Annotated in this window: 57 protein-coding genes and 1 riboswitch (2 of these 58 running past the window's edge); of the genes, 54 read left to right on the top strand and 3 right to left on the bottom strand. The window is 60.9% G+C overall.

Annotation, left to right across the window (positions count from 1 at the left end; translation table 11 throughout):
- The 4 genes in view from ACZ500_RS20355 to ACZ500_RS20340 are tightly spaced (at most 2 nt apart) and all read left to right on the top strand, a layout consistent with a single transcriptional unit that may run on beyond the window.
- On the top strand, positions 1–558 hold the 3' end of the coding sequence (locus ACZ500_RS20355; RefSeq protein ID WP_464233099.1) for a phage portal protein family protein. It extends 963 nt beyond the left edge of the window; only the last 558 of its 1,521 coding nucleotides appear in the window; the start codon falls outside the window, past its left edge; it ends in the stop codon at positions 556–558.
- Positions 555–5,120: a phage head morphogenesis protein gene (locus tag ACZ500_RS20350; protein WP_464229287.1), complete on the top strand. Its 4,566-nt coding sequence runs from the start codon at positions 555–557 to the stop codon at positions 5,118–5,120. The genes ACZ500_RS20355 and ACZ500_RS20350 overlap by 4 nt, the downstream gene beginning before the upstream one ends.
- Positions 5,121–5,122: 2 nt before the next feature.
- On the top strand, positions 5,123–5,593 hold the full coding sequence (locus ACZ500_RS20345) for a hypothetical protein (protein ID WP_464229286.1): 471 nt from the start codon (positions 5,123–5,125) through the stop codon (positions 5,591–5,593).
- Positions 5,590–5,910, top strand: a complete 321-nt coding sequence (locus tag ACZ500_RS20340) for a hypothetical protein (RefSeq protein WP_464229284.1) — start codon at positions 5,590–5,592, stop codon at positions 5,908–5,910. The genes ACZ500_RS20345 and ACZ500_RS20340 overlap by 4 nt, the downstream gene beginning before the upstream one ends.
- Before the next feature lie 124 nt (positions 5,911–6,034).
- Here the strand turns inward: ACZ500_RS20340 and ACZ500_RS20335 are convergent, their stop codons facing one another.
- The gene (locus tag ACZ500_RS20335) at positions 6,035–6,997 is read right to left on the bottom strand and encodes a sulfite exporter TauE/SafE family protein (protein WP_464229282.1); all 963 of its coding nucleotides are present in this window, start codon (positions 6,995–6,997) and stop codon (positions 6,035–6,037) included.
- 176 nt (positions 6,998–7,173) lie between these two features.
- Between ACZ500_RS20335 and ACZ500_RS20330 the strand changes: the two genes are divergently transcribed.
- Positions 7,174–8,283 (top strand): TOBE domain-containing protein, encoded by a 1,110-nt coding sequence (locus tag ACZ500_RS20330; protein WP_464229281.1) that lies wholly within the window; start codon positions 7,174–7,176, stop codon positions 8,281–8,283.
- A 21-nt stretch (positions 8,284–8,304) separates the two neighbouring features.
- Here ACZ500_RS20330 and ACZ500_RS20325 read toward each other — a convergent pair whose 3' ends face one another.
- Together ACZ500_RS20325 and ACZ500_RS20320 are read right to left on the bottom strand one after the other, a co-directional pair.
- Positions 8,305–9,477 carry an MFS transporter gene (locus ACZ500_RS20325; RefSeq protein WP_464229279.1) on the bottom strand — a complete coding sequence of 391 codons (1,173 nt, stop codon included), beginning with the start codon at positions 9,475–9,477 and terminating at the stop codon, positions 8,305–8,307.
- 41 nt (positions 9,478–9,518) lie between these two features.
- Complete coding sequence (locus ACZ500_RS20320; RefSeq protein WP_464229278.1) at positions 9,519–10,724, bottom strand: cation:proton antiporter; 1,206 nt, start codon at positions 10,722–10,724, stop codon at positions 9,519–9,521.
- Between the two features lie 113 nt (positions 10,725–10,837).
- Positions 10,838–10,902, bottom strand: a riboswitch (Fluoride riboswitch).
- A 195-nt stretch (positions 10,903–11,097) separates the two neighbouring features.
- Here ACZ500_RS20320 and ACZ500_RS20315 point away from each other — a divergent pair.
- From ACZ500_RS20315 to ACZ500_RS20075, 49 genes are all read left to right on the top strand, one after another.
- The gene (locus ACZ500_RS20315) at positions 11,098–14,961 is read left to right on the top strand and encodes a DNA adenine methylase (protein WP_464229277.1); all 3,864 of its coding nucleotides are present in this window, start codon (positions 11,098–11,100) and stop codon (positions 14,959–14,961) included.
- 10 nt (positions 14,962–14,971) lie between these two features.
- Positions 14,972–15,340, top strand: a complete 369-nt coding sequence (locus ACZ500_RS20310; protein ID WP_464229276.1) for a hypothetical protein — start codon at positions 14,972–14,974, stop codon at positions 15,338–15,340.
- An 18-nt stretch (positions 15,341–15,358) separates the two neighbouring features.
- Positions 15,359–16,222 carry an HK97-fold major capsid protein gene (locus tag ACZ500_RS20305; RefSeq protein WP_464229275.1) on the top strand — a complete coding sequence of 288 codons (864 nt, stop codon included), beginning with the start codon at positions 15,359–15,361 and terminating at the stop codon, positions 16,220–16,222.
- A 12-nt stretch (positions 16,223–16,234) separates the two neighbouring features.
- Positions 16,235–16,597 (top strand): hypothetical protein, encoded by a 363-nt coding sequence (locus tag ACZ500_RS20300; protein WP_464229274.1) that lies wholly within the window; start codon positions 16,235–16,237, stop codon positions 16,595–16,597.
- Positions 16,584–17,042 carry a hypothetical protein gene (locus ACZ500_RS20295; RefSeq protein WP_464229273.1) on the top strand — a complete coding sequence of 153 codons (459 nt, stop codon included), beginning with the start codon at positions 16,584–16,586 and terminating at the stop codon, positions 17,040–17,042. Before ACZ500_RS20300 ends, ACZ500_RS20295 begins: the two co-directional genes overlap by 14 nt.
- Complete coding sequence (locus ACZ500_RS20290) at positions 17,039–17,401, top strand: hypothetical protein (protein ID WP_464229272.1); 363 nt, start codon at positions 17,039–17,041, stop codon at positions 17,399–17,401. The genes ACZ500_RS20295 and ACZ500_RS20290 overlap by 4 nt, the downstream gene beginning before the upstream one ends.
- Entirely contained in the window at positions 17,391–17,876 is a 486-nt protein-coding gene (locus ACZ500_RS20285) for a phage virion morphogenesis protein (protein WP_464229271.1), read from the top strand. The genes ACZ500_RS20290 and ACZ500_RS20285 overlap by 11 nt, the downstream gene beginning before the upstream one ends.
- A 74-nt stretch (positions 17,877–17,950) precedes the next feature.
- Entirely contained in the window at positions 17,951–18,499 is a 549-nt protein-coding gene (locus ACZ500_RS20280; protein WP_464229270.1) for a hypothetical protein, read from the top strand.
- 17 nt (positions 18,500–18,516) lie between these two features.
- Positions 18,517–18,780: a hypothetical protein gene (locus ACZ500_RS20275; protein ID WP_464229269.1), complete on the top strand. Its 264-nt coding sequence runs from the start codon at positions 18,517–18,519 to the stop codon at positions 18,778–18,780.
- Between the two features lie 3 nt (positions 18,781–18,783).
- On the top strand, positions 18,784–20,640 hold the full coding sequence (locus tag ACZ500_RS20270) for a phage tail sheath C-terminal domain-containing protein (RefSeq protein ID WP_464229268.1): 1,857 nt from the start codon (positions 18,784–18,786) through the stop codon (positions 20,638–20,640).
- A gap of 11 nt (positions 20,641–20,651) precedes the next feature.
- Positions 20,652–21,113, top strand: a complete 462-nt coding sequence (locus tag ACZ500_RS20265; protein ID WP_464229267.1) for a phage tail protein — start codon at positions 20,652–20,654, stop codon at positions 21,111–21,113.
- A gap of 16 nt (positions 21,114–21,129) precedes the next feature.
- On the top strand, positions 21,130–21,807 hold the full coding sequence (locus ACZ500_RS20260; RefSeq protein WP_464229266.1) for a T4 family baseplate hub assembly chaperone: 678 nt from the start codon (positions 21,130–21,132) through the stop codon (positions 21,805–21,807).
- 145 nt (positions 21,808–21,952) lie between these two features.
- Positions 21,953–25,738: a phage tail tape measure protein gene (locus ACZ500_RS20255; protein WP_464229265.1), complete on the top strand. Its 3,786-nt coding sequence runs from the start codon at positions 21,953–21,955 to the stop codon at positions 25,736–25,738.
- 7 nt (positions 25,739–25,745) lie between these two features.
- The gene (locus ACZ500_RS20250) at positions 25,746–26,057 is read left to right on the top strand and encodes a DUF7768 domain-containing protein (protein ID WP_464229264.1); all 312 of its coding nucleotides are present in this window, start codon (positions 25,746–25,748) and stop codon (positions 26,055–26,057) included.
- Positions 26,058–26,059: 2 nt separating this feature from the next.
- Positions 26,060–26,530: a CIS tube protein gene (locus ACZ500_RS20245; protein ID WP_464229263.1), complete on the top strand. Its 471-nt coding sequence runs from the start codon at positions 26,060–26,062 to the stop codon at positions 26,528–26,530.
- Positions 26,527–26,817: a LysM peptidoglycan-binding domain-containing protein gene (locus ACZ500_RS20240; protein ID WP_464229262.1), complete on the top strand. Its 291-nt coding sequence runs from the start codon at positions 26,527–26,529 to the stop codon at positions 26,815–26,817. Before ACZ500_RS20245 ends, ACZ500_RS20240 begins: the two co-directional genes overlap by 4 nt.
- Before the next feature lie 89 nt (positions 26,818–26,906).
- Positions 26,907–27,188, top strand: a complete 282-nt coding sequence (locus tag ACZ500_RS20235) for an ArsR/SmtB family transcription factor (RefSeq protein WP_464229261.1) — start codon at positions 26,907–26,909, stop codon at positions 27,186–27,188.
- A 207-nt stretch (positions 27,189–27,395) separates the two neighbouring features.
- Complete coding sequence (locus ACZ500_RS20230; RefSeq protein ID WP_464229260.1) at positions 27,396–28,370, top strand: ABC transporter ATP-binding protein; 975 nt, start codon at positions 27,396–27,398, stop codon at positions 28,368–28,370.
- Positions 28,367–29,104 (top strand): ABC transporter permease, encoded by a 738-nt coding sequence (locus ACZ500_RS20225; RefSeq protein ID WP_464229259.1) that lies wholly within the window; start codon positions 28,367–28,369, stop codon positions 29,102–29,104. The genes ACZ500_RS20230 and ACZ500_RS20225 overlap by 4 nt, the downstream gene beginning before the upstream one ends.
- Before the next feature lie 100 nt (positions 29,105–29,204).
- Positions 29,205–30,470: a phage late control D family protein gene (locus ACZ500_RS20220; protein WP_464229258.1), complete on the top strand. Its 1,266-nt coding sequence runs from the start codon at positions 29,205–29,207 to the stop codon at positions 30,468–30,470.
- 13 nt (positions 30,471–30,483) lie between these two features.
- Positions 30,484–30,915 carry a YcbK family protein gene (locus ACZ500_RS20215; RefSeq protein WP_464229257.1) on the top strand — a complete coding sequence of 144 codons (432 nt, stop codon included), beginning with the start codon at positions 30,484–30,486 and terminating at the stop codon, positions 30,913–30,915.
- Complete coding sequence (locus ACZ500_RS20210) at positions 30,902–31,228, top strand: hypothetical protein (protein WP_464229256.1); 327 nt, start codon at positions 30,902–30,904, stop codon at positions 31,226–31,228. Before ACZ500_RS20215 ends, ACZ500_RS20210 begins: the two co-directional genes overlap by 14 nt.
- 15 nt (positions 31,229–31,243) lie before the next feature.
- Positions 31,244–32,293, top strand: coding sequence for a phage baseplate assembly protein V (locus tag ACZ500_RS20205; RefSeq protein ID WP_464229255.1), 1,050 nt, complete (start codon positions 31,244–31,246; stop codon positions 32,291–32,293).
- Between the two features lie 11 nt (positions 32,294–32,304).
- On the top strand, positions 32,305–33,072 hold the full coding sequence (locus tag ACZ500_RS20200; RefSeq protein WP_464229254.1) for a glycosyltransferase: 768 nt from the start codon (positions 32,305–32,307) through the stop codon (positions 33,070–33,072).
- Entirely contained in the window at positions 33,065–33,439 is a 375-nt protein-coding gene (locus ACZ500_RS20195; protein WP_464229253.1) for a hypothetical protein, read from the top strand. Before ACZ500_RS20200 ends, ACZ500_RS20195 begins: the two co-directional genes overlap by 8 nt.
- A gap of 2 nt (positions 33,440–33,441) precedes the next feature.
- The gene (locus ACZ500_RS20190; RefSeq protein WP_460033136.1) at positions 33,442–33,708 is read left to right on the top strand and encodes a PAAR domain-containing protein; all 267 of its coding nucleotides are present in this window, start codon (positions 33,442–33,444) and stop codon (positions 33,706–33,708) included.
- Positions 33,709–33,717: 9 nt separating this feature from the next.
- A complete protein-coding gene (locus tag ACZ500_RS20185) occupies positions 33,718–34,044 on the top strand; it encodes a hypothetical protein (protein WP_464229252.1) in 327 nt (108 codons plus the stop codon).
- Between the two features lie 58 nt (positions 34,045–34,102).
- Positions 34,103–34,762 (top strand): hypothetical protein, encoded by a 660-nt coding sequence (locus ACZ500_RS20180; protein WP_464229251.1) that lies wholly within the window; start codon positions 34,103–34,105, stop codon positions 34,760–34,762.
- 6 nt (positions 34,763–34,768) lie between these two features.
- Positions 34,769–35,725 carry a hypothetical protein gene (locus tag ACZ500_RS20175; protein ID WP_464229250.1) on the top strand — a complete coding sequence of 319 codons (957 nt, stop codon included), beginning with the start codon at positions 34,769–34,771 and terminating at the stop codon, positions 35,723–35,725.
- The gene (locus ACZ500_RS20170) at positions 35,725–36,180 is read left to right on the top strand and encodes a GPW/gp25 family protein (RefSeq protein ID WP_464229249.1); all 456 of its coding nucleotides are present in this window, start codon (positions 35,725–35,727) and stop codon (positions 36,178–36,180) included. The genes ACZ500_RS20175 and ACZ500_RS20170 overlap by 1 nt, the downstream gene beginning before the upstream one ends.
- Positions 36,181–36,247: 67 nt before the next feature.
- On the top strand, positions 36,248–37,657 hold the full coding sequence (locus ACZ500_RS20165) for a baseplate J/gp47 family protein (protein WP_464229248.1): 1,410 nt from the start codon (positions 36,248–36,250) through the stop codon (positions 37,655–37,657).
- Entirely contained in the window at positions 37,657–39,228 is a 1,572-nt protein-coding gene (locus ACZ500_RS20160) for a phage tail protein (RefSeq protein WP_464229246.1), read from the top strand. The genes ACZ500_RS20165 and ACZ500_RS20160 overlap by 1 nt, the downstream gene beginning before the upstream one ends.
- A gap of 9 nt (positions 39,229–39,237) precedes the next feature.
- Positions 39,238–39,831, top strand: a complete 594-nt coding sequence (locus ACZ500_RS20155) for a hypothetical protein (protein ID WP_464229245.1) — start codon at positions 39,238–39,240, stop codon at positions 39,829–39,831.
- Between the two features lie 9 nt (positions 39,832–39,840).
- Positions 39,841–40,827, top strand: coding sequence for a hypothetical protein (locus tag ACZ500_RS20150; protein ID WP_464229244.1), 987 nt, complete (start codon positions 39,841–39,843; stop codon positions 40,825–40,827).
- A gap of 4 nt (positions 40,828–40,831) precedes the next feature.
- A complete protein-coding gene (locus ACZ500_RS20145; protein WP_464229243.1) occupies positions 40,832–40,963 on the top strand; it encodes a hypothetical protein in 132 nt (43 codons plus the stop codon).
- Positions 40,950–41,411 carry a hypothetical protein gene (locus ACZ500_RS20140; protein ID WP_464229242.1) on the top strand — a complete coding sequence of 154 codons (462 nt, stop codon included), beginning with the start codon at positions 40,950–40,952 and terminating at the stop codon, positions 41,409–41,411. Before ACZ500_RS20145 ends, ACZ500_RS20140 begins: the two co-directional genes overlap by 14 nt.
- Positions 41,412–41,424: 13 nt before the next feature.
- Positions 41,425–41,958, top strand: a complete 534-nt coding sequence (locus ACZ500_RS20135) for a hypothetical protein (RefSeq protein WP_464229241.1) — start codon at positions 41,425–41,427, stop codon at positions 41,956–41,958.
- 11 nt (positions 41,959–41,969) lie between these two features.
- On the top strand, positions 41,970–45,563 hold the full coding sequence (locus ACZ500_RS20130; RefSeq protein ID WP_464229240.1) for a DUF4815 domain-containing protein: 3,594 nt from the start codon (positions 41,970–41,972) through the stop codon (positions 45,561–45,563).
- Between the two features lie 13 nt (positions 45,564–45,576).
- Positions 45,577–45,882: a VrlD gene (locus ACZ500_RS20125; protein WP_464229239.1), complete on the top strand. Its 306-nt coding sequence runs from the start codon at positions 45,577–45,579 to the stop codon at positions 45,880–45,882.
- Positions 45,879–47,192 (top strand): hypothetical protein, encoded by a 1,314-nt coding sequence (locus tag ACZ500_RS20120; RefSeq protein WP_464229238.1) that lies wholly within the window; start codon positions 45,879–45,881, stop codon positions 47,190–47,192. The genes ACZ500_RS20125 and ACZ500_RS20120 overlap by 4 nt, the downstream gene beginning before the upstream one ends.
- A gap of 213 nt (positions 47,193–47,405) precedes the next feature.
- Entirely contained in the window at positions 47,406–48,401 is a 996-nt protein-coding gene (locus ACZ500_RS20115; protein WP_464229237.1) for an amidoligase family protein, read from the top strand.
- Positions 48,398–48,898, top strand: a complete 501-nt coding sequence (locus ACZ500_RS20110) for a DUF5049 domain-containing protein (RefSeq protein WP_464229236.1) — start codon at positions 48,398–48,400, stop codon at positions 48,896–48,898. Before ACZ500_RS20115 ends, ACZ500_RS20110 begins: the two co-directional genes overlap by 4 nt.
- The gene (locus ACZ500_RS20105; protein ID WP_464229235.1) at positions 48,898–49,680 is read left to right on the top strand and encodes a class II glutamine amidotransferase; all 783 of its coding nucleotides are present in this window, start codon (positions 48,898–48,900) and stop codon (positions 49,678–49,680) included. Before ACZ500_RS20110 ends, ACZ500_RS20105 begins: the two co-directional genes overlap by 1 nt.
- Before the next feature lie 62 nt (positions 49,681–49,742).
- Positions 49,743–50,243: a gamma-glutamylcyclotransferase family protein gene (locus ACZ500_RS20100; RefSeq protein WP_464229234.1), complete on the top strand. Its 501-nt coding sequence runs from the start codon at positions 49,743–49,745 to the stop codon at positions 50,241–50,243.
- A 117-nt stretch (positions 50,244–50,360) separates the two neighbouring features.
- On the top strand, positions 50,361–50,567 hold the full coding sequence (locus ACZ500_RS20095) for a helix-turn-helix domain-containing protein (protein ID WP_137424074.1): 207 nt from the start codon (positions 50,361–50,363) through the stop codon (positions 50,565–50,567).
- Complete coding sequence (gene brxF, locus ACZ500_RS20090) at positions 50,567–51,043, top strand: BREX-3 system P-loop-containing protein BrxF (protein ID WP_464229233.1); 477 nt, start codon at positions 50,567–50,569, stop codon at positions 51,041–51,043. Before ACZ500_RS20095 ends, brxF begins: the two co-directional genes overlap by 1 nt.
- 34 nt (positions 51,044–51,077) lie before the next feature.
- Positions 51,078–54,806: a DUF6079 family protein gene (locus ACZ500_RS20085; protein ID WP_464229232.1), complete on the top strand. Its 3,729-nt coding sequence runs from the start codon at positions 51,078–51,080 to the stop codon at positions 54,804–54,806.
- A gap of 10 nt (positions 54,807–54,816) precedes the next feature.
- On the top strand, positions 54,817–57,594 hold the full coding sequence (locus ACZ500_RS20080; RefSeq protein ID WP_464229230.1) for a DNA methyltransferase: 2,778 nt from the start codon (positions 54,817–54,819) through the stop codon (positions 57,592–57,594).
- Positions 57,591–57,671, top strand: the 5' portion of a protein-coding gene (locus ACZ500_RS20075) for an AAA family ATPase (RefSeq protein WP_464229228.1). The gene runs 1,809 nt beyond the window's last position; only the first 81 of its 1,890 coding nucleotides appear in the window; it begins with the start codon at positions 57,591–57,593; its stop codon lies off the right edge, out of view. Before ACZ500_RS20080 ends, ACZ500_RS20075 begins: the two co-directional genes overlap by 4 nt.

Here is a 57,671-nt window from a genome sequence, read left to right as displayed (position 1 = left end):
TGGCTGGAGCTCAAGGGCTGGGAAGACAAGACGCTCCAGTTCCTGTTCAACGACCTCGATCCCTCGGACGCGGTCGACTTCAAGCGCCTGCTCATCGAACTCTACGACCGCAAGCTCATCAGCCGTTCGAGCCTGCAATTGAAGATGGACCTCGACCCTGACATCGAGGCCGCCAACCGGGAGACCGAGAAGCGCTCGGTGGACATGCTCGACGAAAAGCAGATCAAGCCCATCGTCGATATGGTGGCCGCCGGGATCATGGGCGTCGAGACGGCCCAGGAGATGCTCGGACTCGATCCGGCGAAGAACCCGGCGGGAAGTCGCGCCGAGGCATCGTGGGCCGGGCCGTTCGCCCGCGCGAACATCGCCGCCGTCTGCGACGACTGCGCGCATTTCGACGGCGATCTCAACCACTGCCGGGTCCAGCGCAGCGAAACCACCTTCGATACCCCGGTCTGCCGCTTCTTCGACCCGAAGTCCCCCGCGATGGAACACGGCTCTGACCGGAAGGAAGAATCGACGTCCCGGCAGGCGGCGTGTCGGGAGTGCGCGGGATGATCGGTGCGCTCGCGGCCAAACTTCCGCTCTCCCAAGCCGAGGCCATCCGCCTGGCCACGGAGAAGAGCGTCCGCGCTCGCAATCTCTATACGGAGCAAACGGTCGCCGAGCTGACCGGGATGCTTGCCGGGGCTGAGGAGGAGGTCCGCCGCGCCATCCTCCGCTACAAGAGCCTCGGCTCTCTCCCCGACAACAAGCTCGCCGCTCTCGAAGGTCTCAAGAAACTGCAAGCCGACATCCAGGAGACCACGAGCCGCCTGCACCGGGAGCAGACGCTGCTTTTCCGGAAGACGGCCAAAACATCCTTCCGCCAGGGCATCTACCGAGGCATCGACGAGTTCGCCGCGGCCCAGCTTCCCTTTTACCGCGACTTGACCCCGGTGGGCATCGACAAGCTCGCCACCCGAGTATTCACCCTGGTGGACACCGATGCCCTCGATTTCATGACCAACTACAACCTGGTCCTGGCCGACGATGTCAACCGCGAGCTGGCCGACGGCATCAAGCGGGTCGTGATGGGCGGTGTCGCCACCGGCAAGGGCGTGGAGGACATCGTCCGCGACCTTGGGCGAGTGGTGAAAGACCCGGAGTCCTTCCGCTATGCCGGTTCCAAGGTGTTCACCAAGGCGCAGTATCGCATGGAGGTGATCGCCCGCACGGAGGTCCTGCGCGCCCACAACCAGGGGCGACTCAAATTCCACGACCAGGTCGGAGTCCGGAAGCTCGAATGGATGACCATGGAGGACGAGCGGGTTTGTCCGGTCTGTGGGCCTTTGGACGGCAAGGTGTTCGACACAAATCGCTTTCCCCAGCAGCCGGCCCATCCCAATTGCCGCTGCACGAGCGTGGTCGCGTGGCCGCTGGTAATCTGCGGAGGAGAGCTGGGGGCGAAGGCGACGGACGAACCCGCCGCGTGCATTATCCCGCCCCAGACCATCGAAGAGCAGGCCAAGGCCAAGGCCGCCGAGGAGGCGAAGCTCAAGGCCGCCTTCGAGGGTGGACAGATCGCCGATCTGAACACTTTGAGCGTGAAGCAACTTCAGACCCTGGCCAAGCAGAACGGCGTCTCCATCGCTCGGACCAAAGCCGACTTCATCCATCTGCTCGACGCGGCGGAGCCGGGCGTGGACCACTCCACCCTCGCCGGAGCCGCGCTCGATGCCAAGCGCAAGGAACATAAAATCGGCCTGCTCCGCGCCAAAGACGACCTGATCCAACTCCTGGCGCAGAAACAGGCGGCCCTCAAGCAGGCGCAGCAACTCGCGGACCAGCTCAAGAAAATTCCGCCGAGCGGCGGACTGCATGACCTCACCGTGGTCGAGCTCCAGGGGATGGCCAAAACCAAGGGCGTCTCCCTCAACATGACCAAACAGGACGTGATCGACCTGCTCGACGAACTCGAACCCGGTGTGGATCACACGGGGCTCAAAGGCGCGTCCCTGATCGACGCGAAGAAAAAGCACCACATCGGCCCGCTCAAGAACAAGCAGCAGCTTGTCAAGGCGCTGGAAAAAACGGCCGGTGAGGAGCTGGCGGAAAAGGCCAAAAAAGAAGCTCTCGAAGCAGCCGAGAAGGCCGCAATCAACAAAGCGAAGCAGGCCGTCGAGCAGACCGCGGCGAAGGTGGTCGTGCCGGACTCCCCCGCAGGATACGCCGACTTCCTCTCGGCGGTGAAAGAGGCGGAGGCGGCGATCTCTGCATCACCAAGTCTGCCAAAGGAAATGCTCGAAGGGCACGCCAAAGAGCTCGCCCTCAAGAAAAAGCTTTTCCAGGACCAGGTCGCGTCCATGAAGGTCGGCGACCTCAAGACCCTGGCCAAGGACACCAAGCTCAAGCACTGGCAGTGGGCGAACAAGGACGAACTGGTCACTCTGCTTACGGAGACCGACCCGGCCAAGATCGAGGCCGCCAAGACCGGCATCGAAACGAAACACGCCGCCTGGTTGGAAAAGCACGGCGGCAAAAAGAAGGTCGCCGCGCCCGAATCGGCGAAGCCCGCGCCGACTCCGAAACCGACACCACCATCTCCACCGACTTTCACGAAGAAAGGCACGCAGTTCGAGGAGGCGGACGCGGCCTGGATCGCCAAGGGAAAGCCGGGGAACTTCACGTCTGCCGGCAAGGCGCAGGTCGGCGGCGCGCACAGCAAGGAGTTCTGGACCGATGAAGCGGGTGACCGCTGGCTCTTCAAGCCGGTGGAACGGGCCGGTGACGAGTTCATCGCCTTCGGAGAGGAGGCTGCCTACAAGATCGGGCGGCTCATCGATCCGGACGCCGTTGAGGTCCGCACCATCCGTCTGAACGGACGCCTCGGCTCAATCCAGAAGTGGAGGACCGATCTCAAGGATCGCTTCGACTTCGCCGGATTGGACCTCACAGACCTCACCACCCTCGACATCGAGCAGATTCAGCGGGAGCACGTCGTCGACTGGCTGATCTCCAATCATGACGGCCATGCCAAGCAATTCCTGCGGGGTCGTGACGGGAAGGTCTACGGCATCGACAAGGGGCAGATCTTCAAATACCTGGGCGAGGACCGTCTGGCCATCGACTATCACCCGAACGCCAAGTACGGCGAACAAGAACCTTTTTACAATACGGTTTTCCGCGCCGCCAAGGAAGGCAAGGTCAAGGTCGACCCCGCGGCGACCCTTCGCTACATCCGCGAAGTGGAAAAGATCGCTGATGAGGACTACCTGGCCATCCTGCGCCCCTATGCCGAGGGACGGTTCGGGAGGGACGAGTCCCGCAAGCAGGCATTCTACGACACCGTCCTGGCGCGGAAACGGAACCTGCGCCGCGATTTCGAGAATTTTTATGCGGACGCGCTGGGCCGTCGGGATTTCCGCTTCGAGGATGTGCTGGAGGCGCTGCCGAAAACGCGCCTGGGTCCGACCGAAGAGGCGCTTCTTGAGGAGGTCCGTTCGCTCGGCTGGCAGGGGAAGGTCCTGCCCTTCGACGAGGATGATATCGAGGACCAAAACGCCCTGATATTCGTCGAGACCTTGAAGGGAAAGCAACGGACCGTGGTCAAGATGAAGGTTCGGCCCGAGGCGGAAGGCAAGCTCCTGGAGACATTGCGCAAGGCGGGAGTCGATACTGCGGCCGCGCGGGTGGGCGAGTCGCTGCCGCAGGACGTCTTCGCGCAGGATATATTGTCCGCGGTGAAGACGGTCAACCACCACGCTACGGACCAGCAGTACAACCAGGGGTCGCTCAAGAAGGCTACGGAACATCTGAAGGCCTTGAAGCGGTTGGCCGACTCGGCCGACCCGGACGAGCGGGCCATGGCCCGAAGCTACATCGATTGGATCGAGAAGGTCCAGGAAGCCGCCCGGGAACACAAACCGGTAGGCGGGCGCTTCGATGCCTATCTCAAGAAACACGCCGCGCCGGAAAAGAAATCGAAGGACGCTCCCTTCACCGTGCGGCGGACTAAGGTGCTTCAGGCCAAACGGGAGCTCAAGAACGGCGAACTCGTCGTCGTGGACGAAGCGGCGGACAACTCGGCACTCTTCCGCGGCCGCGCCATGAAGGCCGGCGAGCAGTACGAGATCGATTTCGGCGACGGCACACGCGCCGTGTATCGCCCCTGGTCGGACAAAAACCTCTATGCCCAACAGGGCGAATTCGAACTGGTCCTTCCGGACAGACCGGACGCCAAGAGTCTCGAGCGGGCCATGGAACGGATGGAATCGCTGGGCATCAAGGCCGGTGCGGCCACACCACAGGATGCCGAGCTTCTCTATCTTCACAAGCAAGCATACCTCGCCAAGGTGGGTCGCGAACCGGACTACAAGCGGCTGGTCGAGGATCTGGATCGCCGGGCCGCGGGCAAGGAAGAACGCGTCCAGGAAATACGCGGCTTCTGGGAAAAACGGCTCGGGGTGAAGGACATCACCCGCATGCCGGGCTACGACCCCATGGGCGAATACCAGGCTGCATTCAAGGACCCCGCCAAGCGCGCCGGCTACCGGCATCAATACCGCTTTGATATATCCGACGCGGATATCGAGAAACAGATGAAGGGGTACGGCCTCCACCACCGACTGACCAACGGCGAGGACGCGGTGTCGTTCATCGACGCGGCGCTGGGAAACAACGGAGCCATGGTAAGTACGGTCGAGAAGCTACGCGCCGGAGTGCCGGTGGGCGGGATGTCTCCGGAAGCCGACATGGACACCGGCGGAGCGAGCTACTTCTTCACCCGGATCAAAAAGCTCCCGACGACCGGAGGATCGTCCGACACAGGACTCTACTTCAAGAAACGGATGCTCCGGCGCATGGACGCAATCAGCTACGACCACGACGCCTTCGGACGGGTGCGGGACGAGTACGTCTCGAACCACCGAGGGAGCAACCCAGAGGAATGGAAGCAGTTCGCCCGTCGCAGCGGCAACGAGACTATTTTCAAATATTCGGTGACCTTGCTGGACAACATCGACGTGATCGTGGTCGGAAGCGAGCGGGAGAAGCAACGACTGCTGGAGGTGTTTCGCAACCGCAAAATCATGAAACTGCCCGACGGCCGTAAGGTCGAGGACATCGTGCTGGTGAGGTGAGCATGAAAGAGTTCATCGAAAAGGAGAAGGCCCGTCTGCAGGCGCTCTTTGAGCCGTTCAATATGGACGGCTCCTGGATGACGCTGGCGGAGAAAGGCCGGACACCGGTCCGGGTCGGACTCGTGGATGGGTTCACCGTGACCCGTGTAGCTCCGCACTTCGACGCCGGGGGCGAGGTGACGCGTGTCGATTTCTGGCTGCTTTTGAGAATGCTCTGTTACGACGAAGGCTTCCAGCACACCCACACCATCAAGGTAGTCTCCTGGTCGCAGGGCGACACCTACCTGCTCGATCTGATCGATGACCGGGACCGCAGGTTCCACATCGAGCTCATCTTCCCGGATCAGGAACCCGACCAGGCCGCGGACTGGAAGCGCTGGAGCGGCTACAAAGCAAAGAACCGGGAACGTTTCGAGCGGATCGACGCCGAGCTTCTGACCGAGCACACCCGCATCGCGGAGGAATGGGAATGAAGCTCAAGTACATGATCGAGTACACGCTCCGCGACCGTATCCGCGAACCGCGCTACGAACCCATCGGAGTCTGGGTTCAGGGCCCTGGACCGGGGTTGGACCTGGTGATCGAGTTCCTGCCCGGAAATGCAGACGCCGAGGAAGACGCTCAGTGGGTGGTCAACCGACTGGTGGAGCAAGGCGTCCGCAGCCTGCCCGATGATTTTCTGGCTTACCACCAGGGCACCCTTTCCCAATATCGGGGCATGCGCGGTCCCGTACTCGAAACCGACAAACACTTCTCGGCGGCGGATTGCGTCAAAACGATCCTTTCATAATTAGGGAAAGTACAATCGTTTCCAGAACCGTGGGGGCACTTGCCCATTGTGAAACAAATTAGCAAGGCGGTTGGGAAAAAGGTAATTTTCGATTTAACCCAACTGGATAGCGCACTGCCTTGTTTTAATACCCAAAAAACGAAGCCATGTATTTAAGAGCCGTGAAAACGATGATGCCGGCTAACATCCATTTGATAACCTTGGCGGGTACGAATTTCTGGCAACGCGCGCCAAGATACATGCCCGCCATTCCACCTATTCCAAACAATACCCCCAAATGCCAATCGGGAGCCACCGACATATTCGGGTAAAGGGGCGCGATGGCCTGGTAAAAAGCGACTCCGGCCACCGAGGTGACGAAGGTGCCCATCAGAGCCGCTCCGGCCACGGTATAAACCGGCAGACCGAAAAAGGTTACAAAAAACGGGGCGATGATGGACCCGCCGCCGATACCGTAAACGCCGCCCACAATGCCCACGATAAAGCTGAGGGTGAAGATTCCCCAAAAGGAAACATCGAAGGATTCGTTATAGAACGTGTAGCCCAGCCGTTTCAGGTTGAAATGGGTAACCGTCGTGGGCCTTAAACGCTTTTCCTCGGCGGTTGCCTCGCCGCCGGTTTTCGAACGGTAGCTTCTTACCAACTCCTGAAACCGCCGTTCACTGTTCGCTTTGTTGTCATTTGCCGCATTTTTTTTCATCAGGTCGCGTATCATTTTAAGCCCGATATAAAGAAGGACGCCCGCGGCAAAGAGTTTGAAATGTTTTGGATTGGGCAGGTAGGCCACGCGCACGACGGCCCCGATAAAAACACCCGGCAGCGTGCCAGCGATCACGACCCAGGTCAAAGGCCATACCATCCGCCCCTCGCGCCAGTAGCGATACACGCCGCTGGGGATGGCCACGATGTTGAACACCTGATTGGTGGCGCTGACCGAAGGATTGGTGTACCCGAGAAACGACATCTGGAAGGGCAGCAGCAAGAAAGCACCGGAAACTCCACCCATGGAAGTGAAAAAGGAGACTACGAATGCCACCAGGGGGGGTATCCAGAGCGCGACTTCGATGCCTGCGGTTTGAAAAAACATTTTGGCCTCCGGCGATAAAGGCGTTGACACTATAATCACGAATATTATATTTTACGTGACTGTATAGCAAGTGGGCCATTTGAATGTCAAGAAATATTGATCATTCTGGGCACGGGGAGAAATAAACGGTAAGGGATCGCGGAAGTTGCCAATCAATCATCTTGGGGATGCTAAAAATGCAATCAAAAAGAAAGGTGAATCAGTCCCGGTTCGCTCCAAAACGTGTGGATTCACGCGAGGCAAACCATGGACGCATTGTCTCAATACCGAAGGAAGGCCAATGCCTAGATGCGGTCCAACTCGGCAGGTTGGAGCAAGCCTTCAGGAAGTGGGCGGACGATTCGCCGCGTGAGGATGTTCGAAACGCCCGGCAGCGCATTCTAATCATCTTTTTACTTATTCGGTTCACAGGGGCCAAATTGAACGAGGTACTGGCCTTGAATCCGGTAGAGGACATCGACATCAAAGGCAACGCCGTCGTGCTACACAACTCGGATGCAGACAAGGATAACAAACACAGAAGAGTGCAGATCTCCGAGACTTTATCGAAGGAAATTCAGGCCGTCCTTTCGAAACCTTTTCTTCAAGAATCTCCTCTCGACCTGTTTGACATTGATCCAGGTTTCGTGCGCCGCAAGTTTTACGAGCGCGCCCAAGACTGCGGTTTTCCCAAACGGTTGGGCGGACCGGAAATGATCCGCAAGGCGCGCGCTGTGGAGATGATGCAGGGAAACCTGCCCCTGCCGGCAGTACAAAAAATGCTCGGCCACTCGACGCCCAACCTGACCTCATCCTATGTGTCCTTTTCCGCAGACGACATTGAGCAGGTGACCAAACTATTCATGGATCGGGAGGCAGCGCGCAAGACCAGTGCCCGAAACTCCTTTTTCGGAAAAATTCAGGCTATCCAAAGGGGAGATATCCAATCCCGCGTGGTGCTGACCACAATAAGCGGCTATTCCATCACAACCGTTATCACCAACGACAGCTTGGAATTGCTTGCGTTGAAAGAAGGACGGCTGATTACGGCGGAAGTCAAGGCACCTTGGGTCATCCTGCACGGCGGGGATGAAGAACCTAAGTGCAGCGCCGAGAATCGATTCAACGGGGTCGTCGAACGCATCAGCAAAGGCCAAGTGAATACTGAATATTCCGTCCGGATTGCCGATGGAACAGTGTTGTGTGCCGTTGTTTCAACAGAGAGCGCCCAATGCCTATCCATCGAACCCGGCGAACAGGTGTGGGCTTTATTTAACTGTTTCTCAGTGGTTCTCCATTTGGAGTGATATTCTGTGGCGACTTTATTGTTAAGAGCCTTGCTTAAACCGATTATGAACAAGATAAAGTAAGGGCAGCGCCAACAATTGGGTGACAACGGAAAATGTCACTAAACCGATCAAAGATCGGTCGTACAGAAGACCCATTATGGCGCTGCCGGCAAACCAGGCGATGCCGAAACCCGCATTGAAAACTCCATACCCCGTGGCTCGCCGATCTCGAGGAACGATGTCGGCGACAACGGCACGGATGATTGATTCCTGCGCGCCCATGCCGATACCCCACAAGGCCATTCCCAAGATCAAGAGCACCGGTCCGGTCAAGAAAACCAGGGGCGCGCTCCATGCCGATACCGTTATCACGACTAATAAGACTGGAACCCCTTTCTTGTCATACAAGCGCCCGAAAGCGAGTGCGCTCAAAGCGTCCACGCCCATGGCTCCGGCATAAATCAAGGGTATCCATTTGTCCGCCATGATTCCTTCGGTTTTCATATGGAACGCCACCAAAGGGTAGTCGGCAAACCCGAGAGCGATGCAGGCGACGGCCATGAGATAGAGCCAGAAGATTGAACGAAGGCCGCTCGCTTCGGGCGCACGGAACGAAGGTTCGAGGTCGTGTGGCTGAGGGTAGCTAATCCGGGCAACTGCAAGCACAGCCAGAGCCAGCAACGCCGGGACGGCCAACACGGCGAATCCATACTCATAGCTGCCTTTCCACGCCAGGACAGCAGCGACGATTATCGGGCCGATCATGGCTCCGATCTGGTCCATGGCTTCATGAATACCGAACGCCCATCCTCGGCCTAAGCCGTGAGCCGCATGGGAAAGCATAGCGTCCCGGGCCGGAGTCCGAATCGCTTTACCGAAGCGCTCGGTCATGATGAGGACGGCGGCGATTTCCCAGCTTCCCGCCAGGGCCAGGGCCGGTACGGCGAGCAGGTTAACCGCGTATCCCGCGATGGTGATCGCCCAGTATCGGTGTGTTCGGTCGCTGATGAGCCCTGAGACAATTCTCAACCCATAACCGATGAGTTCCCCCAAACCAGCGACTACGCCGACTACAGTCGCGCTGGCTCCGAGGATGGCCAGGTAGGGGCCGGTGATACTTCGAGCCGCCTCATAGGTCATATCCGCGAAAAGGCTGACGACCCCCAGGAGGATCACGAAACGCAAAGCAACCTGGTTGTTTCTATTCCTCATGTGTGTCGCGCCACCCGGCATTGCGTACGTATCAAATGTCTTTAGCCTTCATCGCTGAGCCCATTTTCCCGAGGAACCGCCTCTGCTGGTTGTTCGGGTTTGGGCAGGAGATGTCGAGGCAAGAAAGCGAGTCCGGCAATCAACGTCGGAACCACGGCACTTGTGATGACAACCGCGACCAGAAAGGAATACTGGTCTTGCGTCACGATGTTGTGTGAAAAACCGTATAACGCCGAGATCGTTCCAAATGTCAGCCCTGTTGACATCATCAAGGTGTAATACCATCTCTCGTCACGCCTACGACGGAACTGTCCGATGATCGGATACAGTCCGAATATTTTCGATATCACCTTCCCTCCCAACAAAAGCAGAAAGACTATTGGGGCGGAAACCAGGGCAGGCAAGGAAACAAAAGTCCCGGCACGAATGAAATAGAACGGAGTGAGGAATCCAACGGTCAAGGTCCGGAGACGGCGAACCCAGAAGGTGTCTCCGTTCGAGAATTCTGCCAGAACAATACCCACAAGATAGGCGGGAAGCACCGCCTCGCTTCCGGACCAAAGCGCCAAGGCACCTAAACTGAAAAGGATGAGGATGACCCATTTGGTCCTGATCGCGGCAGTTCTATTGGCGTACATGCGGGTCAACCACCGGCTGGTGAAGGGCAGTATTGCCAACACGAAGACCGTAACTGCGATGAAAATGACGGTTTTGTATGTGAAGGGTGCGAATAATAATCCGAGGGCGATGACTGTTCCGAGATCGTTGATGAAGCAAGCACCGAGAATGCCCTTGCCGAAGTCGGTTTTGTTGAAGCCGGTTTCCAGCATGACCGCGTAAACAACCGCCATCGATGTGGTTGAGAGAGCGACACCGCAGAGCAGACTGGCCTGGAGATTCCAGTCCAGCAGGTAGCGTGCAATAGCCGCGCAGCCTAAGAACGGCGTAAAAAAACCGACAAGACCGACGACCGTCACCTCTTTGAGTTTCTTTCGAATCACCTCCGGCTCAAGTTCGGCCCCGGCCAGGAAAGTGAGCAGGACAGCTCCCGAAGCTGCCAGAAACTTGAGCCACTCCAAATTGGAGCCCAACGCGTCCAGCTTCCCAAGGTAGCCCGCGACGGCGGCCGCGATTACGCCGACACAGATTTCAACAAGGGCGATGGATACCCGCAGGTGATAGGCGACAACCGCGGAGATTACTGCCAACCCAAGCCACAGGGCGGCGATGGTGAAGATATGTTCCATGATGGAGTCCTCCTTTCTCTAAAAAACCATCCGGGCCATGGCGCAGGCACAAAAAAACCCGCTTTGCAGCGGGTTACATCTCGCACCGTATCGACCCTACCGCTGCATCAGCCTGCGCGGTAGGAGTCATCAGCCCAGCCCGGGCGGTTGTTCGGGGGACTCCATCCCCACAAATTTTCAATAATTTATCACCCTGTTTAGAAAAAAGCAAGAAAAAAGCCAACTCCACCAACCCTCTCCGACGCTTTTCAACGGTCTCCGGTAGGTATCCAAGCGACAGGGCTACCGGCCCGATTTCGGGGTTCTCCCCGAGCGCGGGTTGACCGCCCACCGGCATTAACCGGATTTTGTCGCGACATAACCGGAGACCCGAATGGAGCTTTTCTCAACCGACCGTGAACGGCTGGCTTTCCTTTTGGAGACGGACGCCGCCCTTGACCTGGACTTCGAGGCGCTCGAGGCCCAGGCCGAGGCGGCTGCCGAAGAGCCGTCGCCGGAACAGCGGCCGAAATACATCACCAACTACATCGGCTCGAAGCAGAAGCTGGTCGACTGGATATGGAAACACACTCCGGAGGGGGTGGAATCCGCGGCCGACGCCTTCTCGGGTTCGGCTGTCGTGGCCTACATGTACAAGACCAAGGGCCTGCAGGTCCTGGCCAACGACCGGCTGCGCTACTGCCATCATGCGGCCCGAGCGATCATCGAGAACGACAACGTCCGGCTCGGCGACGAGGATATTGAAGCGCTGCTCGCCGACAACCCGAAGGCGGGCACCTTCGTCCGAGACAACTTCAAGGGCATCTTCTTCGCCAAGGGCGTCCACGGTCTGATTGACACGATCCGGGCCAACGTCGACAAGCTCTCGGGCTTCAAGAAAGACATCGCCCTGTTCGCTCTGGGCAAGACCTGCATGTCCGGCAAGGGCGGCTTCGGGCATTTCTCGTCGTCGACCCGCTACGGCAAGCGCGAGGACACCCCGGAGGAATTCAAGGAGCGGCTGAGCAAGAACGTGGCCCGCATCAACGCCCTCGTTTTCGACAACGGCAAGGAGTGCAAGGCGTCCCGCAAGGACATCAACGATTTCCTGCCGGAGGCCAAGGCCGACCTGGCCTATTTCGATCCGCCCTACGCCACGGAGTTCTCGACCACCAACTACGAAAAATCCTACCACTTCGTGGAAGGGCTGATGACCTATTGGGAGGGGCTGACCCTTGTCAAAGACTCCAAGACCAAGCACTACGAGACCGACCACAAGACCGTGACCCGCGCCAACGCCGCGGAGTTCTTCGAGTCCTTCCTCGGCAACTCCAAACACTTCCCGCACTGGCTCATTTCCTACCGGGACCACGCCTATCCGAACGAATCGGAGATGCGGCGGATCATCGCCTCCATGGGACGGGATTCGTCCATGCGCTCCCACGATCACCATTACGCCATCACCTCCCGGCACGGCGAGGCGTCCCACGCCAAGGAACGCCTGTTCATCTGCCGCAGAGCCGAGGGCGCGGAGCGGTCCGCCAAGGCGTCCGCAGAGGACACCTTACGGGCAGAAGCCATCTGGGAGGAAACCGAGAACGAGGTGCGCTACCGCGTCCGGGACCCGGAGGAGTTCGAACCCGACAGCTTCCGCCACAAGCCCTTGGAGGGCGTCGACGGTGTGGCGATCATCATCGGACGCTTGAAGAAGGAGTTCGTGCCCGAAGGCGGCAACCCGCGCTCGATGGTGTTGCAGGCCTACCGGTTCGTCCGCAAGACGGAGAAGAACCCGGACGGCTGGACCATGGAAAAGGCCAAGGAGTGGATCGACAAGCACGAAGCCGGACGGGCCGTCGATGCCGCCCTGCGCGTGGAGGAAAACCTGATCGCTCTGGCGGACGCTCCGCTGGGCGAATCGCTGGACCTATTGAGCTGCCAGGCCGGGAAAGCGGAATCGGTCCGCGTCACCGGCTTCATGGGCAGCAAATACCTGATGCTCGGCTGGATCGAAAGCCATGTCCCCAAGGACGCGGAGAGCATCCTCGACGCCTTTTCCGGCGGCGCGAATGTCGCCTACCACTTCAAACGCAAAGGGCTGAAAGTCATCACCAACGACCTCCTGCGCTATCCCCACCATCTGGCGCGAGCCGTGGTGGAGAACTCCAACGAGACTCTGAGCGACGAGGACGTGGATCGAATCCTCGCCCCAAATGCGGACGCGGGTACGTTTATCGTCGATCACTTCTACGGCTACTACTACACCAAGCCGGTGCTCCGTTGGCTCGACCAGGTCTGGGCGAACATCCAGAAGCTTCACGGCTACAAGAAAGATCTGGCGCTGGCCGCGCTCGGTACCACTGTCAAGGCCAAGAGCGCCTTTGGTCAGTTCTCGCGGTCCAAGATGCACCGCCGGGCCGACCTCGACACGGATGCCAGCCTGGAGCAATCCCAACTCTCCAACCCGCCGCTGTCCAAGTTCATCGAGTCTTTCAGGCGCTCGGTGGGCCAACTTAACCGGTTGGTGTTCGACAACGGCAAAGAGTGCAAGGCCTTCAACCTGGACGCGGCGGAAGCGGTCCGGCGATTCGGCGCGGACGTTCTGTATCTGGACCCGCCCTACGTCACCGAGTTCGGCAGCAACGACTACGAGGACTCCCTGCATTTCATCGAGGGTCTCATGACCCGCTGGGCGGACAAGGAACTCCAAGACAATCCCCGCCGCAGTTATCCGTCGCGGACGCGCTACACCAAGGAATCGATCCGTTCCCTCATGGAAACATTGGCGGCCGACGCCCGCGGCAAGTACGGCACGGTGCTCCTGTCATACCGCGACCGGGCTTTTCCGCGGGAAGAGGAGATCAAGGAAATCTTCGCCGAGCACTACGGTCTCGTCCGGGTGCGGGGCATGGAGGTGGACTACAACATCGCCAAGGACATCGGCCGGGAAGGCAAACACGCCCGGGAACTGCTCTTCGTAGCTTCCAAATCACGCGGCGCGGCGCGCTCCAAGGCCGACACACAGACGCTGGCGGCATGTCACACCTCGTTTCCGGTGGAGCTGTCGCTCGATACGTTCGCCGGGCTCCAGACCGAAGCGGCGGCATTGGACCAGGCCGCGGGCGATCCGCAATTCACCTTCATCCTCTGCCGGGCCGGCACGAACAAGAACGGCGACCATTTCACCCCCGACGAACTGGCCGCCCGTTACATGTCGGCGGTCAACAAAAAGATCGACCTGAAGCATTCCCAGGATTTCACCGACATCGTCGGAGGCATCGTGGGGGCGGATTACGTGGAGGACGAAAGCGGCGGCCGGATCGAGTGCGCGGGGGAACTCTATGTCTCCGACAGCCCGCACGCGCAGTTGGCCTACAAGCTCATCCGCAAAGGGATCATCTCCCAGGTCTCCATGGAGTGCGACTACGAGGAAGGCGAGTGCTCGGTCTGCGGCAAACGCGTGGTCTTGAAGAGCGACTACTGCGTCCACCTGCGCAAGAACAAGGGCGGCGAGCTCCAGGGGCAGCCCGTCTACGAAATCCTCCACGGGGTCACATTCACAGGGCTCGGGTTACTCGACCGCAAAGGCGCGGACGAGAACGCCCGCATCCTGAAGGTCGCCGCGGCGGAAAACGATGGTTCGACAACCCACTCTGAAGGAGGTCCGACTATGGACGAGAAACACAAGGAAACCGAGGAACGGGCGGTGGAAGCCGCCAAGAAGAAGGACGACGGCGGCGGCGGGATCGCGCCCGATGACAAGACCCGCCTCAAGGAACTGGAGCGAGAGAACAAGGAGCTCAAGCAGCAGGTGCTCGGCCTGCAGAAGCAGCTCGAGGAATTTGAAGCTGAAAGGAAAGCCGCCGCGAACCGGAGCCGGGCACAGAAGCTTTTACGCAAGATCGAGAAAAACGGTCTGGCCTTCGAGTCCGACGAGGAGCGCGAGCAGGAACTCACCCGTCTGGCCGGACTTTCCGACGACGCCTTTGCCGCCAGCGAAGCCGCTTTCGAGCGGATGCTGAAGGCCGGGCCCCTCGCCCACGCCGACGACAAGGACGCCAATGACCGCGGTGCTCCCGCGGAAACCGCGAAGGGTTCACGCGCATGCGACGATCCGCCCCTGCGCAGCGACGCGGGTGTCCGTCCAAAGGACGTGGAAGACAAAAAGACGAGTCTCGAGGACCGGTTGAAGAGTGGCTTCATGGCCGCCTACCGGCAACGAGTGGCGTCCGCGACCGGCGAACCGGTTTCGACCAACTGACAAAGGAGGAATGACCATGGCTTTCATCAATCCCAATCACCGGGGCCTCGCTTACGGCGACGGCTACCTGCAGGGGGACGGCCAACTCGGCCAGGTGGTGAGGATCGTCGGCAACGACCTCTTCGCCGTGAACACCACGCCGACGGCCAAGTCCTTCGGCATTCTGCTCAAGGACTACAAGAACGGAGAGATGCCCGGCATCTACTGCATGGGCGGCGTCTACGAGACCGACGTCTTCGAGGGGACCGTGAATCCCGGCGACGACCTGAAGGTCTCAGGCAGCGGCAAACTCACCGCGGGCGTGCAGGCGGGCGAAGAAGTCATCGCCCGGGCCGTCTCCGTCTCCGGCGGAACGATCAAGTTCCGGCTGCTCATCTGATTAAAGGAGGAAAACGAAATGGAGACGATCCGTATGAACGTGCACAGCCAAGAATACATGGAGACGATGGCGCGCCTGATGTCCGAGGCGCTCGAGTCCCCGGAGGGGATGCGCGCGCTGGCCGCCGCCATCTCCGAGCCCATCGAACAGGAGATCAAACGCAAGGAGATCTCTTCGCTGTTGCTCACGAAGCACACCCTGCCCAAAGGCGAGCGTCCTCTCTACCAGAAGAAGCCCAAAGTGAAGGCCTACTGGATTTCCACCGAGGGCGAGGCTCAGGAGCAGGAGGTCGGCAAGGACGAAGTGGAGTTTCCGACCAACCGCATCCACTCCGCGCCCATGGTCGACGTCTCGGTGCTCAAGAACGGCAACATCGGCACCCTGATGGACATCCAGACCGCGGCCGCGGACGAAATCCGCAAGGAGATCGACAAGCGGACCATTACGGTGCTTTCGGCGGCGGTGCCCGCGGCCAACACCGTGGAGGTGACCGGCGCGACCCTCACCGAGGAGGCGCTCAACGAGGCGATTTCCATCATCGAGGACCTCGAGTTGACGGTGAAGTACATCGTCATGCGGGGCCGGCGCTTCAACGACCTGCGGGGCTGGAACCTGGACCCGGAAACCAAGGCCGAGCTGCGGGCTAAGGGCCTGATCAAGAACTACGGGACTGGCGGCATTCTGTTGACCGCCGCGCAGGCCATCGACGAGGTGCTGCTCATCCCCGACGAGGAGGTGGGCAAGTTGCCGGTGCGCGAGAACCTCAAGACCGAGGCCATCGAGCAGAAAACCCGCTTCAAGACCGGCTGGCTCGTCTGGTCGGAACTGGGGCAAGGCATCACCCGCCCGGACATTCTCGCCAAAATCAAGATTCTCGGCTGACGGAGGTGAACCGTGACGTTGAAACTGAAGAACATCCGCCCGGGAGTCCTGATCATCGCCGACGCGAAGCTGCGCCTCGACCCGGGCCAGACCTTCGAAGCGGAGTCCATGTCTCCCCAGATGGAGCTGGCGGTGTCGGCAGGGCGGCTCGCACGTATGGACGAAAAGGACGATCCCCTGAAACAGAACGAAAGCCCTGCGTCTGAAACTCAAGATGAAGACCTCTCTGGGCTCACCGCCGCCGATGCCATCTCCCGGATCGGCACCGAGGGCGATCCCGACAAACTCAAAGCCCATTTGGCGGGTGAAAAACGAAGGACGGTGATCGAGGCCCTCAAGAAACGGCTGACGGAGGTGGAAGGTGGCGCTGGCTGATCTCGTCGCCGTTCTCCGGACCGACCTGTCCGATCCCCAGGGTGAGTTGTTCACCGATGACGTCCTTTCCCGCTGCATCCTGAAGGGCGTGCATCGGCTGGCGCGCGACCTGGAACTCTCCCTTTCCGTCGTGAACGGAGAGGTGGTTCCGGAACCGGAAGGCGAACCGCGCGAGCTGCTGCTCCTGCTGGGCCAGATTCATGCCTGCCAGGTCATGCGGGCCCAGACCGCCAACGCGTTCTCCTTTTCCAGCGGCGACAAGAGGGTGGACAAGACCAAGCAGCCCGAGCATTGGGCCGGACTCGAAGAGGACCTCAAGGCCGTGTACAAACAGCGGCTGAGTGAAATCAAACCGGGAGCAGCCGCATCCCCCGAGGACTACATCATCACGCCCGGCGGACTCGCGCCGGTCATCTACGATCAAGGAAGCGAGCTTGAGCTGTGACCCTGCTGAGCGATCCCGAGAAAACTTCGGCCGCCGGGGATGTGAGAGAACTGATCCTGGCATGTGGGCAGGAAGCCGCGTTGCTGCGTGCTGTTCCGGGCGAGCGGTTGTACGGATCGGACGACGCATCCTTCGCCGAGGTGGAGACCTTTCCGCTCGAGTTTATCGAAACGCCGCCGGAAGACCTCGCCAACAAGATCGACGCCACGGCCTGCGTGCTCCCCGGACTGGACGTGAGACCGGAAGACCGGGTGCAAAGCGGCGCAGACGTTTTTCGGGTTCAGACAGTAGTGGAAGAGCGCCTTTTCGGCGTCGTGACCCACAAGGTGCTGAAGCTGGTGCGCATCCATGGGAGTTAAGCGTTTCGGTGATTGGGAAAAGGCGAAAGCGAAGCTGGCCGCCAATCCCGGAGCCCGGCTCGCCCTGGCGATCCGGCAGGCGACCATCAAGAACGCCCTTCTCCTCGTCCGCGAGATCAAGCGCGGCATCCGGTCCCAGGCTCCTGGCGGAAAGGCGTTCGTCAAGTTGGCCGAGAGCACCATCGCGCGCAAGGGCTCCAGCAAGGCCCTGATCGACACCGGCTTCCTCGTCAATTCGATCACTCAGCGCATCCTCGCGGATCGGGCGTTCGTGGGACTCCTGCGCGGCACGGTCAACAAGGACGGCGACGACCTGGTGAACATCGGCGCGGTGATGGAGTACGGAGCCACCATCCAGCATCCCAACGGCGCTGTGATCGTCATCCCGCCACGTCCCTTCCTGCATCCCACCATGGAAAAGTACCGCGGGCAGATCATCGAGAACTACCGCCAAGCGATCCGCTCAGCTCTCTGATCCCCGCCGACACTTCCCGTCCGCCTCCGGTAGGTATCCAGCGGAAACAGTCGCTCGAACCGGAGGAACCGGACTTGGAAACCGTTCGCACAGTCGTTGAAAACCTGATCCGCCTGGTCAAGGCGGAGATCGACCCGGACGCGGTGCTCGTCGCCGCGGACGATGTCTTCGAGGTGCCGAACGTGCCGAGCCTGATCCTGCAGGGACCGACGCTGGCGGAAAACGGAGACCGGCGCACCATGGCCCGTATGGTGGAAAAGGACATCCCGAACCTCGCTTATGAGCAGTGCCGCCATCCCCGACTCTACCACCTCGATTTCGACGTCATCGTCACCGCCGGCCACGAAGGTGAACTGCTGGACCTCCAGGAGAGAGTGGCCCGTTTCTATCAGCTCCACCCGGTCCTGGCCGTGGAAGACCGCGGCTCCCTCAACCTGACGGAGACAGTCCCCTTGGGCGGATTGCGACGGGTGAACCTGTCCAACCTGCGCCAGAGCAGCGGCCGCCTCAGGATCGAGGACTGCCCCGTCTACGACGGCCTCGTCGAAACGGGCCCGCTCATCAAAGACCGGCGGTTCGAGTTCCGGGACGGTGTCGATGAGGATCGGCTCCATACCCCATGACACAAGGAGGAACCACTGTGATCGAAATCAAGAATCTTCTTTTCCAACCGCTCACCTTCCACCTCGCGGGAGGCGGCCGGGGGCTGCATCTGAATCCCCGCGAGCGCAGAACGCTGGGCGAGGACGACATTTCCCCGGAGATCGACGTTGCCGCGAAGCGTGGCTTCGTGTCGCTGACGCCGGTGATGCCGACGACTCCCGTACCCGAGCCTCCGCGGGAAGAGCTGGTCAATACAGGAGCCGACGGCGAAAACAACGGCAAACGCCGGAAACGGAGGTAACCCATGGGCACGTATCTTTCACCGGGCATCTATACCCGCGAAGTCGACTTCAGCTTCTACGTCAAGCAGATATCCACCTCCTCCTGCGGCATGGTGGGCGTGGCCGAACGCGGCCCGATCAATAAGCCCGTGCTGGTCACGAGCTGGGAGCAGTTCATCAACAAATTCGGCTCTTACCTGCAGGCCGGATACCTCGCTTACGCCGCAAGGGCGTTTTTCGATAACGGCGGCTCCATCCTTTTCGTGAACCGCATCGCCCATCTGACCGATCCCACGGACCGGAACACTCTGACCGCCGTGAAGGCGCAAGCCGTCCTCAAGGACCGGCGCGCCGCGACGGCGTCACTTGTAACCGGCACCGTCGGCACGGATCGTATCGCGTGGCGGGCGATTCAGCTTGGTGCCGCGGGAAACGCCGTCTCCGTCGAACTCGTCGCTGCGGGAAATGACACCCCTTTGTCTATCGGCGTCCTCGGACAGGCCGTCACCGTGAACCTGGCCACCGACGGGGCTGGCGATCCTGTATCCACAGCGGACCAGGTGGTCGCGGCGGTCGTTGGGTCTCCGGAGGCCTCCGCGCTGGTCACTGCGGAAACGCAGGACGCGGGCATCGTACAAGCCGCAGCCTCGGCAAACATGTCCGGAGGCATGGACGCGATGGACACGCTCAAGGTGCGCGCGGCCGATGAAGGAACCTGGGGCGAGCGGCTCTCCGTCCAGGTCGAAGACGGTTCTCTCGATCCGACCGGCGCGTTCAACCTGGTGGTCCGCCACAAGGGTGAGGTCGTTGAGGTCTTCAAGGACCTCTCGATGGACGAAGCGGCTCCGAATCATGTGGAGTTGGCTGTCAACGAACGGTCGGATTTCATCACCGTCGAGGACCTTGGAACCGCATCCGGCGTTCCGTCGGACCGGCCGGTGATTGGTCTGTTCGATCTTTCGGGAGGAGACGACGGTCTTACGGGGCTAGACGACGCCGACTACTCCGGCGATCCCTCCCAGCACACCGGGTTCTACGCCTTCGACGAGATCGACGCGCTGAATCTGATCATGGTTCCCGGCGTCACGACCGCCGAGGTGATCCACGCCGGCATCACCTATGCGGAAAACCGCCAGGACCTCATGCTCCTCGCCGAAACGCCTATCCACCTTGAACCCCTGGAAGCGGTGGATTTCCGCAAGGGCCAGGGAATGTATTCCCACGGTGCCTTCAACTCGTCTTATGCGGCGCTCTACTATCCCTGGATTGAGATCAACGATCCGGTGACCGGCAAGCGCAAACTCGTTCCCCCGAGCGGAGCCGTGGCCGGGTGCTACGCCCGCAGCGACAAGAAAACCCACGTCTGGTACGCGCCCGCGGGCATCGACCGCGGCCGGGTCTTCAACGCCTTGTCCTTGGGCTACAAGACCAGCCGCGGCGAGCGGGATGTGCTCTATCCCGAGGGGGTCAATGTAATCGCCTCCTTCCCCGACAGCGGCATCAATATCTGGGGACAAAAGACCTTGCAAAGCCAGCCCTCGGCTCTCGACCGCGTGAACGTGCGGCGGCTGATGATGTTCATCGAAGAGGCCATCGCCGAGTCCTCGCGTTTCGTGGTCTTCGAGCCAAACAATCCGCAGACCTGGCGCGCGCTGATCCGGCTGATCAACCCCTTCATGCAGGACATCAAGGACAAGGGCGGGCTCTACGACTTCGCCGTCCAATGCGACGAGGAGACCAACACCCCGGCCGTGATCGACCGCAACGAACTCGTGGCGCGCGTCTTCGTCAAGCCGACCAAGACGGCGGAATTCGTCGAGCTCAACTTCGTGCTCACCGCCACGGGGGCCGATTTCAAAGAGATCTTCAAGACCGGGTAAGGAGGTAAGTCATGCGCAGCGGCAACATGCCCAAGAGTCTGTATCAGAACTGGCAATTCGCCGTCGAGGTGAACGGCTTCGACGTGGCGCTCTTCAAGAAGGGCCAGGAACCCAAGACCGAGTTCGAGGAAGTGGCTTTCGCGCCCGCCGGTTCCATGTTCGACCAGAAGGTGGCCGGGCGAGTCAAGTTCGAGGACATCACCCTGGAGAAAGGGATTCTCCAGGACGGTTCCGACGAAGCCGCCAGGGAGTGGATCAAGAAACAGGTGGACGTCAACGCCGTGGTCGGCGGCCTGCCCAACGACTACATGCGCGACATCGACCTCGTCAGATACGACCGAACCGGCAACGAAACGCGACGGTGGACCCTGCACGGCGCGTGGATCAAGGTCCTGGAGTACGACGAACTCGAGGGCGCGAACACGGACAACACCATCGAGAAGCTCGCCATTTGCTTTCAGTATTGGACCTGATCCAAGGAGGTAGACCATGCACACCTTTGAATTGCCGAGCGGCCTCGAGATCGAGCTCCGGGAGATGACCGGAGCCGAGGAGGAACTGCTCACCAACCAGCGTCTCATCCGGACGGGAGACGCCGTCAACCAGGCGCTCAAGAACTGCATCGTGCGGCTGGGGGACAACGACGAACCGACGGTGAAGGACGTGCTCGACCTCCTCTCCGGGGACCGGCTGTTCATTCTGGTCCGCCTGCGTCAGGTCTCTCTCGGCGACGAGGTCGAGCTGGAACTGACCTGCCCGAACACCGCCTGCCGGGCGTCGAACGCCGTCACGGTCAACCTGGAAGAGCTGGAGGTCACGCCATACGGAGAGGAAAGGGAATTCGCTTTCACGCTCCCCGGCTCCGGGCGCAAGGTCCGGTTCAGCTATCTGGACGGCAACAAGGAAAAACGCCTGGCCGCTCTCAAGGAGCCTTCCATCTCCTCGGCCATGCTGATCCGGATCATCGACGTGGACGGCGCGCAGCCGACCAAGAAGCTTATGAACGATATGTCGATGCGTGACCGAAGCGCCCTCCGGCAGGAAATGCTGCGGGTGGACGCGGGTGTCGACACAACCGTGGAGACCGACTGCGAATCCTGCGGGATGCGTATCCGCACGCGGCTGGAGGCGGAACCGGGTTTTTTGTTCCCCGGAGTTCGCTTGTAAGGGACGCGTTTTTCCTCGCCTACGGCGGGCTCCACTGGAGTTTCTCGGAAACACGGGCGCTGCCGCTCTCGGTCCGCCGCGAATTTGTGGAGGCCCTGGAGCGGCAGCTCGCTTTTGAGCGTGAAGAACTGGAGCGCAGGCGCACATGAACGGAGATCTTGGACTCGGCATCATCGTTTCGATGAAGGACGCGTTCTCGCAGAACGCGGGCCGGGTCCAGTCGTCCATGCAGTCGCTGGACGCGACGGTGGCCGCCTCCAGCGAGCGCATGACGCGCAATCTCGACCGAATCCAGAAAGGCACCATGATGATCGGCGCGGGCCTGGCGCTCATGGCTGTGCCCGTCGGACTCGTGGCCTCCACCGCCGCGACCCAGAAAGCTCTGGGCGAGATGGCATCGCTCGGAATCAAGGACCTTCGCGCTCTCGAGGACGCCTCCGAGAGCTTCACCAATACCTGGGCCGGTTACAGCAAGGCCGAATTCATCAGCGCGGCCTACGACGTCAAGTCTGCTCTATCCGCCTTGAGCGACGAAGCCGTGGGCACTTTCTCCGCCATGGCCGCGCTCACCGCCAAGGCCACCAAGGCCAGCATCCAAGAGATGGTCGGCACCTTCACCACCGGGTACGGAATCTTCAAGCCGATCATGGCGGACATGACCGACATGGAGTGGGCCAAGGCCTTCTCCGGGGCCATGGCCCAGACCGTGGCATCCTTCAAGACCACCGGGGCGCAGATGGCGGAAGCCGTCAAAAACATCGGCGCGGTGGCCGCCGCCTCCAACATTCCGCTGCAGGAACAACTCGCCATTCTCGGACAATTGCAGACCACCATGCCCGGTTCGGAAGCCGGAACGCTTTACAAGGCTTTCATCATGAAAGCGGCGGAAGCCGGTGAGCAGTTGGGGTTGTCCTTCGTGGATTCCACGGGGAGACTCAAAAGGGTCATCCCCATTCTCCAGGAAATCAAGTCGCGATTTCCTGACCTTACCCAAGCCGCCGCGCAGGTGCAGATCAAGAAGGCGTTCGGCTCCGACGAGGCGGTGAAGTTCCTGCTTCAGATGTCCCAGGGGATGGAGTCCCTGGAGGGCAACATCAGCTCCATCGAACACGCGATGAAGACCGGCACCGCCGTCACTGAAGAAATGGCGCGGGCCATGAATATGGATATCGGGAGTCAGTTCCAGCTTGTGCGCCAGCAGGTCGGAAACCTCGCTGAAATCCTCGGCCGCACACTCCTGCCGGTGGTCACGCCGATCATCCAGGGGATATCGAAGGCCGTCCTGTTTTTCCAGAAGCTCGCACGTTCGATGCCGGGGTTGACCAGAGTCCTCCTGACCTTGTCCATGGCCCTGGGTGCCGTGCTGGTCGTCGTCGGTGGAGTGATCGCCGCGGCCGGGACCATCGGCCTGATGCTCCCCGCCATCAAGGCGGGGCTTGCCGCTATGGGCGCGACAATCGCCGGTGTGGGAAGCACGTTCGCCGCATATTTCCTTCCGGTGGTCGCGATCATCGGCGGTGTGGTGCTCGCCGTCTATCTCCTCAAACGGGCTTGGGAGACCAACTTCGCCGGCATCCGGGACACCATCCTCGGCGCGTGGGAAAAGGTGCAACTCGTATTCCAGGGGATTCGGGCGCTGGTCACCTCGCTTTCCGGCGGTGCCGGGACCATGTCGGCCGACCTGGCACAGAAGCTCGAACAGGCCGGGCTGATGGGACTGGTGGTCACGGTCTTCCGCATCTACTACCGGGTGCGCCAGTTTCTGACCGGCTTGTGGGAGGCATTCTCCGATGCGTTCGGAAAGATCAGGGCGATTCTCGAACCCGCGGTCCGTGCGCTCATGCAGGCTTACGGCACACTGTACAAAGCGATCTTCTCGATCCTTGAAATCTTCGGCTTGGCGGCATCTTCCGCCGATGCCTCCTCCTACCGGAGTCTCGGCGAGACCCTCGGCACGGTACTCGGTGTGATCGCCAAGGTCGGAGCGTATCTCCTAAAGTTCGTCATCTACAACATGGTGGCCGTCATCACGGTGGTCGCTTGGGTGGTGCGCGCGGTCGTTTGGCTCGGCAAGACCATTGTCAACGCTTTCATCGAGGCGGGGAAGTTCATCTACAAGTTCTTTCTGCCGGTCCGGCTTTTGGTCGAGGCACTCCGCGCCGCGGCCCGGGTGGTTTACACGGTCTGGCGGGTGCTCACCGGCGACCTCTCTGTGCTCGACGGACTCAAGGCCATCGGTGGAGCTGTCTTCGATTTCCTGGCAACGCCGTTCCGCTGGGCCCGGGACGTGATCGTCGGTGTCTGGGATTTCATCAAGGGACTCTTCTCCGCCGTTGGAAGTTTTTTCGTTTCAGCGGCATCGGCTTTAGCTGCAGCCTTCATGAACCTGCCTCTGGTCCGAACGCTGGCCGATATCTTCGGCGCGGTCCGGGGATTCCTTTCCGGCGACACGACTTTCTACGAGGCGGGCAAGGCGATCCTCGTGGCCATCGGCAAGGGCATTTGGTCGGCGGTCACCTATCCGTTCGAGATGCTCAAGAAGGCTCTCGGGTGGCTCCGCAGTCTTCTGCCGTTTTCCGACGCGGAAACCGGCCCCCTGTCGGACCTCACCGGCTCGGGAACGGCCATCCTCAAAACCCTGGCCAAGGGAATGCTCGGCGTTTTCTCCCTGCCGGGCAAGGTGCTGGGTCTGGCGCTGCGAGGAATGGTGGACGCGGTCCGTTGGGTATGGGTGGGCTTGAAAAGCATCGGAGGCGGCATCCTCACCGCGGTTACCTGGCCGTTCAGAAAGGGAGCGCAATTTGCGGCAACGGTCTGGCGCACCGTGACCTCGGCGGCATCGAATGCTTGGGACGGGCTCACGGCGCTTGGTCTTGGAGCTGCGGGCATGTTGGCCGCGCCCTTTTCGTGGATAACCGATTCCGCGGGATTGGCCTGGGACCGGATCAAAACCTCCGTCGGCGCAGCATGGGATGGAATCGGCAACCTTCTGCAAGGTGGATGGAGCCGGATCGGTTCGCTGTTCCAGTCGTCCTGGTCGCTGCTTTCCGCACCCTTCGATTGGATCGCCGGGGGCGCTGCCTCCGCCTGGAGCCGGATCACCGGAGCGGCATCGGCCGCATGGGACTCCCTCAAGACTATGGCGCAGAGCGCCTGGGAGTGGATCAAGGCCCCGTTCGAGGGTTTGGCATCGGTCGCGTCGTCCGCATGGGAACAAATCAAGACCGCCGCATCGAGCGCCTTCGGGTCTCTGGCGTCCAGCGTGTCCTCGTTGGCGGGATCGGCGTTCGAGAGCGGCAGGGCGTTCATGACCGCGGTGGGCGACGGCATCAAGTCGGCCGTGAGCGCACCGTACCAGGCGGCAAAGTCGGCCCTTTCGTTCGTGCGGAATCTGCTGCCGTTCTCCGATGCCAAGGAAGGCCCGCTCGCGGACCTGACCCGAAGCGGTGCTGCGCTGATTCAGACCCTGGCCGGCGGCATCACCAAGGCGGCGTCCGCACCAGCCGAGGCCATGACGCGCGAGTTCGGATTCATGACCGGACTGACGGGCAAGATTGCCGCTCCGGCCCTGTTGGCGGGAACCCTGGCGCTCACACCGGTCATGGCGGGAGAAGCTCCAACGGTCGCCTCCAAGATGGAAAGCACCATAGCGACTGCGCCGATGGAGAGACCGGCCGCTCATCTCGCCACCGGACAGGCCCGTCTTCTCGGCGAGACCAGGGGCGTGCTCGGTCCAGAGTCCGGCATGCCCGCATTACCTCCGGGGGAAACGCTGCGCCCCGTGCTCGAATCCTTGCTGGCGAAATTGGACCAGCTTGGAGAGCGGCCCATCGAGGTGTCGGTGACCACGATGCTCGACGGACGTCAGGTGGCCCGTTCCGTATACCGGGACCTGCGCGAGCGCAAGATCAAGAACTACGAGACGCTGTGAGGAACGTATGAAACGGGTATTCATTTGCAGCCGGTACGCCGGGGATGTCTCTCGGAACGAGGCGACTGCCGAGCGGCTTTGCCGGAAGGCGGTGGAGCGCGGTTGCGCGCCCTTCGCGCCGCATCTTCTCTACACGCGCTTTCTCGATGACGCAAAGACCTCCGAACGCGAAGCAGGCATCGCCTGCGGCCTGACGTTCATGGAGATCTGCGACGAGGTCTGGGTGTTCACCGGCGAAGGCCTTTCTGACGGCATGCGCCGGGAAGTCGATCATGCCCGGCGTCTGGGCAAACCCGTGATCGAGGTGGGGGTGCTGTAACCGTGGCCTGGGATCAGAAAGAGATCACCGCATATCTTGTTGACGTGGATACGGGCGACTACCTCGATTTCCAGTACAACCCGAACGACATCATCGACGAGAAAAGCACGGCCTACGCGGCCATCAAGATTCCGGGTATGAGCCATCCCCGCTATCAGTACGTGGCCGGCGAGCCACGCAAGATCGGATTCAAGCTGGTCTTCTTCAAGGGGTCCGTAAAGGAGTCGGTGGACTGGCTGCGCTCTCTGCTCTATCCCGAACACGCGGGAACCATGCTCAAGAACGCTCCGCATCGGGTGCTTTTCATGTTCGGAGACCTTTACCCGGGCGTGCTCTGCGTGGTCCGCCAGGTGAAGGCCCGGTTCTTCCACATGTTCGACCGGGACAACCTGTTGCCCCAGCACGCCGAGGTGGACGTGATGCTCGAGGAGTATATCGACCAGTCCGTGGACTATTCGGAGGTGCGCGGATGATCGGACGTCGATCCAGATACGCGGCATCCATTCTTTACACATCGGGAGAAGGGGATTTCCTGGGCACGCGTCTTCCGACCGAGGGCAAGCCACGCCCCGACGACCGGTTTCACACGGTGGTCGAGGGGGACCGGGTCGATTTGCTCGCCCATCGCTATCTGGGGCAGGCCGATCTCTGGTGGATCATCTGCGACTACAACGACATTTTCTTTCCCATGGAACTGACGCCGGGGACCATCCTGCGCATCCCCTCGGCGGAACACGTCAGCATGCGGCTTCTGGAGTGAACAGGACAATCCTATCGATTTTTTTCAATTGACATCGGCTACCGCGTGGGATAAAGTATCTGCGTGGTTACTTAATCATAGGAGATGTCGTGACCGATTCAGAAAAGCAGGCCCGCATCTTCAAGGTGCTTTCCGTAAGTACACGGGTGCGGATGATCGACCTGTTGAAACGTCGCTCCCTTTGCGTAAACGCTCTCGCCCGCGCATTGGACATTACGCCCGCGGCCATATCACAGCATCTTCGAGTAATGCGAGACGCGGACATCGTAATCGCCGACAAGCAAGGCTATTTTGTACACTATCGGGTCAATGAGAAAACTTTGGCGGAATGGGGCAAAACAACCCAAGGCCTTTTAAGTGTGGCGGATTAGCGGACGCCCCGCTCTTTTTTTGCCTTATGAAAAAGTGTCCGCGCGGCAACTTAAACAAATAAGGAGGTCGACGATGTGTAAGAAAGGCGAATGCTGTCAGAAACCGGAGAAGCTCAGTGGGAAACCGCAGGATTGCACCCCGGAGCAGATCAAGGAATGCCATGGCGATGTAAAAAAGCATCCCTGTACGCCGAGGAAGAAGACAAAATGAACGATGCCATCGCCGTTGAAGGCTTGAGCAAGCGTTTTGCGGAGGTTCAAGCAGTCTCCGATTTGTCGTTTAGTGTCCACCAGGGGGAGCTGTTCGGTTTTCTCGGCCCCAACGGCGCTGGCAAGACCACAACCATCAACATGCTCACGGGACTGGCACGGCCGGACTCGGGGACCATTCGGATTGGCGGCATCGACTGCACGGATAGACCGAGGGCGGCTCAGCATCTCATCGGTGTAGTTCCGGATGAGAGCAATCTATATCCGGAACTTACCGGCTTCGAGAATCTCTGTTTTTGTGCGGCGCTCTACGGGATAGGTAAGGCCGAGCGCCAAGACCGAACCAAAGGGCTGTTGGATCAATTCGGCCTTGCCCAAGCCGCAAACCGTAAGTTCGGCGGATATTCCAAGGGGATGAAGCGCAAGCTGACCATTGCCGCCGGAATCATCCATCAGCCTGAAATCCTTTTCCTGGATGAACCCACCACCGGCATTGACGTAGCCAGTGCGCGGCAACTTCGTCAGCTCATCGCCGATCTCCACAGGGCCGGAACCACCATCTTTTTGACCACCCACTATATCGAAGAGGCGGAGCGCCTCTGTGGCCGCATTGCTTTCATCGTGTCCGGTCGCATCGTGCGGACCGATACGGTCGAGCATCTGATCCAGCCGGTTCAAGAGAAGCATGTGGTGCAAATCTCCTGCTCAAACATGCCGGATGACATGGGAGGCAGACTGTCAGAGTCCTTTTCCGGCCTGGTATTCACGACCCAAGGGCAAGAATTTATTCGAGTGGAGGCCACCGAACCTATTCGCGTAGGTCCGTTGGTTCGTTTTCTGGAAAATCAGGGTGCCGAGGTTGCCGAGGCTCGAAGGATGCGGCCGTCCCTCGAGGACATCTTCGTACAAATCACCGGCATCGAGGCTACTGCCATGCGCAAAGAGAAGGAAAAAGCTGGAGGCGGCCAATGAAACTCTGGACCGCCTTCTGGAACATTCTGGTCAAGGACATGCGGACCTATTATCTGAAGCCGCCGAACATCAGTTGGGGGCTAATTTTCCCCGTCGCATGGACGGGAATGTTTTTCATCAAGTCCGGCAGCGGCCTGGAAAGCGTACTGTTGCTGCTTCCGGGTGTGGTGGCCCTCTCTATTCTGTTCGGCACAACGTCGATGCTGGCGGTGACGGTAACCTTCGAGAAGAAGAACCGTTCCTTCGAGCGACTCCTGCTGGCTCCAATCCCATTCGAACTCCTCATGCTGGCCAAGACCAGCGGAGCCATTCTATTCGGTGTGGCCAATGCCTTCGTGCCTGTCATCATGGCGTTGTTTCTCGCTGACCTGTCCCAGGTAGTCTGGAGCGTGTTCGTTCCCGCAGTTTTCATGATCGCCGTGGCTTCGACTTTTCTTGGCCTGTTCATCGCTGTGGCGGTCAGCGAGGTGTTCGAGGCCCAGACCTTTTCCAATTTCTTCCGCTTCCCCATGATCTTCCTATGCGGACTTTTCTTTCCCATCGAGAAGCTGCCGGTTTTTCTGAAACCACTCTCATATGTGCTGCCCCTAACCTACGGAGCTGACATGCTCCATGGGGCCGTGCACGGCGGACATGCCATGCCTTTTTTCCTCGATCTATCCCTCCTCGGCGCATTCTGCGTCGGCTTGTTCGCGGTAAGTCTCTGGAACATCAAACGTAAATGGATTCTCTGACCGACACCATCCCCTAAATCCCCTCCCGACACCTCGCGCCGCGCGCCGGTAAGTATCCGGTGGAGTCCGTCTTTCAGGCGGGCCGACTGGAGACCGGCGCATGGATATCGACACCTTCAAACCGACCTTTCTGATCCAGATCGAGGGGCAGACCCTCTCGGCGGATATCACGCAAGAGATCACCTCCTTCGTCTTCGAGGACAACGAGGAGGAACTTGACGTGTTGGAGCTCGCGGTCACCGACCGGAACCTCCAGTTCGTTGACGATCCTCTGTTCCAGGAAGGCAACGAGATCGTCGCCCGTTTCGGATATGTCGGCAACCTTTCCCCGCGCAAGAAGGCGGTCATCAAGGACATCGACTACGACTTCCCGGAGGACGGCGATCCGACGATCCGCATCAAGGCCTATGACAAGGGCTTCAAGCTGGCCGGGAAGGAGAACCAGAAGGTTTGGCAGAAGCCCGCGCCCGGCATCCTCTATTCCGAGATCGCCGAAGAGATCGCAGGGACCAACGGCCTCACTCCGGTGGTCATGGCCACGAAAGCCCGTCATCTGCGCGTAACCCAGAGCAACGTTTCCGACGCACAGTTCCTCAAGGACCTGGCTGGAAAGGCGCGCGACAAGGACGGCGACGGCGTCACGGGGTACGTCTTCTATATCCAGGACGATGAACTGCATTTCCATCCCCGCGACCTGGATAAAAAGCCCGCCGCGATCCTCGAGTATTTCACCGACCGCAAGGGCGTTCTGCGTTCCTTCCGTCCCTCGACGCAATCACAGGGGGCGAAGGGAGCGGGCGTCGAGACCAAGGCCGTGGGCGTGGACCCGCGCAAAAAGGAGCCGGTCGAACACAAGGCCAACAACGAGACCACGCCGGAGCGGACATCGCTCGGCAAGCGGACCTATCTGGTGGACGGAAACACCGGCGAAGGGGCTTACAAGGAGCAGGAGTCCGGGCAGGTGGTCGCCACCTTTGACCGCTCCGAGGGCTTCCACGAGGAACCCCGGCAGGAGCCGGCCCAGGACCTCTCCGAGGGGAAATTCCGCGAGGCCGAACTCCGCCAGGTTGAAGCCGACGCGGTGACCATCGGCATCCCCGCGCTGCGCGCCAAGCAAAACGTGGAGGTCAAGAGCGTGGGCCGCAAGTTCTCTGGCGTCTACTACTGCCATTCGGTCCGCCACGTCATCGGCGAAGGCGGATATCACTGCGAACTGAAACTCAAGAAGAACGCCCTGGGCAAAGGGGCCGGCGACAAGTCGGACGAGGCCAAGGGCAAGCAGAACGACCAGGAAGCGCCGCCCACGCCGAAGGAAGAGCCGCCGCCGATGGTGACCATCGACGCGGACAGCGGGCGGAGGCTGTGAGGAGGAAAGATACATGGGAGATCTGAGCAGGAATTTTTCAAAAAGCGAGTTTGTCTGCCGGTGTTGCGGCAGAGTCGAGATCGATCCCCGCCTGGTGGAGGCGCTCCAGCGACTCCGCGATCTTGCGGACACGCCCGTCCGCGTCACCAGCGGCTACCGCTGCCCCGACCACAACCGTGCCGTTGGCGGCGCGAAACAGAGTCGGCACCTGCTCGGACACGCCGCAGACATCGTGATCAAAGGCTTGTCCATCGCCGGGATGTACGAACTCGCCGAGCGGGTGGCGGCTTTCCGCGAGGGCGGGATCGGCGTCTACCCGGAGCAGGGATTCATCCACGTCGACATCCGCGAGGGACGGACCCGTTGGGGCCATCTCGGCGGGAAATACGTGTCGTTCGAAGAAGCCATGAAAACCAACGGAGGTGACCGCAATGCAGCAGTTTGAACAGATTCTGACTTTCATCCTGAACCACAAGGAACTCATCGCGACCCTGATCGTGACCCTGCTCACCGTCATCAAGCTCACCACCTGGGGCCAGGCCAAAGCCGCCGCACTGGAAGCGGTGATCGGCGTCATCGAGCGGGTCGGCGCGAAAGAGGTCAAGACCGGCGTCGCCGGCCAGGAACTCAAGCTCGACACCGCGGCGCAGGACGCCTTGCGTCATGCCGTGGCCAAAGTCGATCCGAAGAAGACGCCGGACGGAACGGTCACCCGCATCGTGCGCGAGGTGCTGCGGGGCGTTCTGCCGCTGAAGTAACCCGGAGGACGAACCGTGATCGAGACACAGGACCGCCAGCACGAGGAACGCTACAAGAACCGCTGGTACGGAAAGTACAGAGCGTTCTTGCGGGACAACAACGATCCGGAGCGGCTCGGCCGCTGCCGACTCGAAATTCCTGCGGTGCTCGGCACCGGCAAGGAAAACTGGTCGGATTGGGCGTGGCCATGCTTTCCCTACGGCGGCAACGAAGACATCGGCCTGTTTCTCGTCCCCGAAGAAGGCGCGTCCGTCTGGGCCGAGTTCGAGGGCGGAAACGTCCAATACCCGATCTGGTCCGGCGTCTGGCTGGCCAAGAGCAACCCCGGCGAACAGCCGGAGGAATCCAAGCGCCTGTGCTCCGATCCGACCTGCCATGACTGCGAGGACAAAGTCGAGCACAAGCCCGACCGGCGGGACGACCTGGAGCACAAGAAGCACCACGGTCACCCGCCGTACTACTGCCCGCGCCGCAAGGTTCTGCTCAAGACCGAGACCGGCCACACCATCGTTCTCGACGACCGGGACGAGGAGGAGTTCCTCAAGGTCATCGACCGGGCCGGCCAGATTCTGCACATGGAATGCCGCGTGAAGCGCGACGTTCAGACAGGCAATGCACGCCGCCGGGGAACCAAGGACGCCGAGCAGGGCGACCAGCTCGACATCGACTCGGACATCAAGGACCAGAAGGCCCGGATCGAGATCACCGATCTGTGCCGCCAGTTCGTGCGCTGGGAGGCGTGGAAGGACAAGGAGAAAATCCATATCCAGTCCTGCGACAAGTCCCGCGCCCGCTGGCAGAAGATTCTCATCGATACCACCAAGGGCAAAGAGAAGGTCCACATCTGGGGTCTCTGCGGCACGCAGGAAATCCTCATCGATTCCACCGCCGGGACCGAGATGATCCGCCTCACGGACAAAGCCGGCCAGGTCGTCGTGATGAACGCGGCTGCCGGCCGGGAACGCATTCAAACCACTGATAAAGCCGGAAGCGTGATCCTCATGGACGCCGTCATGGGGAACATCGTCATCCGCTCGACGAACAAGGTGTTGATCAACCCATAGAGGAAGAAGCGATGCATCCATCCGTTTCAATAGTTATCCGGGGATTCAACCGGGATGGCTACATCGGCAGAGCCATCGAAAGCGTTCTTGCCCAGACCTACCAAGATTTCGATCTGCTCGTTTGGGATGACGGTTCGACCGACAAGACCGCGAAGGTGGCCATCGAGTACGCCAAGAAGGACCGTCGGGTCCGCATCGCAGCTTATGACCACAGAGGAGCCGTCAAGTCCTTGAAATCCGCCTTGGCCGACACCTTCGGGCCATATCTGTGCTGGGTAGACAGTGATGACATGCTCGCACCCACGGCTTTGGAGGAGACGGTCGCGGTCTTGGAAGGAAATCCGACCGTCGGAATGGTTTATACGGACTACCAGGTCATCGACGCCTCCGACCGAGTCACGGGTTACGGCAAGCGCTGTCGGATTCCCTATTCAAAGGACCGGATGCTCCTCGACTTTATGACCTTCCATTTTCGTCTCATCCGCCGTTCGGTTTTCGAGCAGGCCGGCGGGATCGATGAGAGCTTCCTCTGCGCCGAAGACTATGATCTCTGCCTGCGCCTCGCGGAACTGACCGAGGTCCGCCGCATCCCCAAACCGCTCTATTTCTACCGCATCCATGCGGACTCGGTGTCCCAGCGCATGCGCATTGACCAGATCCATTGCGCCAGGGACGCCGTGAGCCACGCACTGGAACGGCGAGGTCTGTCCGACCGGTTCGAGATCGATCTGCAGATACGCGGCCGCTTTTCGCTGCGAAGGAGAAAGCCGAATGGATGAAACCCGACATGACAGCGCCCCTTGCGACTGGAACCAGAGCGAGCGGATGCTGGCCCGGACCTTCGAATCTTGGCGGGCCGAATTCCGGAGCATCCTCGAAGACCACCGCCGGGAAATCCAGGCGCGCCTCGAGAAGATTGAACGCGAGATCGAGAAAAAGTCGGACAAGGAGAACGTGGACCTTCTGGTACGCAGCATCCAGGACGACCTGCGCCGCCATACCGATGACATCAAGAACCTGCAGTCGGGCATGAACGAGAAGATGGGCGTCGAGACGATGTGGAAGGTGGTTGGGCTTGTGCTGACCGTCGGCGGGGTCGTGGGCGGCATTGTCGGCTTCCTGATCCACCTCCTGACGGGGAAATGACCATGGCGCGACCTCAGGCGAGACTCGGCGACATCTCCAGTCACGGCGGCGTGATCGTCACAGGAGCGCTTCGCACCGTGGTCAACGGAAGACCCGCGGCGCGCCTTGGCGACCTGCACGTCTGCCCGATTCCGGGTCACGGCGTGACGCCTATCGTCACGGGAAGTCTCGACACGGCGACCGAAGGGCTGCCGAACGCCCGCATCGGCGACATCACGGCCTGCGGCGCGATCATCGTGACCGGCAGCCTGAACACGAACGACGACTGAGGACCGAAGATGGATTTTGAGGAACCGCAGTTTCACTACTGGGACGTCTTCCCCAAGACGGTGAAGGTGTCGCTCACAGGCTGGCCGGTCACGATCCCGCTCTCCGTGCGCGGCGCTCCCACCGGACAGATCGAGTTCGAATCCGCCGATTCCAACATCGCCTGGGTGGACGAAGACGGGAGGCTAAACCTCGGCTGGCAAGCGGGTGCAACGGTCCTCATGGCTTACGACTCGGAGAATAGGGACAGCGTCCGCTACATCCAAGTGGAAGTCGTCGATTACGGACAAGGCGGGGGCGGAGGATACGACGGGTATGGCTATGAATACCCCGCATAACCTTCCAGCTTCTTTCTGGGAAGTTGCTCCCTCTCTGATCCGGGAACCGTATCGAGGGATGGAACAAGCGGTCCCGGTGGCGGTGATCGGATCTCCGGGCGGTGAGGTGCGGTTCGAGTCGGTCCATCCGGAAATCGCCAGGGTCGAGAACGGTGTGCTGCGCTTCGGCGCGACACCCGGCGCGACCATCATCGTGGCCGAGGCGGTCCAGGACGAGGTGGTGTCATCCCGCAGATACATCCAGGTCGACGTGGAGAAGCCCAAAGCCGCGGCGGTGCTCGACTGGAGGTCATCCGGCTATGTGGAGCTTCTGCCGGCCGGAACCTGGCATTTTTACTATTTCTCCGGCTGGTACGACGCTTCCGGCAGCAATATCCGCGTGACCGGAGAGCTTGCATCGGAGGTGACCCTGGACCGGGGCTACCTTCTCCGCTTCGATGTCTGGGGCGAGATCGAGAGCGTGGACGGGCCTTACTTCGATACGCTGGAACTCTATGTAAACGGATGGTTCGTAAGGAGCTTCAACCCCACCTACGACGTGAACGGCGCACCGCTCCAGCCATACCCTATCCCACGCAGGACCGAGATCATCGACCTTTCCCAGTTTGCGGGAAGCACGGTCACGTTGCGGTTTGTTTGGGACACGGGCGACGGACAATACCAGAAGTTCGACGGCTGGTTCATCCAGAACATCGAACTCATACCCATCGGAGGCTGACGGAATATGGTGGTCGGAAACGGATACGGTTACGGGTACGGAGAGGAAGGTGGCGGGCCGATCATCGAGCAAACGAGTTCGTCGCCGTCCCATTACGAGATCATGGCGCTGGTGCGTCTGCTTGCGGCCGGTCTCGGCGTGACGGACGGCGAGGGTGATGAGCCCTATCTCCGACAGATTCGAGACAGCCTGGCCGAGATCAAAGGCATTCTGCAGCAGAGTCACGACGCATCCGAAGTCCTGCGGGCGGAAGCCCAAACAGTCCTGGAGGCGCACGCCGAGAGCGCGCAGCAGTACATGCAGGTCGTGGATCAACCGACGCCACCGGACTTCGACCCCTTCGTCGCCATGCCGGCGGGCACTGTCGTGAGGGACCTTCCCGACGGAGGACGCCTTTTCACCCTGGCTGATGGCGTCATGGTCCGGTTGGGACCGGACGGAATACTGACGGCCATCGCATCGAGCGGCGAGGCGACCGTTCTCGAACCCGCGCGCGGCGGCGTGGTGACCCTTCCCGATGGGCGGGAGCTAACGCTCAAGCCTGAGGCGGTGCAGGTGACCCATGAGGCGGCCGGGATAGAGGGGCTTCCCCTGGACATTGATCCGGTATTGACCGCGCAAGGGCGGTACCGCGTGGAGCTGCCGGGCGGATACCGGCTGGATGTCTTCCAACTTGAGCGCACAGCCATGATCGGCAACCCCGCGGGCACCTCTGTGGTGATCGGCATTTCCCGGATCGAAGGCGTGGGAGAGGATATCGAGGTTCGTCTGGTACCCGGTGGGGCCAAGGGATTCGCGGCGATGGAAAGCGGCCACAAGGGCGTCATCGAGGCTGACGGGACCATCCATATCGCATTGGCGAACGGCTTGGACCTGGTCATACATTTCCCGGACGGCGATGACGCCGGCGGTGTCCCAGGCTCTGGCGGTCCGTCCGCCGGCATCTGCGAGGAGCGTGACTGATGGCTCTGGACTTTCTCGGACGCGGGTTGAAGTTCCCCTTCCGCTTTCAGCGGCGGTCAGGGGGCGCGCAGGTCTCCTCGGCCACCTCCACCGAACACGAACACATCCACGAGAGCATCATCCAGATTCTCGGCACGCGGCCGGGTGAACGCTTCATGCGCCCCGAGTTCGGCTCCAGGCTCAAAGACCTGGTGTTCGAGCCGAACGACGAGGTGCTGAAGGGCCTGATCCGCCATTACGTGATCGACGCCGTGAAACGCTGGGAGAAACGGGTCGTCATCACCGGAGTCTCCTTCGACGATTCCCCCTCGAACAAGGACAGCAATCTTCTCCCGGTCCGCATCGCCTATCGTGTCATCCGGAGCCAGGTGGAAGGCAACCTGGTTTATCCCTTCTACCGCGAGCCGCGTCAATCCGCTCCGCCCCGACAGTTCCGCTCCGTCGCCGGTAAGTAACAAGCGGGTCCTCGTCCGGCTCGTCCGGTGGGACCACTTGTGACCGAACCGCAACGGACGAACGGAAATGGGCAGAGCGAGCATCACTTACACGAATAAGGACTACGACTCCCTGCGCCGGGAACTGCTGGCGCGGGTGCCGCAGCTCACCGACCGCTGGACGGACTTCAACGCGTCCGACCTCGGCGTGGTGTTGCTGGAACTCTTCTGCGGCATCGGCGACATGCTGGCCTACTATCTCGACGCCCAGGCGGCGGAAGCCTTTCTGCCCACCGCCCGCCAGCGGCAGAGCGTCATCAACCTCTGCAAGCTCATCAGCTACCGGCTCGACGGGCCGGTGGCTGCGACGACCGCTTTGTGTTTTTCCCTGGCCGCGTCGCTCGACGCGGACCTGGTAATCCCCGCAGGAACGACGTGCAGGGCCCGTCTGGAAGAAAACGACATCGTGTTCGAGACGGCCGAAGACGCGACGATCCCGAGGACCCGGACGAGCGTTGATGTGGGCGCGCGCCAGGGGAAACGCAAGACCGAGACCTTCACAGCCGATGGGGAGACGGATGGTCCGATCATCCTCGCCGGGAAAAATATCGCCTACGGCTCGATACGTATGTGGGTGCAAAACCAGGAATGGATCGAGGTATCCCACTTCCAGGAAAGCGGCTCCGATTCGCGCTACTTCATGGCCGAGACCGATGCGCTGGACATCACTCGGATCGTCTTCGGCGACGGATTGCGCGGAGCAAAGCCCGACACCGGCGCGGAAATCCGCGTCGAGTACCTTGAAACACTTGGGGCCGAGGGCAACCTCGGTCCCTATCTCGTCACGGAGCTTCTCTCGTCCATCTACCTCGAAGGGGGTCTGGTTCCCCTCGCGGTCACCAACCCGGTTCCCGCGACCGGCGGAGCCGACCGCGAGACCATCGAACACGCCCGCCGACAGGCCCCGGCCGAGGTGCGTTCGCTCTGGAAGGCAGTCACCAAGGAGGATTACCTGGCTCTGGCCGAAGGATTTCCCGGCGTGGCCAAAGCCCAGGTCCTCGACGTCAACGATTGCAAAAACATCCGTTACTACCAGGTCAACATGGCCGTGGCTCCGGACGGTGGAGACTTACCGTCGACGATCCTCAAACGAGACCTCGCGGAGTACCTGGAATCGCGCAAGGTAATCACCGTCGAGATCAACCTGTTCGATCCCGTCTACCGGCCGGTTTCTATTGACGCCGAGGTGTATGCCTATGCAGGCGAGGACCTCGACCTTATCCGAAGCCGCGTTGAACAGGCATTAGCGGATTTCTTCGCCTTCGAGCGCATGACCTTCGGAGCGCCGGTTCACTACTCGGACCTGGTCGCGCTCCTGGACGGCGTGCGGGGCGTGAGCCACGTGCGCATGTACACGCCCATCCAGGACGTTGACATCCGCGCCGGCCAGATCGCGGCGCTCGGTCAGGTCAACCTCGACGTGAGGAGGACGTCCTGATGTCATCTTACTTCGAGAGAAAACTCATCGACCTCCTTCCACCGCTCTACCGGGAACGGGACGAGTCCGGTGATCTGGAAACAATTCTCAAGGTGCCGGCCGCGAGTCTGGACGAACTCAAGGTATTGGCCGAGCGTTTTCCGGAGGTCTTCGACATTGATCGTTGCGAGGCGCGGTTCCTGCCATATCTCGGCGAGATCGTCGGCCACCGCTTCGATCCCACCGTCGACGCTGCACTCCAGCGCAGGCTTATCCGCGAGGCCATCGAAATCTACCGGCGCAAAGGCACCATCCCCGCCATCGGCCGCTCGCTCGCCGACATAGCATGGGAAGGACGAATCGAGGAGACTTTCCGCAAGGCGCTGCGCCTGAACCGCCGCTCCGTCGTCGGACGGGCGAAGCTGCCGGGGCTGATCTACAGCCTGGGCGTCTACCGTATCGACAGCGACAACCTCGTTCAGGGAGTCCGGAACACGCTGCCATTCCATCATCCCTCCGGTACGCGGGTGTTCTTCCTGCAGTGGCTCTACACGCTGCTGTCCATGGAGTCGGATTTCGAGGCGGTCATCAAGAAGGTCGTGGAGCGCGTCTGTCTCGGGCATCTGCACGAGACCTTCGTGGTCAGCCACAACGCACTGAACACGGATTACCACCTGACCCGCAAGAACAAGACCTGGGGATGGTGGCGGCTCACCGACAGCACCACGCTCATGCAGGACATCGAGCGCGCCGCGGTGTGCGTTTCACGCTGGCACGGCCGCTCGCCCCGGTTCCGCCTCAACACCGGCAACCTCAACATCGAACGTCTACCGAACCTGTGGGTCAGCGAACGGCGGGCATCGTTCTGCTGCGAGATCGAAACCAAGCCCGCAGTGGAACCGGGCGTTTCGTTCATCCGGCTGGCTGGCCAGGACCTGAATCGTTCGCGCCTGAATCGTTCCGCTCAGCCTTGCCAGATCAAGTTCCGCCAGAAAGACATGCTCTCGGAAGCCGTCCAGGATGCGCCCGACCTCGCGGGAGACCGCCGCACGCACCGGTACGGGAAGCGGTCACGGCTCTCCCATTGGTTCCGCGTGGGGCATTCGAGGCTCGGACGGGACGACAAGGTCTCCGGCGCGACCGTGGGCCGTCATCTGTTCATCACCGCCTACGCTGACTCCCAATGGTCGGAGGTATCCGGGGCATGGGACGTCGTCGACCGCTGGCGCGCCCGTAGGCCCGGCTTCTCCCTGAACAACAAGGCGCTCAACCTCGCTGAATTGACCGACGCCTATGTAACCGAGGCCCGTGCATCCTTCGAGATGGACGTGGACACGGGCATACCGCGCCGCAGACGCGTGGAGACGCTCTTACTGAACCGCCGCAGACTGAATCACACGGGGCTGCTCCTGTCCGTGGACCGGACACGGCCCATGCGGCTCGGCTCCATGCCACTCAACGCCTCGGGCTTCCGAATGTCGAAGCCGTGCCTTCGCTGGCGTTTCCGTCAGCGGGACGATCACGCCGAGGCGACGGCCGGTTTCGAGACGGCGGCGAACCAGTACACGGTCACGCAATGGCCGGCGGCATAGGAGAGATCGATGGCGATACATATTTACGAAGATAACGCACTGACCCTCCCGCTTTCGGAGGGCGACCTCGCGAACCCTGACGACGACACCTACAACGGAACGGACGGGGAAACGAAGGACAAGGAGCTGTTCCTCGCCAATGAACAGACCACCCTGGCTGCGGTCTTGGCCTCGGGGGAAACGTCCTTGGAACTCAGCGAGCCTCGATTTTCCGACGGCGAAATCATCATCGTCGACGATGAGCAGATGCGCATCCTGAGCGGAGGTGGAACAACCGTCCTCGCCGTGGAGCGCGGCTACGGCGGCACTGCCCCGGCGTCCCACGATGCGGATACCGTGATCTTTTCCGGATATGACTACACCGGGCTTGTGGTGGAGTCGGTGGACATTGCGGGCGGCGACGAGTCCGACTGGTACGCATTGGCCTTGACGCAGGCGGATCTCAATACCGCCGTCGAAGGCGCGCCGCTCAACCTGGGCGACAAGGCGCACGATGTGACCTTTTCGTTCTGGCGTCGGTGCACTGTGCCGCCCGGAACGCCGGTGCAGAACAAGACGGATATCAAGCTCCGGCTCACCGGCACGGAAAACCCGATCCTGTAGGAGGAACGTATGGCCTATAACAACATATCCGGGACCGCTTCGAACACGGCCGACTTCCTCGTCCGGCTTAAGGACTTTCTGGTGGGAACGGTCGGATGGTCTCTCCATGACGACAGGTCCGGAGACGCCGAGCCCAGCTACGTGCTGACCTCCACGGGAGAGAGCGGTTCCGAAGACCTTTTCATCCGTTTCGTCAACGACACCGCGGCCGACCGCATTGCGGTCCGAGCCTACCTGTACTGGGACGCGGTGACGCACGCGGGCGTTAAGGAGGCGTTTCAAACCAGTTACACATACATCAAGACCGTGGACGCTTCGGCTTTCCTGTATTGGATTTACGCCGATAAGGATCACGTCTTCATCGTCACCAAGATCGTCGCCACCTACTACGGGCAGTACAGCGGCCTGATCAAACGTTTCTGGTCGGGGGCGGTGGCGGTCACCCAGGCGGCGGCCGGACCCGGCACGGACATCACGGTGCAGGTCAACGATGCCTCCCTTTTCACGGTGGGCTCGAACTACATCATCAAAGACGACGCCGGGATCGAGCGCGTCCAGGTATCCGCCGTCGATACGGTTTCCACCCCCGATACGGTCACTCTGGCGAGCCTCGTGAGCGCCTACGCGGTGGGAGCAAAGATCGGCGAAGATCCGCAGCCGGTCGTGGTCGGCCACTACCAGTCTCCGGGCAGTTTTTACGCCATCAATAAGTTCGACGGCTGGGCGAGCGCAGCCGGACAGGCCGGTTCGTGCGCCGCGGCCCACGGCAACTTCCAGACCGCCGCCAATCCTGACCAACGTTACGGCCTGGTCACCATGTTCCCCTGGCTCGTCGCGCACACGACTGCGGCATACAAGGAAGTGCGCGGTGAGTTGATCGAAGTCTATGCCATCGGCAGCGGTGCGGCCGACTCGGAGGACGTGCTCACGTTAAACGGTGCCTCCTACAAGATTTTCAACCTGTCCGGTCCGGGCTGGTGCGCGGTGAAGGAGTGATCCCATGGCGGTGAAACCTGGAAATAAGAAGGAGATTGCGGCGAACCCCGGACGTCTGACCCAGATGTTCCGGGTGATCCGGAATGCCGGCAAAGCGAACAAAATCACTGGGAGGCTGAGACGTGGCAATCCGTAGCGGAAACATACTCACCGTCCGGCCCTTCCCGGGCTCCGTGGTTCCGATGAACCGCGCCCAGATGCCGGCCTTACCGGCGGTCATCTTCGAAGCCGTCGGAGCGGCGTCGACGACGCGGACCATCCGGCACGAAGCGGATGCGGCCCTGCGGATCACGGCGGAGATGAACGCCTACGCCGACATCCAGGCCGTGGTCGCGAGATTTATCCTGCGGAGCTTCGACCTGCGCGGATGGGTGGTTCGTTTCCCGGCCGTCCTCTCCGACGCAGTCGTTCGGGTTCACCGACCTATCGAGCGCCGCAGCGATACCCGGTCGGCGGTATTCGCTGAGATGGAGCGGGCGGTGGATTCGCAACAACTTGTGGTGCGCGAGACAGCCCGTCATGCGGAAGTGCGCCAGACCGTCTTCGCCGTGCTGATCCGCGAAGGCCACACGATACAGACCTGAAGGAGGAATACGAATGTCACTTGGACTCATCGTCAAAACGGGCCGCATCCTCACCGCGCGGCTGCTCATGGGAGACCCCATTGAAGGCATCACCCATTGCGCCATCGGAGACGGTGACGCCACGTTCACCGATCCCATCAATCCGCCCGCGCCGGACATCGACCAAACGACGCTCAAGAATGAGCGGGCCCGCAAAAAGCACTACAAGCGGACCTTTCTTAAAGAAGACCCGGAAGGAACGCTCATCGTCAACGGCATCCATTACATCGAAACCGCCGAGGAGACCCAGACCATCGGCGTCTTCTTCCGCTTCGAGGAGAACGAGGCCAACGGCATCACCATCCGGGAATACGGGTTCTTCGGCGGTGACGTAGCCTACATCGCCGGACTGCAGTCCGATTATGCGGCCAACGGGGTTTACCACGCCGACACCAACCCGACCGGCGAGGTGCTCGATCCCGGCTACCTGTACGAAGTGAAGAACATCCCCGACTTCAACAAGACCTCGGACACGCGGGTGGAGCTGGTCGGGGTCATCAAGATTTAGGAGGAAAGACCATGTCCATTTCGCGCGATACGTTCGACCCGACAAAAAACTACAAGCGGGTCCGTTACCACCAGGACCGGGACCTGCTCGACTCGGAGCTCAACGAGCAGCAGGACATTATCAACCAGGAGCGCAGGAAGCTCGCGGACATCCTCTTCAAGGAGGGGGCCATCGTCAGCGGCTTCGGCGTGACGGTCGCGGCAAACGTGCTCACCGTAGCCGAGGGGCTGGTCTACATCGACGGCTGCCTGGAGCGCGTGCCCGGCGCGGTGCTTACCTACGACCCGGCCAAGACGAGCGGCGCGGATTACGTCTACGTCGAGCTGCTCAAGTACAACTACGGCTACAACCAGGACGCTGTGCTCATCAACCCCGCAACGGGCGAACCCACCGCAGAGCGGGAAAAGTGGATTCTGTCGCTCAAGAATCATGACACGAGCGGCGAGGCGTTGCCCAACAATGTGACCCAGCGCAAGGTGGTCGCGGTCCACAAGTTCGACCGCGAGACCGGCGATGTGACGGCGACCGTCCGCGAGAAGTCGAATCTCTACCTCCAGGACCTGCTCGGGACGCTGCCGGGAAGCCGCATCACCGTGGCGTCGATCACCGAGGACCAGCTCGCCTTCGCTGCAGCCGAGGGGCTGAACTCGCTTCTCCAGAACCTGGCAGAGCGGACTTACGACCAGGCCGGCAGTTATCTGGTCAAGGGACTCGACAGCTTCATCGGCGACAACGACGGCGAGAACGTCGAGGTGATCACCAACGCGGGCCGCGCTTACATCCAAGGCTTCCGCCTGCAGAAAGACATGCCCACCACGACCCTGGTGCCCAAGTCCACGGCCGTCAAGTCGGTCCGCGGCGAACAGAAGACCTACGTGGTCGGCACCCGGCGCTATGCGCTCAACAACACGCCCCTAAAGGAAACCACACAGGTCGAGGGCATCGTCGAGATCGTCTCCAACATCACCCGCGGGTCGGTGGGCGGCGGCGAGGACCTGCTCGTCCCCAACCCGGTGGTGGATATCATCGAGGTGAGCCAGGGAGCGACGGTCTTCCAGGAAGGCGCGGACTGGCAGCAATCCGGCAACTATGTGGACTGGCTGGGGTCGGGCAACGAACCCGCCATCGGCACCACCTACACCGTCCGCTGGACCTACACCAAGCAGATGATCGAAGGGACGGACTATGTGGACGGAGGCTGGTTCGGACGCTCAGGCCATCCGGCGGCGGACGAGTTCTTCTACCTGATCACCGTTCAGAGCGCCACCGGCGAGACTCAGTACGATTCCGCCAAAGTCGTTTCGCGCGATACGCTGACCGGGGAAATCAACCGCCTCTCCTGGCTGCCGGTCAGTGGAGCGACCGGATACCGCATCTATCGCGGCACGCAGAATACGGTCCGCGCGGACTTCCAGCGGCTCAAGGACGTGGCCGCCGGGGTTACATCCTACACCGACGACGGCGTGGACGAGATCGTGGGCGGCAACCCGCCTGCTTCCAACACGAGCGGCCTGACCATGTCCCCGGTGCAGGTCGAACCCGGCAACCTTTCCATTATCAACTTCGGCCGCACCAACATCGGCGACGAGCCGGTGGCCGGCTCCAACTGCAGCATTGATTACGACTACTACATCGGACGCAAGGACATCATCTATGCCACCACCCGCGAGATCAAACGGCTGGAAGGCGCTCCGGCGGATTGGCCGAAGCTGCCCATCGTCCCGGAAGGTACGCTCGGACTTTGCAGCGTCGATTGTCCGCCGAACTCGGTGGACTTGACGGTCTTCAATTTCGGGCTGACCCGCATCACCATGGACCAGATCCACGAGATCATCAAGGACGTCGAGGACCTCAAGTACAACGACGCCCAGTTCCAAATGAACAACGAGCTGCAGAACCGGGACGCCCAGACCAAGAAGGGCGTCTATTCCGATGACTTCTCGAACGACGCCCAGTCCGACATCTACCACAGCGAGTGGAGCGCCCGCATCGATGAGGTACGGCAGTTCGCCGCCCCGAACCGAGCGGCCACGCCGCAAGTGCTCGATGTTGACTCTGCCGGGAGCGACGCCATTTTCAAGGACAGCCTCGTTCTCCTGCCGGGCACGGAGCGCGTGCTCATCGAGCAGACCGATTGGTCCGAAGACAAGAACATCAACCCCTACGCCGTGTTCGAGAAACCAGACGCCGCCGTGGAGGTGACGCCGAATATCGGTCGGCGCGGTCAGACAGGCGTGGCTGTGGTCGGCTCCAACTTCACCCCCGGCGCGACCGGCGTGACGGTGCGTTGCGACGGGAAAGTGGTGGCTTCAGGTCTCAGCGGCGACGCGGTAGGCAGAGTCATCGCTTCCTTCGTCATTCCCGACGATGTCCGCAACGGCAACCGCGTGGTCGAAATGACCGACGGCACCTACTCAGCGCAAGCCAACCTTCAGGTCAACGATCCCTTGGTCATCACGCGCATCGAAAGGGTCGTGGTCAACCGCACCATCGTGCAGCGTCAGACCATCGTTCAGCAGGTGCCGCCGCGCATTATCCGCGTCCCCGTGGTGCGAACCGTATGGCGCTGGCGTTGGGTGACCCGTCGCCGGGACCCGCTCGCGCAGACCTTCAGCTTCGAGCAGAACCGGGTCATCTCAGCCGTGGGGCTTCACTTCACGCAGAAAGACGCTTCCATCCCCGTAACCATTCAGATTCGCGGCGTCACGACCGGGCTTCCCAACGAGGTCATCCTGGCCGAGAAGGTCATCGCCCCGAGCGAGATCGCCCTCGGTTCCGAGACCAAGGTCGTCTTCGACGATCCCTTCTACGCGGATGCGAACACCAGCTACGCAGTCGTGCTGCTTACCAACAGCACCAACTACCGGGTGCGTATCGCCACGCTGGGCCGCCTGGGGCAAAACGGGGTCATCACCCGGCAGACCTATACCGCCGGGGTGTTGCTGGAAAGCTCGAACGCCGAGACCTGGACGCCGCTCAACAGCTCCGATCTCACCATGCGAATCTACGGCTACGATTTCCAGCCCGAAGGCGAGGTCCGCTTCCAGCCTATCACCGGAGTGCAGTTCAGCGATCTGAACCTGGACGAGTATTCTTCCATTCCGGAAGGCTGTGGCATCGTGTGGGAGTATTCCACCGACGGCGGCGTCATCTGGGACGCCATCGTGCCGGCGGAGGAGGAGCGGCTACCCAACCTCGCGGCGCAGGTGCTTGTGAGGGCGATCCTCTCCTCCAACGTTCCCAACGACTCTCCTGTGCTGAACTACAAGGACGTCAACCTCATCGGTTATCTCAACGACCCGACGGGCGCGTATTTGAACCGTGAGAACGAACTCACCCAGGGTGTCTCTTCCACCAAGGTCTACACCCAGATGAACATCCCCAGCGGGACCACCATCGATTGGTTCGCCTCCAACGACGGCGGGTCAACCTGGGAACCGATGTCCATCCAGACGACGCGGGAGATCGACCAGGAATGGACCGAATACACGCTCACCAGGACGTTCACCGATCCGAGCGGAACCAAGGTCCGCTACAAAGCGGAGATGACCGGCAACAACCTCGTGTACCCGAGGATTCACACTCTCGGCGCGACCCTGAGCTGATCGGAGGGATGTCATGATCGTTCGAAGACAAGGCGGATTGACCGAGTTCATTCCGTCACCACAGGAGAAGCGCGACGGTGTCCTGCGGGACCACACACTCGAACTGCTCGCCAACCTCGACGCCCGCATGCGGCGCATCGAGGAGCGGCACGGCATTGAGCCGGACGCCGCGGAGGCGTTCGCAGAACTCATGGCCCGCATCCGGCGGGAGGAGATCGAAGCCGGGCGGATCAACCGGGAACTGATGGACGCCGGATACCTGCATGAAGACCTGTCCGCCGCGGCGCTTGCGGCGCAGGCCGGGAGGACCCAATTATGAGCATCACCATCAAGAGCAACACCGATACGATTCTGGAATTGCCCGGGCTTACGGGTACGCTCGGCCCCGGAAAGAACTCCGTCGTTCAGGCGATGACCCCGGACCTGCTGCGCGCCGTTGACCTCGGCCTGCTGCTGGTCCCTTCCGGAGCTGAACCGCCCGAGGGGCTGCCGCCGGTGGTGTTCGACCACCGCTACCCGCACGTCCTGCCTCTTACGGCAGCTCGTGCTTACTACGTCCGCGTCCTCCGGACCCCGGGCGCTTTCCACGACGGAACCCGGCCCCGGAACTTCATCGCCTATTACGGCGACGGTGCGGGTACGACTTGCGCCTTCTCCGACGACGGGCTCATCTGGGACACGGAGAAAAAAGTCACCGGCATCGCGGCCAACGGCTATCACGTGGTCTGCGCGCTGGAGACCGCTGACCGGCTGCGCATCCTCTACTGGAACCCGGACGTACCCAACCAGCCCTATGCCATGGCAGGTCTGCGCACAGCGGTCTGTGATCCGTCGGTCGACCCCGCCGCGTTCACTGGCGACACCCCGTGCGCCGGCAACCTGGTCACCGAGGGAAGCGTCCAGGTCTGGAACCGCGGTCATTACGGGCCATCCTTTCTCTGGTACAATCCGCTGCCGACCTCGGTCGAAGGGAGACCTTTCACCTGGCGCCACGCCATGTATTTCATCGCGTCGACCGGCGGCAACGACAGCCTCGGCTTGGCCTGTTCCGACGATGCCGTCGAGTGGAAACTGATCGGAAACGGCCCGATCCTTTCCGGCTTGATCGACCCGCAGCCTTGGGAAGGCGCGAACGGCTACGTCTCCGCGGCCCACGTGGAGCGGCTTCCGGACGGGAGATGGTGGATGCTCTATTCCGGGGGCTCCGCGGGAAACGCCGGCATCGGCTACGCATGGTCCTGGGACCGCGTCCACTGGCGCAAGGCCGAGATCAACCCCGTGTTCAAAAACGGCAGCGGGCCGTTCCTCGAACGCTGCTACACGCCGAGCCTGGTCCGGGACGCCGACGGCTCGCTGCTCCTTTACCGGGCGGCCAAGGACGCGACCGCCTACCGGACCTTCGTTTCCTGGCTACGGGCTCCGGCCCTCGGTTGGAGCGACCTGCTCGGACCTGACCGGCTCGGCCAGGGGCACACCTCGCGGGAGGCCATCCATCGTGGCGTCGGCACCGAGGCCGAACGCGACGCGGCCGTCCCCAATCCCTCCATGGGCGACGAGTGGTTCAATACCGACCTCGCGGGCGGCGGCAAGTGGGAGAAACACACCGGCACCGACTGGAAGCGGAGCTGATCCCCCGAACACCTCTCTTTTCTTCGGACGCCAGGGAATCCCGTAACCCCGCGTGTTTCCGCAGGTTGCGTCTCCATGTACATAAGCCATTGATATCAAATGAGTTATACGTCTGAATCGCCTTGCTTTCTGTTCGGAAAGAAGCCTGTATGTGTGTGAACACAAGAGCCAATCCCTTGCCGGGAAAGGGCTTACAGAACGCAAGGAGAGACCATGGACTTACGCCGGCTCAACTTCGGAATCGAGATCGAGACCGTCAAACGGACGCGCGAGCGGGTCGCCCAGGCGATCCAGTCGGTGGTGGGCGGCCAGGTCCGCCACATCGGCAGCCCGGGGAGCTTCGACCCCTGGGAAGTCACCGACAACCATGGACGGGTCTGGAAAGTGGTATCCGACGGCTCGCTCATCAATGTGCCGGTACACCTGCGGGCCGAGGTGGTGAGCCCCGTCCTGTCCTACGAGGACATCCCCGTCCTCCAGGAGGTCGTCCGGGCGCTGCGGGCCTGCGGAGCCAAGGTGGACGACCGTTGCGGCATCCACGTCCATGTCGACGCCACAGCCTTTGATGGCCGGACCCTCGGCAACCTCGCCAAGATCGTCTACAAACAGGAAGCGCTCATCCTCACCGCCTTGGGTGTGAACGAGACCCGCCGCCGGAGCTACAGCAAACCGGTGAGCGACGATCTCATCGCGCAGATCGAGCGACGCCGTCCCAGGACCAGGGACCAGCTCAACCACATTTGGTACGGCTACCACAATCGGCAGCCCCAGCACTACGACAGCACCCGCTACCACGGGGTGAACCTGCACAACGTCTGGTACCGGGGCACGGTCGAGTTCCGCTGGTTCGAGGGGACGCTCCACGCGGGCAAGGTGAAAGCCTACGTCCAACTGGTCCTCGCCGTGGCGGCCAAGGCGCTCAACGGCCGGGCCGCATCGAGCCGCAAGCGGTCCTTCGATCCTCAGAGCGCCCGATACGACTTCCGGGTCTTCCTGCTCCACCTGGGGCTCATCGGCGACGAGTTCAAGACCGCACGCAAGCATCTGATCGCCGCCCTGCCAGGAGACTCGGCCTTCAAACGCGGCAGGGTGAAACCAAACGAACAATCCGCCCCAAAGGTGGAACCCCTCTCGGAGGCCGGGCCCGAAACCCGGCCTCCGGCATTTTCGGGGGGCGAAACCGGCGGGACGCAAGGAGGCGCGTCATGAAAGTGCTGATCCGAAACACCGCCCTCGACGGGCGGCCGCTGGAAGGGGATGGCGAGGTCTTCACCGGGGAGACGGTGACCGACGTGGTCCACGCCATGAAAGGAGCCACGCTCTTTTCGGACCAGCGGGACCTCGAGGATTACATCGACATGGTTCTGCGCAACGCCAAGATGCTGGCCGGTGTCGAGCTGGCGGTCCGGGGCGACACGCCCGAGGAAAAGGCCGCATCTTTCCTCGATGCGCTGATCAAACACGGTCTTGCCGAGGCGCAGGACGACAAACCCGCACGGATACCCATCTCCGCCTTGGTCTGGCAGGGCATCGACGCGGTCCGGCTCTCGGGGCTTACCAACATGCTCAACCGGCCGGTCGTTGCCCGGCTGGCCGGGGAGCTCGGCTGGCCCGACGCCGCGCGCTGGATCGAGGAGCACCCGAAGGAATATGCCGAGGGCGTCTTCCGCGGTTTTGTCGTCGACCCGCAGGGAGGGAAATCCTGATGTGCGGGCTCGCGGGCGTCATCTTCGGGAAAAAGCGGCGGCGCGCCGAGGAGCGGGACCACCTCGCCTGGCTCTTTACCCGCCTACTGCTGCTGAGCGAGGAGCGCGGTCCCCATGCCACCGGCGCGGCTTGGCTCGATATCGACGGATGCCACCGTCTCTTCAAACGCCCGGTGACGGCCGAGCGGTTTGTGATGGACAAGGCCTTCGCCGAACTCCTCGCCGGCATAAACAACCGCGCCACGCTTCTGCTCGGCCATACCCGGTGGCGCACCCGAGGGGACGAGCGGGTCAACAGCAACAACCACCCTATCCGCGCCGGGGAGGTGATCGGCACCCACAACGGCACCATTTACAACGCCGACTACCTGTTCCGGCGCTGGAAGATGCGGCGCTTCGCCGAGGTGGACAGCGAGATTCTGTTCCGCCTGGCCGCGAACGCCGCGCGGGACGGTGCCATGGATATCGAGCGGTTCAAGGCGCGCCTCCGGCGCTGCCGCGGGCAGATCACCGCCGTCATCGCCTGCCGGACCGATCCGGAAACCGTCATCGTGCTCAAAGGGAACCGGCCGTTGGAAATGCGGTGGCATCCCCGCCGCAAGGCGGTCCTCTACGCGTCGGACCCGGCGTACCTCGACGCCGTGCTGGCGGAGGAACAAGGCTGGAGGGAGCTTCCGGTCCCGCCTATGAGCCTGGTGGTGTTCCGGCGCGAGGACCTGGCCGCGCATTCGGTGGAGCCTTTCGAGTTCGTCGCCCAGGAGAGAAAGCGGGCGGAACCATGACAGACACCCCGATGAACCAGGCAATGAACCCAACAGAACCCTCGAACGCGAACACAAGCAGAATGCTGAGACTCTTCGTCTACGGGACACTGAAGCGCGGTTTCTGGAACCACGACCGCTTTTGCCGGGGCGTCCTGACGGTGGAGGACGCCGTGGTCCGCGGCCGCCTCTTCGAGACATCCTCCGGAATCCCGGTTATGGAGGTTCCAGAGGAGGACGTCCTTGCCATCGGGACCACCAATCCACTCGCCGACGTGGCCACACAAGCCCACGTGACGGCCCGGATGTCCAATCCCGAGCCACCCCCCGACCGGCTCCTGAGGAAGGGCACAGGCGCGCCCTGGGCCCCCGTTTACGGGGAACTTCTGACCTTCGACGATCCCGAAATCCGCCTTCCGGCCATTGACCGGCTGGAGGGGTTCCACCCTGGCGGTCCCTGCCTCTATCGCCGCGTTCTGGTCCCTATCCGGGCAAACGGAACCGTGTTCCCGGTCTGGCTTTATACGGTGGGGGATCGGTGGACTGGGAGCTTCAAGGAGCTAACCGGCGGAATCTGGCGCTGATTTTCCCCTCTGCGATTCCAAAAGCGCTTGACAGCAACTGTCAATAACTGTAAATTATGTGCTTAATATGAGGTATGCTGGGTCGAACTTTGCCTTGAGACCAGAGAGGTGCGCTTGATGGATGAAAAACCAGGTGACGTACTGACCATCGAAGAGTTGGCCGCCTACCTGAAAATACCGAAGTCGACGCTCTACAAGCTCGTTCGGGAAGGCAAGATCCCCTCCCAGAAAATCGGCCGGCACTGGCGTTTCAGAAAAGGAGCCATTGACCACTGGCTTGAAGAAACGCGAGCAAACGAGCCCGGTTCAGGAGGAGATCGCTAATGGCGGAACCACTCGCCGACAGAGTCATACGAAGAATTGGACAGGCTGCCGAGCTGTACCACCGGCTTGTCATGCTGGTGGCACCGGCCGGTGCGGGCAAGACCGCCGCGCTCCAGGATGTTCATGAGCGCATGATGGCTCCGCTGGTCAACGTCAATCTCGAACTTTCCCGGCGCATGCTCGATCTCACCGCGCGACAGCGGGCATTACAGTTGCCCCGCATCCTCGCGGAGATCGTGGGCGCATCCGCAGCCGATGTGGTTCTTCTGGACAACGTCGAGGTCCTCTTCGATGTCTCGCTCAAACAGGACCCGTTGCGGCTTCTGCAGGGGCTCTCCCGGAATAAAACCGTGGTTGCGGCCTGGAGCGGCTCCATCGACGGCGAGCACATGGTCTATGCGACGCCGGACCACCCCGAGTACAAACGATATCCCTTACGAGATTTCCTGGTAGTGAACCCGGAGGCCGTTGCATGAAGACAAGGAACGAAAGCGCAGGAGGGCAGAAGCGATGAAATACGGAGACCTGATCCAATTCGAGCCTATCGAGTCCGTGGTCCAGCTACGGGACGCCGACGAGGCCGCTGCTGCCCGGCAGCTTGTCCAGACCTATGTCATCTCCGGGGAGATGGCTGAGAAACTGGTCAATCTCGTCGTTCCTCAGCTTCAGTTCGACCAGCCCATGGACAACAAGGGGCTGCTGGTCGTCGGCAACTACGGCACCGGTAAGTCGCACCTCATGTCCGTGATCTCCGCCCTGGCCGAAAACGGCGATCTCGCCACGCATCTTAACGACAAGAGCGTGGCCAGCGCCGCAGGCAAGATCAGCGGGCGCTTCAAGGTGGTCCGAACCGAGATCGGCGCGACCACCATGTCCTTGCGCGACATCCTCTTGGCCGAACTGGAGGAGCACCTGGCCGCAATGGGTGTGTCTTATTCCTTTCCGCCCGCGGACAAGGTGTCCAATAACAAGCGTTCCTTCGAAGAGATGATGACCGTCTTCCACCAGGAATTTCCCGACCACGGCCTGCTCCTGGTAGTAGACGAACTGCTCGACTATCTGCGCACCCGTAAGGATCAGGAACTTATCCTCGATCTCAACTTCCTGCGCGAGATCGGCGAGGTCTGCAAGGACCTACGATTCCGTTTCATCGCCGGCGTCCAGGAAGCCATTTTCGATAGCCCTCGATTCTCTTTCGTAGCCGACAGCATCCGTCGGGTGAAGGACCGCTTCGAGCAAATCCTCATCGCCCGCAAGGATGTCAAGTTCGTGGTGGCCGAGCGTCTGCTCAAGAAGACCGCCGACCAGCAGGTGAAAATCCGGGAGTACCTGACCCCCTTCGCCAAGTTCTATGGCCGCATGAACGAGCGCATGGACGAGTTCGTGCGCCTCTTCCCCGTGCATCCGGACTACATCGACACCTTCGAGCGGGTCACCGCGGTGGAAAAGCGCGAGGTGCTCAAGACTCTGTCTCTGGCCATGAAGAAGCTCCTCAACCAGAACGTACCCGACGACAGGCCCGGGGTCATCGCCTATGACGGCTACTGGACGACCCTGCGTGAGAACCCGTCCTTCCGCGCCGTTCCCGATATCAAGGCGGTCATCGATTGCAGCATGGTGCTTGAGTCGCGCATTCAGCAGGCCTTCACCCGCCCGGCCTACAGGCCCATGGCGACCCAGCTCATCCATGCGCTGTCGGTCCACCGGCTCACGACGGGCGACATTTACGCCACCTTGGGCGCGACGGCGGAAGAACTGCGCGACGGGTTGTGCCTCTTCCAGCCGGGCATCGAGGAACTGGGCGGCGACCCCGCTGATGACCTGCTCTCCCAGGTGGAGACTGTCCTGCGGGAAATCCACAAGACGGTCAGCGGGCAGTTCATTTCCTCCAACCCGGACAACCGCCAGTATTACCTGGACCTCAAGAAGACCGACGACTTCGACGCGCTGATCGAGAAACGGGCCGAGAGCCTCGATTCCTCGCAGCTCGACCGCTACTACTACGAGGCGCTCCGGCGAGTCATGGAGTGCACGGACCAGACCTACGTCACGGGCTACAAGATTTGGCAGCATGAACTCGAATGGCTGGAGCGCAAGGCTGCGCGCCTGGGATACCTTTTCTTCGGCGCGCCCAACGAACGCTCCACAGCGGTGCCGCCGCGGGACTTCTACCTTTATTTCATCCAGCCCTTTGACGCGCCGCATTTCAAGGACGAGAAGAAACCCGAGGAGCTGTTCCTGCGCCTGACGAACACGGATGAGGAATTCCGCACCGCGCTTCGAAGCTACGCCGCTGCCCTGGACCTTGCATCCACCGCGTCGGGCCACGCCAAGTCCACCTACGAATCCAAGGCGTCGAACTTCCTGCGCGACCTCGTGCAGTGGCTCCAAAAGAACATGACCACAGCCTTTGAGGTCACCTACCAGGGGCGCGCCAAGTCCCTGACCGAATGGGCCAAAGGTAAGTCCATCAGAGAGCTTTCCGGCATCGGCTCCCACGAGCGCATCAACTTCCGCGACTTGGTGAACACCACCGCGGGCATCTGTCTCGGGACGAAGTTCCAGGACCAGGCTCCCGAGTACCCATTCTTCTCGGTGCTCATCACCGGAGCGAACCGGGCCCAGGCGGCGCAGGACGCCCTGCGCGCCATTGCTGGACAGAACCGCACCAAGCAGGCCACCGCGGTGCTGGATGCCCTGGAGCTTCTCGACGGTGACCGGCTCGATCCTTACCGGTCCAAGTACGCCAAGCACATTCTCGGTGTCGCCAAGAAAAAGGGCCACGGACAGGTGGTCAACCGCTCTGAGCTGATCCAGGACGTCCTCGGCGTGGAATACCTCGCGCCGCAATCGCTCCGCCTCGAACCCGAATGGGCCGTGGTAGTGCTGGCCGCGCTGGTCTATGCCGGTGAGGTGGTCCTCTCCATCCCGGGCAAGAAGTTCGATGCCACGGGTCTGGCGCAACTGGCCGGGACAGGCATTGATGAACTTGCCCAGTTCAAGCACATCGAACGGCCCAAGGACTGGAACCTTCCGGCGCTCAAGGCGCTTTTCGAACTTCTTGGGCTCACGCCGGGAATGGCGCAACTGGTCACCCAGGGCAAGGACGAGCCGGTTCAGGAGCTGCAGAAGGCCGTCACCGCAGCGGTGGAGAAATTGGTGCTGGTGCAGCAGAGCATGCAGACCGGATTGTTCTTCTGGGGCCGCAGCCTGCTGGCCGATGATGAGATCAAGAAGCTCCGCGCGAAACTGGACGAGACTAAGACCTTCCTCGAATCCTTGCAGGCCTACACGACGACCGGCAAGCTCAAGAATTTCCGCTATGACGCCTCGGAAGTGACCGCTCATCGGGATGGGCTGAGTTCTCTTGCCGAGATCAAGTCGCTCGAGGAACTGGTGGTCGACCTCGGGTCCACTGCCTCGTACCTCTCCACCGCCGAGGCGGTTCTGCCCACCGGCCACGAGTGGATCGACAAGATGAAGACGGCGCGGGACGAGGTGCTCGCCCAGATCGGCGACCCGGCCAAACGGAGCGCGGCGGCATTCCGCCAGCAGACCCAGCGCAAGCTCGGCGACCTCAAGAAGGCCTACTTGCTAACCTACCTTTCCATGCACGCCAAAGCGCGCCTCGGCGTGAACGAGGACAAGCGCAAGGCCCAGCTCATGGGCGACGAGCGGCTCAAGGACCTGCAGAAGCTCTCCACCATCGACCTGATGCCGCGCCAACATCTCTCGGACTTCCAGAACCGGCTCGCCGGATTGAAGAGCTGTTTTGCGCTCACCGAGCAGGAACTGGAAGCATCGCCGGTCTGCCCGCACTGCAACTTCAAGCCGGGTTCGGAACCGCCTGCCGCTCCCGCGGCGACGATGCTGAACGCCCTGGACGGCGAGCTCGACAAGCTGGTCGAGAACTGGACCCAGACGCTGCTCGCCAACCTCGAAGATCCGACCACCAAGGGGAACCTGAGCCTGCTCAAGCCCGAGCCGCGCAAGCTGGTGGATGGCTTCATCAAGAAACGGGCCCTGCCGGACGACCTGGACCAGGACTTCATCCATGCCTTGCAGGAGGTTCTCTCCGGGCTCACCAAGGTCTCGGTCAAGATCGCGGACCTGCGCGACGCCCTGCTCTCTGGCGGCTCACCAGCCACCCCAGCGGAGATGCGGAAGCGGTTCGAGGAATACCTGGACGGACTGACCAAGGGCAAGGAACCCGGCAAAGTCCGGATCGTACTCGAGTAAGGAGCGGCAGATGGCAAAGAACCCATACGAGCAGAGCATCTTCGACATTCAACCTGCAGCCAAACCGCAGGGTCCTGTGGAGTGTCTCGGCATGACGTTCCCGAACGACGAGGAGCGGCGGACGCATTTCCTCGGCCGCCTGCGCGAGAAGCTGAAGGACCCTGAGTTTCGGAAGATCGAGGGGTTCCCCATCGGCTCCGAGGAGGACATCCTGGCTCTGTCCGACCCGCCGTACTATACTGCCTGCCCCAACCCGTTTATTGCCGACTTCATCAAGCACTACGGCAGGCCCTACGACCCGAGCAAACCATACAGCCGCGAGCCGTTCGCCACAGATGTGAGCGAGGGCAAGAACGATCCGATCTACAACGCCCACACATACCATACTAAGGTGCCACACAAGGCCATCATGCGGTACGTCCTGCATTACACCGAGCCTGGGGATGTGGTCCTCGACGGATTCTGTGGGACCGGCATGACAGGTGTCGCTGCCCAGGCCTGTGGTTCACCGCCAGGTGATTTTCGCTCAATGGTGGAGGCTGAAAATGCAGAAGCCTCTATGCCAAAGTGGGGCGAGCGAAAGGCAATTCTTTGCGATCTTTCACCCGCAGCTACTTTCATCGCAAACAACTACAACCTCCCCATCGACATTGGGCTGTTCGAAAGAGAAGCCACAAGGATAATCAAGGAAGTCGAGACTGAACTTAAATGGATGTGGGAGACGGTCCACTCGGACGGAAGGACCAAAGGAATTATCAACTTCACCGTCTGGTCCGACGTCTTTATCTGCCCTCAGTGTTCAAATGATGTCGTATTTTTCGATTCTGCCGTAGATGAAGAATCTGGAAAGGTGTCTTCGATATTCCCCTGTCCTCACTGCTCAACCGAGCTGACAAAGCGTGGACTTCAAAGGAGAATCGAAACCCACTACGACAAATGGTTGGGCAGGAATATTAAGAGGTCAACGCGAGTACCAGTCTTGATTGAATATCACGTCGGGAGGCGCTCATATCAAAAAAGCCCTGATGCAACCGATCTTGAGACCTTGCGCACAATCGAAAAAGATATCCCACCTCACTTCGTGCCCATTCCAGAATTGATGTTCCGTACTTCCGAATGGGGAGATCTCCAGCGTGGCTATCATGAGGGCATTACACATGCTCATCATTTCTATTTTGAGCGCACTTTATGGGCACTGTCAGAACTCGAGAATAGATTTGAAAATTCGGGGGTCCCCAGGCTTCTACGCCTTCTGTTCACAAGCCAATTGATCAATATCAGCAAAATGAATCGCTACCGTCCGGGCGTTTCGTTCCCTTACAACCCAATGAGCGGAACGCTATATGTCGGAAGCCAGATATGCGAGTCGAATCCTTTTACGGCCTACCGCAACAAGATAAAGAAGTTCGTCGCTGCAAAGGCGCAAACGTTAGTGTCGGGCGCTGTAGCAATCTCAACGCAATCTACCTCGTTCATCTCAAAGCAATTACCTCCAAATTCCATTGACTACATTTTTGTTGATCCACCCTTCGGAGACAATCTGCCCTATTCCGAGCTGAGTTTTTTATGGGAATCATGGTTGCGTGTTCACACGAACACCGATCAGGAAGCAATTATCAGTGGGATACAAGGTAAAGGCTTACCTGAGTACTTATCCCTGATGCAAATCTGTTTCAGCGCCATGCACGGATGCTTGAAACCTGGGCGATGGATGACTGTCGAATTCCATAACTCGCGCAATAGCGTGTGGAGCGCAATTCAGGAAGCCCTTGGTAAGGCCGGTCTTGTAGTAGCCGATGTTCGAGTGCTGGATAAGGGAAGCAAGACGAAGAAGCAAATCAGCGGCGCGAACGCTGTAAAACAAGACCTGGTCATCTCCGCATATAAGCCTAATGGTGGGCTTGAAGAGCGTTTCAAGCTTGAAGCGGGTACGACAGAAGGTGTCTGGGACTTCATCCGCACCCACCTTAAGCAGCTCCCAGTCTTCGTCTCCAAGGATGGACAGGCCGAAGTTATCGCCGAACGCCAGAATTACCTGCTGTTCGACCGAATGGTCGCTTTCCATGTCCAGCGGGGAGTGACCGTCCCGATGTCCGCTGCGGAATTTTACGCCGGGCTTGTGCAGAGGTTCTCCGAGCGGGATGGGATGTTATTCCTCCCCGAGCAGGTGGCCGAGTACGACAAGAAACGAATGACCGTCCGAGAGGTTCTGCAGCTTCAGCTCTTCGTCACCGACGAGTCCTCGGCGATTCAGTGGCTTCGGCAGCAGATCCTAAGAAAACCCCAGACGGCAGGAGAGCTGAAGCCCCAGTTCATGCAGGAAATTGGTGGGTGGCAAAAGACAGAGAAGCTGCTCGAGCTCGACGAACTACTCGAACAAAACTTCCTCCGCTACGACGGCAAGGGTGAGGTGCCGAACCAGGTCCACAGCTACCTCTCCTCGAACTTTAAAGAGCTTCGGAACCTTTCAAAGGAAGACGAGAGCCTGCGCGGAAAAGGCAAGGACCGCTGGTACGTGCCCGACCCTAACAAGGCCGGCGACCTGGAGAAGCTGCGCGAGCGGTCGCTGCTCAGGGAGTTCGAGGAATACCGGGCATCCAGCCAGAAGCGCCTGAAGGTGTTCCGCCTTGAGGCCGTCCGGGCCGGATTCAAGAAGGCATGGCAGGAGCGTGACTATGCCACAATCATCACCGTGGCCCGGAAGGTTCCTGAGAACGTCCTCCAGGAAGACCCGAAGCTCCTCATGTGGTACGACCAGGCTGTCACACGTAAAGGAGAGGATATATGATTACCAAGTGGACCGTCTCGAATTTCAAATCCATCGTCAAGGAGACGCCGCTTACGCTCGCGCCACTCACTTTATTC

The organism is Desulfatiglans parachlorophenolica, from assembly GCF_055394735.1.
This window is presented reverse-complemented; position numbering and strand designations above follow the sequence as displayed.

Bases quoted from the DNA above. Each gene is read 5' to 3' on its own strand.
- ACZ500_RS20350 (WP_464229287.1), top strand. From the start codon at position 555: ATGATCGGTGCGCTCGCGGCCAAACTTCCGCTCTCCCAAGCCGAGGCC.
- ACZ500_RS20345 (WP_464229286.1), top strand. From the start codon at position 5,123: ATGAAAGAGTTCATCGAAAAGGAGAAGGCCCGTCTGCAGGCGCTCTTT.
- ACZ500_RS20340 (WP_464229284.1), top strand. From the start codon at position 5,590: ATGAAGCTCAAGTACATGATCGAGTACACGCTCCGCGACCGTATCCGC.
- ACZ500_RS20335 (WP_464229282.1), bottom strand. From the start codon at position 6,997: ATGTTTTTTCAAACCGCAGGCATCGAAGTCGCGCTCTGGATACCCCCC.
- ACZ500_RS20330 (WP_464229281.1), top strand. From the start codon at position 7,174: ATGCAATCAAAAAGAAAGGTGAATCAGTCCCGGTTCGCTCCAAAACGT.
- ACZ500_RS20325 (WP_464229279.1), bottom strand. From the start codon at position 9,477: ATGAGGAATAGAAACAACCAGGTTGCTTTGCGTTTCGTGATCCTCCTG.
- ACZ500_RS20320 (WP_464229278.1), bottom strand. From the start codon at position 10,724: ATGGAACATATCTTCACCATCGCCGCCCTGTGGCTTGGGTTGGCAGTA.
- ACZ500_RS20315 (WP_464229277.1), top strand. From the start codon at position 11,098: ATGGAGCTTTTCTCAACCGACCGTGAACGGCTGGCTTTCCTTTTGGAG.
- ACZ500_RS20310 (WP_464229276.1), top strand. From the start codon at position 14,972: ATGACCATGGCTTTCATCAATCCCAATCACCGGGGCCTCGCTTACGGC.
- ACZ500_RS20305 (WP_464229275.1), top strand. From the start codon at position 15,359: ATGGAGACGATCCGTATGAACGTGCACAGCCAAGAATACATGGAGACG.
- ACZ500_RS20285 (WP_464229271.1), top strand. From the start codon at position 17,391: ATGGGAGTTAAGCGTTTCGGTGATTGGGAAAAGGCGAAAGCGAAGCTG.
- ACZ500_RS20270 (WP_464229268.1), top strand. From the start codon at position 18,784: ATGGGCACGTATCTTTCACCGGGCATCTATACCCGCGAAGTCGACTTC.
- ACZ500_RS20265 (WP_464229267.1), top strand. From the start codon at position 20,652: ATGCGCAGCGGCAACATGCCCAAGAGTCTGTATCAGAACTGGCAATTC.
- ACZ500_RS20260 (WP_464229266.1), top strand. From the start codon at position 21,130: ATGCACACCTTTGAATTGCCGAGCGGCCTCGAGATCGAGCTCCGGGAG.
- ACZ500_RS20255 (WP_464229265.1), top strand. From the start codon at position 21,953: ATGAACGGAGATCTTGGACTCGGCATCATCGTTTCGATGAAGGACGCG.
- ACZ500_RS20250 (WP_464229264.1), top strand. From the start codon at position 25,746: ATGAAACGGGTATTCATTTGCAGCCGGTACGCCGGGGATGTCTCTCGG.
- ACZ500_RS20240 (WP_464229262.1), top strand. From the start codon at position 26,527: ATGATCGGACGTCGATCCAGATACGCGGCATCCATTCTTTACACATCG.
- ACZ500_RS20230 (WP_464229260.1), top strand. From the start codon at position 27,396: ATGAACGATGCCATCGCCGTTGAAGGCTTGAGCAAGCGTTTTGCGGAG.
- ACZ500_RS20225 (WP_464229259.1), top strand. From the start codon at position 28,367: ATGAAACTCTGGACCGCCTTCTGGAACATTCTGGTCAAGGACATGCGG.
- ACZ500_RS20220 (WP_464229258.1), top strand. From the start codon at position 29,205: ATGGATATCGACACCTTCAAACCGACCTTTCTGATCCAGATCGAGGGG.
- ACZ500_RS20215 (WP_464229257.1), top strand. From the start codon at position 30,484: ATGGGAGATCTGAGCAGGAATTTTTCAAAAAGCGAGTTTGTCTGCCGG.
- ACZ500_RS20210 (WP_464229256.1), top strand. From the start codon at position 30,902: ATGCAGCAGTTTGAACAGATTCTGACTTTCATCCTGAACCACAAGGAA.
- ACZ500_RS20200 (WP_464229254.1), top strand. From the start codon at position 32,305: ATGCATCCATCCGTTTCAATAGTTATCCGGGGATTCAACCGGGATGGC.
- ACZ500_RS20195 (WP_464229253.1), top strand. From the start codon at position 33,065: ATGGATGAAACCCGACATGACAGCGCCCCTTGCGACTGGAACCAGAGC.
- ACZ500_RS20190 (WP_460033136.1), top strand. From the start codon at position 33,442: ATGGCGCGACCTCAGGCGAGACTCGGCGACATCTCCAGTCACGGCGGC.
- ACZ500_RS20185 (WP_464229252.1), top strand. From the start codon at position 33,718: ATGGATTTTGAGGAACCGCAGTTTCACTACTGGGACGTCTTCCCCAAG.
- ACZ500_RS20180 (WP_464229251.1), top strand. From the start codon at position 34,103: ATGGAACAAGCGGTCCCGGTGGCGGTGATCGGATCTCCGGGCGGTGAG.
- ACZ500_RS20175 (WP_464229250.1), top strand. From the start codon at position 34,769: ATGGTGGTCGGAAACGGATACGGTTACGGGTACGGAGAGGAAGGTGGC.
- ACZ500_RS20170 (WP_464229249.1), top strand. From the start codon at position 35,725: ATGGCTCTGGACTTTCTCGGACGCGGGTTGAAGTTCCCCTTCCGCTTT.
- ACZ500_RS20165 (WP_464229248.1), top strand. From the start codon at position 36,248: ATGGGCAGAGCGAGCATCACTTACACGAATAAGGACTACGACTCCCTG.
- ACZ500_RS20160 (WP_464229246.1), top strand. From the start codon at position 37,657: ATGTCATCTTACTTCGAGAGAAAACTCATCGACCTCCTTCCACCGCTC.
- ACZ500_RS20155 (WP_464229245.1), top strand. From the start codon at position 39,238: ATGGCGATACATATTTACGAAGATAACGCACTGACCCTCCCGCTTTCG.
- ACZ500_RS20150 (WP_464229244.1), top strand. From the start codon at position 39,841: ATGGCCTATAACAACATATCCGGGACCGCTTCGAACACGGCCGACTTC.
- ACZ500_RS20145 (WP_464229243.1), top strand. From the start codon at position 40,832: ATGGCGGTGAAACCTGGAAATAAGAAGGAGATTGCGGCGAACCCCGGA.
- ACZ500_RS20135 (WP_464229241.1), top strand. From the start codon at position 41,425: ATGTCACTTGGACTCATCGTCAAAACGGGCCGCATCCTCACCGCGCGG.
- ACZ500_RS20130 (WP_464229240.1), top strand. From the start codon at position 41,970: ATGTCCATTTCGCGCGATACGTTCGACCCGACAAAAAACTACAAGCGG.
- ACZ500_RS20125 (WP_464229239.1), top strand. From the start codon at position 45,577: ATGATCGTTCGAAGACAAGGCGGATTGACCGAGTTCATTCCGTCACCA.
- ACZ500_RS20120 (WP_464229238.1), top strand. From the start codon at position 45,879: ATGAGCATCACCATCAAGAGCAACACCGATACGATTCTGGAATTGCCC.
- ACZ500_RS20115 (WP_464229237.1), top strand. From the start codon at position 47,406: ATGGACTTACGCCGGCTCAACTTCGGAATCGAGATCGAGACCGTCAAA.
- ACZ500_RS20110 (WP_464229236.1), top strand. From the start codon at position 48,398: ATGAAAGTGCTGATCCGAAACACCGCCCTCGACGGGCGGCCGCTGGAA.
- ACZ500_RS20105 (WP_464229235.1), top strand. From the start codon at position 48,898: ATGTGCGGGCTCGCGGGCGTCATCTTCGGGAAAAAGCGGCGGCGCGCC.
- ACZ500_RS20100 (WP_464229234.1), top strand. From the start codon at position 49,743: ATGCTGAGACTCTTCGTCTACGGGACACTGAAGCGCGGTTTCTGGAAC.
- ACZ500_RS20095 (WP_137424074.1), top strand. From the start codon at position 50,361: ATGGATGAAAAACCAGGTGACGTACTGACCATCGAAGAGTTGGCCGCC.
- brxF (WP_464229233.1), top strand. From the start codon at position 50,567: ATGGCGGAACCACTCGCCGACAGAGTCATACGAAGAATTGGACAGGCT.
- ACZ500_RS20085 (WP_464229232.1), top strand. From the start codon at position 51,078: ATGAAATACGGAGACCTGATCCAATTCGAGCCTATCGAGTCCGTGGTC.
- ACZ500_RS20080 (WP_464229230.1), top strand. From the start codon at position 54,817: ATGGCAAAGAACCCATACGAGCAGAGCATCTTCGACATTCAACCTGCA.